Raw genomic sequence first — 57,671 nt, 5'->3', positions numbered from 1 at the left:
CGATCAGCTGGTCGGCCAGGTCGAGCACACCGCGCATCGCGCTGTACAGCAGACCTGTGCCCGAGTCCGTCAGGATGATCGGGTAGTGCTGGCCGAGGACCTCGATGACCTGCCGGTAGTCGGAGTCGTCGAAGGTGGTCGAGACGGCCGGGTCCACGTCGTTGGCGACGATCTCCAGGCCCGAGTTGAGGTCCTGCGAGGTGAACTGGCGCACGTCCATGTAGCTGCGCAGGTGCGGGATGGCCGTCACCAGGTCGCGGATGGTGGCACCGGTCTGACGCTTGATCCGGCGGCCGAGGGTGCCGGCGTCCGGGTTGGCGTCGATCGCGACCACCTTGTCCTGCCGCTCACTGGCCAGGGTGGCGCCGAGCGAGGTGGTGGTCGTGGTCTTGCCGACGCCGCCCTTGAGGCTGATCACCGCGATCCGGTAGCAGGTCATCACCGGCGTGCGGATCACCTCCAGCTTGCGCGCCCGGTCGGCCTGCGCCGACTTGCCGCCGAACTGGAACCGCGGCTGCTGCCGCTGCGCCTTCGGCTGGCCGCGCAGCAGCCGGTCCGAGGACAGCTCGACGGCGGCGGTGTAGCCGAGGGCCGCGCCGTGCGCGGTCGGCTGCTGGCCGCCACCCTGGAACGCGGCCGGGGCCTGCGGCATGCCCTGCTGCTGCGGGTACGCCTGCTGCTGGGGCTGCTGGGGCTGCTGGGGGTACGGGCCGGGCTGCGGCCAGCCGCCCTGGCGGGGATCCGCGACGGGCGGCGGGCCCGGGGGCATCCCCTGCTGCGGGGCCTGCGGGGCCTGCGGCGGCCACTGCTGCGGGGGCTGCTGCTGGGGCTGCTGGGGCTGCGGCACGTACTGCTGGACCGGCGGCGCCTGCTGGACCTGCGGCGGCTGGGGCGCCGGCTGGACGGGCGCCTGCTGGACGGTCTGCGGCGGCAGCGGCTGCTGTGGGGGCTGGGGCTGGGGCGGTACGGGTACGACCGGCGGCTCGGGCGCGGCCTGGACCTGGACCGGAGCGGCTTCGGCCGGCGCCTGCACGACGGGCGGCTGGGCGACGGGCGGCTGCGCGACGGGTGCCGGGGCGACCGGAGGCTGGGCGACGGGCGGCTGGGGAGCCTGCGGTTCCACCGGGGCGGCGGCCGGCGGCTCGGTGACGGGCGCCGCGGCGACCGAAGCCGGCGGGGGAGCGGGCGCCACAGGTGCCGGGGCGACGGGTGCCGGCACGGGCGCGGCCTGCTGGGGCGGCACCGCGACCGGCGGTGCCGGGGCGGCCGGGGCAGGGGCCGGGGCGGCCGGGGTCTGCGCAGGTGGTGCGCCGTCCGGGCTCTGTGTGTACCAGGACGGCGGCGTGTAGTCAGGGGCGTCGGACCAGTCGTCGTCGTCCTCCGCCGCGTTGTCGCCGACGTAGACGCCGTCCCGATCGCTGCTCACTTGGGCTCCCTCGTTTTCGCCGCCGCTGTGCGCGGTACCGTCGGCAACAAGACTAGGACGTGATTCGCGGTCACCTGAAGGCGGTGTCCCATCTCACGCCATGGTGGACGGCCCTGCGGCGGGGTGCGGCGACCGCCCAAGGAGTGAACGCCGCCGGCGTCCGCGCCGCCCCCCGTCCGGGGCAAGCGGTCGTGCCGGTCCGCCCCTCGGGGGGCGGACCGGCACGACCGGGCAGTGCTGTGGTCCGGATCAGTCCATCCGGCGCGGGCCGCCGAGCACCTGCGCCTCGGCCTCGCCCGGGTTGGTCATGACGTACTGACGGCGCATCCGGGTCGCCCAGAGCGTGATGTTGTCGCCGAGCGTGGGCAGCGCGGCGACCTCCGCCTCGCCGAGCGACAGCAGTCGGCCGACCAGGTCGGACTCCTGCGGGGAGATCCGCTGCAGGCCGACCAGATCCGCCGCGTTGAGCACCCGGGCGGCGTTCGGCCCGAGGTACGGCAGCAGCGTCAGGGTGGTCTGCCAGGGGGTCGCGGACAGCCGGCTGCGGGAGGGCCGGGCACCGAGGTCGCGGACCACCAGGACGGGTGAGGTCACCGAGGCGCCCTGCGCGCCGAGCCGGCCGACCTGGTGCACCGTCACGCAGGGCTGGCCGCCGCCGGCCGCCTGGGCCATCGGCGCCCAGGCCTGCGGGCGTCCGGTCTCGACGGCGACCCGGGCGCCGGTGGCGGCCGCCCGCAGGGCGATGACCTGCGCGGTCCACATGCCGCCGACCAGCACGACCTCGTAGGAGGACGGGCGGAACAGACCGATCACGGCGGGCTGCTGCTGCGGGTCGACGCCGATCAGGACGCCGTCGTCACCGACCGGGAAGGACAGTGCGCCCAGGTCCTCGGTGGTGAGCACGTGCTTCTCCCGGCTGGGGCCGCGCAGGCCGAAGCCGGGGCGGATCCGCGGCGGGCGGGGCTGGTCGGCGCCCGGCTGGGTGGCCTGGGCGGGGTGGTTCTGATAGGCCATCAGGAAGTCCCTCCCAGGGGCAGCGTGGCGAGCAGGCCCGGTGCCTGCTCCAGGTCGAGACGGGTCAGGCCGACCCCGGCGCTGTTCGCACGGGACTCGACCAGGCGGCCGACCTGGGCCACCTCGCTCTCACTGCGACCGGTCACCCGGACGTGTCCGCTGATCGCGACCGAGCCGCCCAGGCCGTGGCCGGCGGTCAGGCTGAAGGTGCTCGCCAGCGCGGGCGAGCCGGTGACCAGGTTGACCAGGTCGGGGGCGGAGATCCGCCCCGGCGCGCCGCCGGGGCGGCTGAGCTGCGGCCACTTGGAGATCCAGTAGGTGCTGTGCCAGCGGTCGTCGATCCGCCAGAACTTGCCGCTCTCCTGGGTGCGGCGGGCGCCGAGACCGCCGCCACCGGTGCCCTGGCGGCCGGCCACGGCCACCGGGTTGGCGCAGATCGAGATGGCCAGGGCGGCGATCAGCTCGCGCTCGTCCAGCACGGTGGCGGTGAAGCCGGCGCTGTTGAGCCGCCCGGCCAGCTGGTCGGTGACCCGCTGGAGGGCCTTGCGGGCGCCCTCCTCGCCGCCGCCGCGGGCCAGGACGGCCGAGGCCGCCTTCTCCGGGTCGAGCTTGAGGGCGACCCAGGTGAGCCGCAGGCCGGGCGTGGTGAGCCCGTCCGGCAGCTGGTGGTAGGCGCGGGAGGCCAGCGACTGCTCCGGCAGGTGCGGGGCCGGGGCGGGCTGGGTGTGCTGGACGAGCTGGACGGACTCCAGGCCGATGTCGTCCACCTGGAGGGCCGAGCAGATCACGTCGAGCGGCAGCGGCAGGGCGGCCCGGTTCGGGCGCAGCGGCTGGTCCTTGGCCTGCACCAGCAGGACGGAGGTCAGGAAGGTGCCGTCGCCGACCATGCCGGTCTCCCGGCGCATCGGGCGGCCGTCGCCGAGGTCGGTCTCGGTGGCGTGGGTGTACGTGCGCAGGGCCGGCTCGAGTTCGAGGGCCGGGGCCAGGGCCGGGTCGGTGCCGGGCGGGGGCACGTTGTACTGCGCCTCCCTGCGGCGGGACTTGAGGGCGAGGCGCACCCGCAGGCCCTCGGGCGCGGTCCGGCCGGACAGCGGCAGCAGGGCCACCACCGCGAGCAGGACGGCGGGCACGGCGAAGGCGCCGGCCATCGCGGGGCTGATCGTCCAGCCCACCGCGATCAGCGCCACGGCGACCTCCAGCAGCACGAGCTGCTGCAGTCGGAGCCGGCTGCTGAGCACCCCGGGCCGGGGGTGGATCTTCGGTGTGACCGCGGTGGTCGGTGCGGCCTGCGCCGGGCCGGACCGCCGGCTTCCCCGGCCGGTGCCACGACTACCCGACGTGCGGCCGTGCGATGTGCTGCGTCGCGCTGGAGCGGACTGGCTTGGCATCCCCCGAGAGGCCCTCTCTGATCAGATATCACGGCCCGGTTGGCCGGTCGGCGAAACGTACCCGTACCGTACTCACCGTCTGCTGCCGCATCGTAGAGGGTTGGCCGGGGCTCGCGCCCGCGGGGGGTGCCCCGGGCCGGGAACGGGGCCGGGGTGGCAGACTCACGCACTGCACACGCGCGCTGACGTACGCGCAGATGTCGGTCAGACAGGGGAGACGACAAGCATGGCATCACGCCGGGACGAGCTGAACGCCTACACCTTCGCACGCAAGCGGATGGTGGGCGCCTTCCTCCAGCCCAGTGGCGGCGGCAACGACGAGGACGCGCCGCGCCCGGTGCGGGCGGTGCTGCCGAGCTTCGTGGTGGCCGCGGTGGCGGTGGCCGGCTTCGGCATGTGGGGAGTGATCAAGCCGAGCGCGCCGCTGAACTGGGACAGCGGGAAGTACATCATCCAGGCCAAGCAGTCGACCACCCGGTACGTGGTGCTGAAGGACGCCAACGGCAAGGGCGTGCTCCACCAGGTGCTCAACATGTCCTCGGCCCGGCTGGTGCTGCCGGCCAACGCGACCGTGATGTCGGTCGCCGACGACGTGCTGGACAAGTACCCGCGGCACGGCGCGACCATCGGCATCCCCTACGCGCCGGACCGGCTGCCGAAGGCCGACGACGCGGGCAAGGCCAAGCTGTGGTCGGTCTGTGACCGGGTGGGGAACGCCTCCAACACCCAGGGGGCGATCAGCCAGGCGGTGTTCGTCGCGGCGGACAAGGACGCCGCGGCGCTGAGGGACCAGCGGATGCTGACCGAGGGCCAGGCGCTGTACGTCCAGGGGCCGACGGTGTCCGGGCAGCCGGGCGGCAAGTACCTGGTCGACTCCAACGGTGTGAAGCACGCGGTCGGCCCCAACGCCCAGGCCGGCGACCAGCTGGCGATGGAGTCGGCGCTCTTCGGCCGGGACACCAAGCCGCAGCAGGTCACGGCGGACTGGCTGCAGACCCTGGCGAACGGCAAGGCGATCCTCTTCCCGGAGATCCCCGACTACGACCCCGCCAAGTCGGTCCAGTCCACGCTGACTGACCTGACCCAGGCCGAGCGGCGGGTCGGCCGGGTACTGCAGTTCCAGGACAGCTACTTCGTGGTCGGTGTGAACGGGCTGTACTCGGTGACGGCCTTCCAGGCCGAGCTGATCCTCAACTTCCCGGCGCTGCAGACGGCGTACGACAGGAAGAAGCCGGTCCCGTACCAGCTCACCCCGGCCGAGAACGCCGCGCTGGCCCCCAAGGTCGACGCCGCCAGGATGAGGCCCAAGTCCGACATTCCGACGGTGAAGATCGAGAAGGCGGTCAACGCGGGGAACGGGAACGAGGACCGCGCGATCGTCTGCAGCACCTTCGAGGGCATCGAGAACAACGTCGTCAAGCAGAGCGTCTGGGCCGGCGTCAAGTACCCGGCCGACATCGACTCGGGATCGCTCAGCGCGCACGTGACGCCCGGTCACGGCCTGCTCTACCGCGCCGTCGACAGCCTCGGCCAGGACAGCTCCGGCAGTGACTTCCTGATCACCGAGACCGGTCTGCGCTACTCCCTGCCCAACAACAACGACGGCGTGGGCGCGAAGAACGGCGGGACCTCGGCCTCGCCTTCTCCCGCCCCGGCCCCGGCCCCGGCGGGGGAGTCCAAGGACGGCAACGAGTCCCAGGCACGCCTCGGGTACAAGGACGTGACCCTCACGGTGGTGCCGGTGGCCTGGTCGAAGCTGGTGCCGGCCGGGGGAGTGCTGAGCCGGGCCGCGGCCGAACAGGCCCAGAACGCGTGACAGTCCGTCATTCCGCTTTCGGATGCAGTGTCATGGTCTGGTAACTAACGGCCGCCCGGTGTTGGGTGCCTTGCGCGGGGCGGCTAAAGTGCTCTGGTGACATCACACCGTGGTGTCGACGGGTAGACCGTGCCAGGACTACCCGGACGAAGTCAGTCTCATGGGGGACGGTGGATCATGGCTGGTCAGTTCAAGACGACTGCTGAGGAGATGAGCGCGTTCGCCAACCGCATCGGTGAGGTGAACGCCCAGGTCCAGGGCGAGATCGGGCGGCTGAACTCGCTCGTCGACTCGATCGCCCAGGGCTGGCAGGGCGCGGCTGCGACCGCGTACCAGCAGATGCAGTCGCGGTTCAACGAGGACGCGAACGCGCTGAACAAGGTGCTCGACGAGATCAAGCAGGCGATCGAGGCCACCACGAAGGCCTACGCCGCGACCGAGCAGGACCAGCAGTCCTCGCTGACCGGAATCGGCGGCTGAGCCCTCTCGGGTTCGCACAGTCCGAAGCCGTGACCGTCGGCCCCGTGGTGTGGGCTGACGGTCCCATCGACAAGGAGACACCATGTCCGGGAACATTCTCGTCAATTTCTCGACCATCCAGGGCGCCAGCTCCGAGGTGCGCCAGACCGCCGCGCGCATCCAGTCGCAGCTGGACGACCTGAAGTCGGGCGTGCAGCGCATCGCCTCCAGCTGGGAAGGCGCGGCCCAGGAGGGCTACCAGGCCCGCCAGGCGCAGTGGGACGCCAAGGCCGCCGACCTGCAGCAGGTGCTCGGCCAGATCGCGACCGCGCTGGACAACGCGGCGCAGAGCTACCAGGCCACCGAGTCGAAGAACGCCAACATCTGGGCGGGCTGACACAGTGACGCGCCGCCCCGACGGGGCGGCGCATCGCTTGGTGGTGGGGCGGGCGCCCGGCTGGGCGCCCGCCCTTCGCGCGCCGCACGGGCGCGCGCGGCATCGTGGGGAACAGAGGGGTGGACAGGTGTCGTTGGGTACGTACCGCAGGCTGGCCGCAGCGTCCGTCGTGCTGGGGATGGTCGGCGCACTGGCCGCCACCCCGGCCTACGCGGAGCCGCCCGCCGCGGAGGCGGGCGGGGATGTGCACCGGTCGCCGATCTCGATAGCCGCCGCCGGCGAGTGCACGTTCCCGTCCCAGGACGTGGCGAGCACCCCCTGGGCCCTGCAGCGGGTGCTGCTGGGCGAGCTGTGGCAGGCCGGCAGGGGCGAGGGCGTCGCCGTTGGGGTCATCGACACCGGGGTCGACAACCGCAACCAACAGCTCGAGGGCAAGGTGACCGACGCGGGCTCGTCGCTGAAGGACCGCCAGACCCAGGCCGCGGTCGAGGGCACCGGCGTGACCGACAAGGTCGGCCACGGCACCAAGGTGGCGGGCATCATCGCCGCCCGGCCGCTGCCGGGCAGGACCGGCTTCGTGGGCATCGCCCCGGACGCGACGATCGTGACGATCCGGCAGAACGACGCCGAGGGCAACGGCGACGTCAAGTCGCTGATCGAGGCCGTCAACACCATGATCACCAGAGGCGTCAAGGTCATCAACATCTCGCAGGACGTCCGGGCGACCGGCGAGGGCGGCGACTTCGACCTCAAGGACGACCTGAAAGCCGTCCTGAAGAAGGCCGACGACCAGGGGATCGTCGTGGTCGCCTCCTCCGGAAACGACGGCCACGAGGGCGACACCTACCCTGCGGCCTTCGACACCGTCCTCGCGGTCGGCGCCTCGGACCGCAACAACGAGCGGGCCCCGTTCTCCCAGTACGGCGACTTCGTCGACGTGGTGGCCCCCGGGGTGGACATGCTGTCCACCGTGCCCGGCGGTGGCCAGTGCGTCGACAACGGCACCAGCTTCTCCACGCCGTACGTGGCGGGCCTGGCCGCGGTGCTGGTGGGCATGCACAAGGACTGGAAGCCCGCCCAGGTCCGGGCCCGGATCGAGGAGACCGCGCAGCGCACCGACCGGGGCCGGAACAAGTTCATCGGCTGGGGCGTGGTGGACCCGGTGAAGGCCGTCCAGGGCGGCGACGAGCAGGACGTCAAGCCGCGCGAGACGGCCAAGGTGCAGCTGGACGCCGTCCCGATCGTGGCCCAGCCGCTCGGCCTGGAGGAGACCCAGGCCGACCGCGACCAGCGGACCGGCACCTTCGTGCTGAGCGCGGGCGCGCTCGCGGTGGCGGGCCTGGTCGGCGGCTCGATCGTGCTGCGGGACTACCGTCGCCGCCGGCCCGGCACGGAGCTCTGAACGGGACGGCCCGCAACGGCCGGTGGCCCCGACCCCTCCTGGGGTCGGGGCCACCTGCCGTTGCGCGTCGAGCGGGTCAGACCTGCTGGTCCTCCGGCAGGGTGATCACCCAGCGGCTCTCCGGCCGGGGGCGGAGGTAGAACAGCCAGTAGAGGCTGGCCGCGGCCACGATGCCGCCGGTCCACTTGAGGAACCGCGGGTCCTGCAGGTACAGCACGTAGCACAGCACCAGGATCAGCAGGGCGGGGACGACCGGCCACAGCGGCATCCGCCAGGCGCTGGTGTGCTTGTGGTGCCCCCGGCGGCCGAGCAGCGCGGCGACGGCGACCAGCAGGTACATCGCCGTCACCGAGACGCCGGTGATGCCGTACAGGGTGTCCAGGTTGACGTAGCAGAGCACCGCACCGGGCACACCGACCACCAGGGTGGCGACCCAGGGCGAGCCGAACCGGCCGATGGTCGACAGCGCGCGGTTGACCGGCGCCGGCCAGGCCCGGTCGCGGGCCGAGGCGAACAGCACCCGGGAGTTCTGGATGACCATCACGATGCCGGCGTTGATGATCGCCAGGGCCACGCAGAGGCTGATGAAGGTGCCGACCGCGGAGTTGCTCCACAGGGTGATCAGCGCGCTGATGTCGCCCCCGCTCAGCGCCTCCATGCTGGGAGCGCCCATGGTGATCGCGGCGACCGGGACGAGGATGACGGCGCAGGACAGGCCCAGCGTCCACAGCACGGTGCGGGCGACGTTGCGGCGGGGGTTCTCCAGCTCCTCGGAGAGGTACACGGCGGTGCTGAAGCCCTGGGTGATGAAGAGCGCGATGGCGAGACCGGTGACGATCATGCTGATGGTGACGGCCTGGCTCGCTCCGCCCTCGGGGACCACCGTCCCGTGGAGCATCGACGACAGCCCGCGCTCACTGTGGCTGAAGCCGAGGACGGCCACCATGCCGGCCGCGATCACTTCGAGGACCAGGAAGATGCCGGTGATCCAGGCGTTCGCCCGCAGGTCGAGCAGGCCGGCCAGGGTGGCCAGCAGCATCACGGCGGCGCCGGCCAGCGGCTTGTCGATGTGCAGGACCGGCGCCAGGTAGTCGGCCGTCCCGAGCGCGATCACCGGCGGCACGATCATCGCCACCAGCAGGGACAGGATGAAGACCAGCCACCCGGTGAACCGGCCGGCCAGGCTGCCCACCATGGCGTACTCGCCGCCGGCGCTGGGGATCAGGGTGCCGAGCTCCGAGTAGCAGAAGGCCACCGCGACACAGAGCAGTGCGCCGATCCCGATGGTCAGCGCCGTGGCACTGCCCACGCTGCCGAAGAGGTCCGGCACGACCACGAAGAGGGTCGAGGCCGGTGTGACACAGGAGAGCGTCAGCAGGGTTCCACCCACGACGCCGATCGAACGGGTGAGCTTCTTCGGCGAACCCGCGTCGGCCGGGCCGGCCTCGGGGGCGGCGACGACCTGTGGGGGAAGCGTGTCGGTCATGGGAGGTCCGATCGACTGGGCGGGGGTGGGGGCGGGAGCGGTATCGCCTCCGAACGGCGTGGCCGGTGTCTTTTCCTGGTCGCTCCCGGTGCGCCATGGAACCGCGACGGGATCGGGCGCGTCAACGCCGATCGGCTTCGGAATCCGTTGCATCCTGCACCGTTCGGTACCGATTTCATGGTCCCGAGGGGCAATCTTCTGCTATGTCCGACTTGTTGACTCCCATGAACGACGCTTGAATCGAAGGTGAATTATCGAGATTGGCCGAGCAATCCAAGGCGATGTGGGGGTGTTCGGGCAGGTGATCCGATCGGGCAGCCGGCCCGCCCCGGATGCCCGCACGGGTGCGGGAACCGCAGCTCGGCGGCGAAAAAAGATGGGTAACGTTCTGGCACAGTCCACGGTGTGGAATGCCACGAGGGCCGGACCCCTTCCGGGATCCGGCCCTCGTCGTCACACGCACCGCGGTCGGCGTACCACTACGGCGCCGGCAGCCAGCCCGTCTGCACGGTCTGACCGGCGGTGATCCGGCGCGAGACGAAGACGCCTCGGCCCGGCGGCAGCGGCTGCGGCTTGGCGGTGCCGAGCAGCGCGCCCTCGCCCTTGTCGCCGGAGAGCAGCACGCCCTGGCCGCCCAGCTCGCGCATCCGCTGCATGACCGGCTCGAACAGAGCGCGGCCGGCACCACCGGCGCTGCGCGCGATGATCACGCGCAGACCGATGTCACGGGCGAACGGCAGGAACTCGGCCAGCGGGGCCAGCGGGTTGCCCGACGCGGTGGCGACCAGCTCGTAGTCGTCCACGATCACGAACATGTCCTTGCCGCTGTACCAGCTGCGGTTGCGCAGCTGCTCCGGCGTGACGTCCGGACCGGGCAGGCGGCGGGAGCAGGCCCCGCGCAGCATCTCCACGATGGAGGTCATGGCGGGCGCCGCCGCCGCGTACTCCACCAGGTACTCCGGCGGCACCACGCCGAGCAGCGAGCGGCGGAAGTCGCCGATCACGATGCCGGCCTGGTCCGGGGTGTACCGCTCGGTGATCTGCTTGATCAGCATCCGCAGGACCGCCGACTTACCCGACTCGCTCTCACCGAAGACGATGAACAGCGGGTCGGACTCGAAGTTGACGAAGACCGGCGCCAGCTCGACCTCGTCCACGCCGAAGGCGACACCCAGCTCGGGGTGCTCGAAGCCCTTCGGCAGGCTGTTGCCGTCCAGCACCTGCGGCAGCATCCGGACCTGCGGGGCCCGCGGGCCCGCCCAGGCGGCGTTGACCTGGGCGACCAGGTCGGTGACGCCGTCCGCCAGGTCCTCGATCAAGGAGGAGCCGTCCAGCCGGGGCAGACCGCCCAGGAAGTGCAGCTTCGCGGCGGTCAGACCGCGGCCGGGCGCGCCGGCCGGGACGTTCTGCGCCACCTTGCGGTCGATCTCCGACTCCATCGAGTCGCCGAGCCGCAGCTCGGTGCGGTTCTGCAGCAGGTCCTTGAGGGCCGGCCGGACCTCGGCGTACCGGGCCGCCGTGAGGATCACGTGGACGCCGTAGCCGAGACCGCGCTGGGCGATGTCGGCGATGACCGGCTCCAGGACCTCGAACTCCTGCTTGAAGGTCAGCCAGCCGTCGATCATCAGGAAGACGTCGCCGAACTGCTCGTCCGGCAGCTGGCCGGCCGCCCGCCTGGTCCGGTAGGTGCCGATGGTGTCGATACCGGTGGCCCGGAAGAGCTCCTCCCGGCGGTTCAGCACCCCGTGCACCTCGCTGACCATGCGACGGACCTTCTCGACGTCCAGTCGCCCGGCCACGCCGCCGACGTGCGGCAGGTCGGCCAGTGCGCCGAAGCCGCCGCCACCGAAGTCGAGCAGGTAGAACTGCGTCTCGACCGGGGTGTGGGTGACCGAGAAGCCCGCCACCATGGTGCGGATCATGGTCGACTTGCCGGACCGCGGACCACCGACGATCAGACCGTGACCGGCCGCCCCCGAGTAGTCCTGGTACAGCACGTCGCGGCGCTGGTCGCGCGGCTTGTCGACGATGCCGACCGGCACCACCAGGCGGCCGAGCGCGCCGTACTCCGGCGAGGTCAGACCGCGGTCGGCGGTGGCCTGCAGCGGCGGGACCAGCTGGTCGACGCTGGGCGGCTCCTCCAGCGGGGGCAGCCACACCTGGTGGGCCGGCGGGCCCTGGCTGAGCATCCGCGCCACGAACACGTCGAGCATGGTGTCGAGCAGCGAGTCGTCGATCTCCTCGACCTCCTCGATCACCTCCTCGACGACCGGCTCGATGATCGGCACCTCGGAGGCGGTGAACAGCACCGGCAGTGCGGTGACCGTCGCGCCGCCGCTGGTGCGCTGCTGGCCCGGCGGCCGGTACGGGCCGGACACGTACGCGGCCCGGAACCGCTCCATCACGTCGGAGCCGAACTTCAGGTAGCCGACGCCGGGGACCGGCGGCAGGTGGTACGCGTCCGGCACGCCGATCGCGGCCCGCGACTCGGCCGCGGAGAAGGTCCGCAGACCCAGCCGGTAGGACAGGAAGGTGTCCAGACCGCGCAGCTTGCCCTCTTCCAGACGCTGCGAGGCGAGCAGCATGTGCATGCCCAGCGAACGGCCGATTCGGCCGATCTGGATGAAGAGGTCGATGAAGTCGGGCTTGGCGGTGAGGAGTTCGGAGAACTCATCGATGATCATCACCAGCGAGGGCAGCGGGTCGAGCGCCGCACCGGCGGCGCGGGCCCGCTCGTACTCGTTGATGTTGGCGTAGTTGCCCGCCGCGCGCAGCAGCTCCTGGCGGCGGTTCATCTCGCCCTCGATCGCATCACGCATGCGGTCGATGAGGGTGGCCTCGCCCTCGAGGTTGGTGATCACCGCAGCGGTGTGCGGCATCTCCGACATACCCGCGAAGGTGGCGCCACCCTTGAAGTCGGCGAGGACGAAGTTGAGGATCTCCGAGGAGTGCGTCACCGCGAGGGCCAGCACCAGCGTGCGCAGCACCTCGGACTTGCCGGAACCGGTGGCGCCGACGCACATGCCGTGCGGCCCCATGCCCTCCAGCGAGGCTTCCTTGATGTCCAGCCAGACGTACTCGCCGTTGGTGCCCACACCCAGCGGCACCCGGAGCTTCTCGCGCAGGGGCTTCGCCCGCCAGTGCCGGGCCGGGTCGAAGGTGCCCGGGTCGCCGGTGTTCATCATCTCGGTGAAGTCCATGCTGACCAGCGACGGGTCGCCGTCGTCACCGCCGGCCGACACCCGGAACGGGGCCAGCTGGCGGGCCAGCGCCTCGGACTGCCAGACCGACAGCACGTCGGGCTTGCCCGAGTAGGAGGCGCCCGAGGCGGCCTCCAGCAGCAGCTCGTCCTTGCCGACGGTGATCATCAGGTGGCCGCCGGGCTCGTCCAGGTCGCCGGGGACGACCTCCAGGACGGTGACGCCCTGGACGCCCTCGACGCCGCCGAGGACCGAGTCCTGCGGCACGGCCGCGCCGTCCATGATGACCACGATGTGCGGCTGGTCGGGCGAGGGCACGGTGTCCCGCGAGAAGCCCTTGCGGCCGGCCAGCTCGTCGGCCAGCAGCTCCTCCAGCTCACCCAGACCGGTGGCGATCAGGCGGCGCGAACCGGCGCCGTCGTTCTCCTTGCGGTGCTGGGTGTGCGGCAGCCACTTCGCCCACTCCCACTCGTCCACCGCACCCGGCGCGGCGGCGACCGCCACGATCAGGTCCTCGGGGGAGTGCAGGGTGGTCAACTGGGCGAGCATCGCCCGGACGTTGCCGTACACGGCGTCCGGGTCCCCGGACACCATGATGTGGTAGAAGGCGCGCAGCGAGACCGACAGCGGCAGGTCCTGCAGGGTGCCGTGGGCCTTGATGAAGGTGCCCATCGCCTCGGCCGCGAGCGGCTCCAGCTCGTCCATCGGCGCGGTCTGCGGCGCCCGGATCGGGGTGGACAGCTGCTGCGGCCCCCGCCCCAGTCTGATCTGGGCGAAGTCCGCGTCGCCGGGCCTTCGTTCCCACAGCCGCCGGCCCTCGGCCACGATCGACCAGAGCTGGTCCGGCTCGGGGTGCGTGAACAGCAGCGAACCACGCTGGTGCTCCGCCGTGCGGCGGACCTGGCGGCGCATCTGCTGCAGGTACTTCAGGTAGTCGCGGCGCTCGTCCGCGGTACCCGCACTGCCTCCCTTGCGCGCCTTGACGATCTGGGCCACCGCCATACCGGCGGTGGAGGCGACCATCAGGACACCCATCATCTTCATCGGGCCCTGGGCGCCCGGCGAGAAGAAGAAGGCCGCCGATCCGCCCATGCCGAGCAGCGGCAGCAAGGACATCATCCAGTCCTCGCCGCCGCCGCGGGGCAGCTCTGGTGGAGCCACCAGCTCCACCGGCTCGTCCGGTACCGGGGGCGGATACGCCCGCGCCGGACGCTTGACGGTTACCACGCTCATGCGACCGCCTCGTACTGCTCGCTCACCACGGCATCAGCCCTCACGCAACTGGGATACGTACGGGTGAGGGCGCCCCGTGTGATGACGCCGCCCCCGCTCCGCCGACCGCAGGCGCTCCAGGGGGGATCTGCGTTCGTCCGCCCCCGTACGCCTCGCGCAGGGGCTGATCCTACTGCTCGGCTCGGAACATTCGGCCAGGGGGGCGGACTGTGCGACCGTCAGCCGTCCGCGGGCGATCTGTCGCGCAGTCAACCGGGCACCGACCGCGCCGGGAGGCCCAGGGGGTGGCGCGCGGGGCGGGCCGGGCTGGCGGTAGGGTGTCGCCGCGCCAACTCTCGGCCGGATCGTGCCAGTTCCGGACCGGCCGGATCAGCGGGCGCCTAGCTGACGTACCGACACAGTCAACAAGGGGGAGGTCTCCGCGTGAGCGAGCACCGCGAGCTAGCCAATGGGGGCTGCGCGATGCGCGAAGCGCCCGCCGAGGTCTACGAGGTGGGCGCATGAGCGGAAACGCCACGACCGGCTTCTGCCGGGTCACCGTCGTCGCTCCGGACAGCAGGATCGATGTCGCCCTGCCGGAGGACGTCCCGCTCGCGGACATCTACCCCGAGGTGCTGCGGCTCTCCGGGCAGACCCAGGTGGACGGGGCGCCCACGGGCTTCCACCTGGTGCGCCGCGACGGCACGGTCCTCGACAGCGGCCTGCCGCTGTCGGCCCAGCAGGTGCGCGACGGGGACCTGCTGAGCCTGCGCCCGTTCGCGGAGTCGCTGCCGCCGGCCGTCTACGACGACGTGGCCGACGCCATCGCCAAGGCCGTCGAGGCCGACCGCCGGTTCTGGAGCGCCGACCTGATGCGGGCCTTCGGCCTGATCGGTGCCGCGGTGCTGCTGACCCTGCTGGGCTTCGCCCTGTGGTACTCCGACGTGCACCACGACATGTACGGCCTGCCCGGCATCCTCTCCGGCGTCACCGCCGTGGTGCTGGTCGCCTACGCCGGTGTGCGGGCCCGGGTCTACGACGACCACGACGCCGCGCTCGCGCTCGGCCTCGGCGCACTGCCGCACACCCTGATCGCGGGCTCGGGCGTCATCGCCGTCGCCCACAGCGGCGACGGCCCCGGCCGCCTGCAGTTCCTGGTGGGCTGCGTGGCCGTGCTGATCGTCGCGGTGCTGCTGGTCGGCCTGCTGCCGGAGAAGGACTCGGTGTTCGTCGCCGCCGCCTTCCTGGCGGGTGCGGGCACCCTCGCCACCTTCGCCGCCGTGCTGCTCCCGGGCACCCCGGCCAGCCACATCGCCGCCGTCACCGGGGTCGGTGCGGTCGCCGCGATCGGCTTCCTGCCGGCCCTCTCGGCCCGCTTCGCCCGACTGCCCGTCGGCTTCAGCGCCCCCGGCCAGACCCGCACCCGCGGCACCTCCTACGCGGAGGAGGCCGACCACGCGGAGACCGTCCAGTACGAGCGGATCGCCCACCAGGCCCGCCGCGGCCACGAGGTGCTGGTCGGCCTGGTCGGCGGCTGCGCGGCCACCATCGTCGGCGCCTGCGCGGTGCTCGGTTTCAGCGACGGTTCGTTCGGCGAGCTGCTCGCGCTGACCCTCGGTGTGTCGACCATGCTGCGGGCCCGGCTGTTCCGCTACACCGCCCAGGTCTTCAGCCTGACCGTGGCCGGCCTGGCCGGCCTGGGCCTGCTGATCCTCGGCCTGTCGCTGCACACCCCGCTGTTCCTGCTGAAGTCCGGCGAGACCGCGATCGACCTGCGCACCGTCTGGCTGTCCGCGTCGATCGCGTTCGGTGCCGCGGTGCTCACCGCGATCGCGCTGATCGTTCCCAAGCAGGGCGTGTCGCCGTTCTGGGGCCGTATCCTCGACATGATCGACGGCCTGATGCTGATCTCGCTGGTGCCGCTCGCGCTGGCCGTGCTGAACATCTACGCCCTGGTCCGCGGCGCCACCAGCTGACCGCGGCCGCAGAGCCTCACCCGGCGCCCGCCGCTGCCCCCTGTCAGGGGCGCCGGCGGGCGCTGGTACTCTTGGTCAGTCCGGGCTCTGTCAGATTCTGTGTTGCCTACCAGGATCGCTCGGAAAATCTTTGAAGGAGTTGCAGTGGCTCTCGACGCCGCCGTCAAGAAGCAGATCATCGCCGAGTTCGGCCAGAAGGAGGGCGACACGGGCTCTCCGGAGGTCCAGGTCGCCATGCTGTCGCGCCGCATCTCGGACCTGACCGGCCACCTCAAGCTGCACAAGCACGACCACCACTCGCGTCGTGGCCTGCTGATCCTGGTCGGCCAGCGTCGCCGCCTGCTGCAGTACCTGGCCAAGAAGGACATCGAGCGTTTCCGTACCCTGGTCGACCGCCTCGGCATCCGCCGCGGCGCCGCCGGCGGCGCTCGCTGAGTACCGCACCGTGGGGCGGCTCCCCTTCCCGGGGAGCCGCCCTTCGGCACATCCGAGCCGCAGACACCGACGGATTTCCCCACGCGTGGCAATCACCGGATCGGTAGGGTGTGAATTTGTAAGGTGAAGGGCATGCCCGGTCATGACGGCGACACGACGCCGCAAGAACCGGGGCAGCTGCACCGGCACCACAAGCGGGCCGCTGGCTTCAAACGGAAGCCGCCCGCACCAGGGGAGCGTCCACACGCGACCACCTACCAGCAGGCCAGAGGCGCCGGTCCTCGGTAGTGGCCCCCGGGAGTCCCACGAACGGACGGCCCGGAGGCTTCGATCGAAGACCGGCCCAGACTGCCCGGGCCATCGGTAGGCAAAGCGCAGGGGCGCTCCTCGGGAAACGTACGAAAGAGGAGATCTTCCAGGTGGAAGAGAACGTGTTCTACGCCGAGGCCGTCATCGACAACGGCAGCTTCGGCACCCGTACCATCCGCTTCGAGACCGGCCGGCTGGCCCGTCAGGCCGCCGGCTCCGCCGTCGCCTACCTGGACGACGACACCATGGTGCTGTCGGCCACCAGCGCCTCCAAGCAGCCGAAGGAGCACTTCGACTTCTTCCCGCTGACGGTGGACGTCGAGGAGCGGATGTACGCCGCGGGCCGGATCCCCGGTTCGTTCTTCCGTCGCGAGGGCCGGCCCTCCGAGGACGCCATCCTCACCTGCCGCCTGATCGACCGCCCGCTGCGCCCGTCCTTCGTCAAGGGCCTGCGCAACGAGATCCAGGTCGTCGTGACCGTCATGGCGCTCAACCCCGACCACCTGTACGACGTGGTGGCCATCAACGCCGCCTCCGCGTCCACCCAGCTGGCCGGCCTGCCGTTCTCCGGTCCGATCGGCGGCGTCCGCGTCGCGCTGATCAAGGGCCAGTGGGTGGCGTTCCCGACCCACAGCGAGCTCGAGGACGCCGTCTTCGACATGGTCGTGGCCGGCCGTGCGCTGCCGGACGGCGACGTCGCGATCATGATGGTCGAGGCCGAGGCCACCACCAAGACGATCAAGCTGGTCGAGGGCGGCGCCGAGGCGCCGACCGAGGAGGTCGTGGCCGCCGGCCTCGACGCCGCCAAGCCGTTCATCAAGGTGCTGTGCGCCGCGCAGGCCCAGCTGGCCGCCCAGGCCGCCAAGCCGACCGGCGAGTTCCCGGTCTTCCTGGAGTACCAGGACGACGTGCTCGCCGCGCTGACCGCCGCCGTCAAGCCCGAGCTGGCCAAGGCGCTCACCATCGCCGGCAAGCAGGACCGCCAGAACGAGATCGACCGCATCAAGGCGATCGCCGCGGAGAAGCTGCTCCCCGAGTTCGAGGGCCGCGAGAAGGAGATCGGCGCGGCCTACAACGCGCTGACCAAGAAGATCGTGCGCGAGCGCGTCATCAAGGACAAGGTCCGCATCGACGGCCGCGGCGTCACGGACATCCGTACGCTGGCCGCCGAGGTCGAGGCCATCCCGCGCGTGCACGGCTCGGCCCTGTTCGAGCGTGGCGAGACCCAGATCCTGGGCGTCACCACCCTCAACATGCTCCGCATGGAGCAGCAGCTCGACACGCTCTCCCCGGAGACGCGCCGCCGCTACATGCACAACTACAACTTCCCGCCGTACTCGGTCGGCGAGACCGGCCGCGTGGGCTCGCCCAAGCGCCGCGAGATCGGCCACGGCGCGCTGGCCGAGCGGGCGATCCTGCCCGTGCTGCCGACCCGCGAGGAGTTCCCCTACGCGATCCGCCAGGTCTCCGAGGCGCTGAGCTCCAACGGCTCCACCTCGATGGGCTCGGTCTGCGCCTCGACCATGTCGCTGCTGAACGCCGGTGTGCCGCTGAAGGCCGCCGTCGCCGGTATCGCCATGGGCCTGATCTCGCAGGAGATCGACGGCGAGACGCACTACGTCACGCTGACCGACATCCTGGGCGCCGAGGACGCGTACGGCGACATGGACTTCAAGGTCGCCGGTACCCGCAACTTCATCACCGCCCTGCAGCTGGACACCAAGCTGAACGGCATCCCGGCCTCCGTGCTGGCCGCCGCGCTGAAGCAGGCCAAGGACGCCCGTCTGCACATCCTCGATGTGATGAACGAGGCCATCGACGCGCCCGACGAGATGTCGCCGAACGCGCCGCGCATCATCACCATCAAGATCCCGGTGGACAAGATCGGTGAGGTCATCGGCCCCAAGGGCAAGATGATCAACCAGATCCAGGAGGACACCGGCGCGGACATCACCATCGAGGACGACGGCACCATCTACATCGGTGCGGTCGACGGTCCCTCGGCGGAGGCTGCCCGTACGACGATCAACCAGATCGCCAACCCGACCATGCCGGAGGTCGGCGAGCGCTACCTGGGCACCGTGGTGAAGACCACGACGTTCGGCGCGTTCGTCTCGCTCATGCCGGGCAAGGACGGCCTGCTGCACATCTCGCAGATCCGCAAGCTCGCCGGTGGCAAGCGCGTGGAGAACGTCGAGGACGTGCTGGCGGTCGGCTCCAAGGTCCAGGTCGAGATCGCCGAGATCGACCCGCGTGGCAAGCTCTCGCTGATCCCGGTCGTCGAGGGCGAAGAGGGCGGCGAGGCCGCGTCCGAGTGACGCTGCCCTAGTTCACCCCGCGGCCCGCACGCCACACGGCGCGCGGGCCGCACCCTGTTGTCTCCCCAGTTCTTACGGAGGTCCACCCGTGGCTCAGGCCTCGGCAGCGAAGCAGCGTCCCGGCACCACCCGGACCCTGCTCAAGGGCGTCGACGGCGCCGGCACGGTGCGCCGCACCGTCCTCCCCGGCGGCCTGCGGGTCGTCACCGAGACCCTGCCCACGGTCCGCTCGGCGACCTTCGGCATCTGGGTCGGCGTCGGCTCGCGGGACGAGACCCCGGTGCTCAACGGCGCCACCCACTACCTGGAGCACCTGCTCTTCAAGGGCACCGAGCGACGCTCCGCGCTGGAGATCTCCTCCGCGCTGGACGCCGTCGGCGGCGAGATGAACGCCTTCACTGCCAAGGAGAACACCTGCTACTACGCGCGGGTGCTCGACACCGACCTGCCGCTGGCCATCGACGTGGTCTGCGACATGCTCACCGGCTCGCTGATCCGCCCCGAGGACGTGGAGGCCGAGCGCGGCGTCATCCTCGAGGAGATGGCGATGGCCGAGGACGACCCGGGCGACGTGGTGCACGACCTCTTCGCCAAGGTCATCTACGGCACCGCCCCGCTCGGCCGCCCGATCCTCGGCACCCAGGAGACCGTCACCGGCCTCACCCGGGACCAGATCGCCGGCTTCTACCGCCGCCGGTACAAGCCCGAGAACCTGGTCGTCGCGGCCGCCGGCAACCTCGACCACGCCAAGGTGGTCCGGATGGTCGAGCGGGCCTTCGCGCCCGTCCTGGCCAAGTCCACCGGACACCCGGCCGAGGTACGGCGCGGCGTCAAGGCGGTCCGTACCGCGGGCCGCGCCGAGGTGCTCAACCGCCCGACCGAGCAGGCCCACCTGGTGCTCGGCGTCCCCGGCGTGCCCCGCCACGACGACCGGCGCTGGGCGATGGGCGTGCTCAACGCGGCGCTCGGCGGCGGGATGAGCTCGCGCCTGTTCCAGGAGGTCCGGGAGAAGCGCGGCCTGGCCTACTCGGTCTACTCCTACTCCTCCTCGTACGCCGACAGCGGCCTCTTCGGCATCTACGCCGGCTGCCAGCCCAAGCGGATCGAGGAGGTGCTGAAGATCTGCCGGGCGGAGCTCGCCCGGGTGGTCGAGGAGGGCATCACCGAGGAGGAGCTGCGGCGCGCGATCGGCCAGCTCTCCGGCTCCACCGTGCTCGGCATGGAGGACACCGGCTCGCTGATGAACCGGATCGGCAAGGCCGAGATCAGCTACGGCCACCACCTGTCGGTGGACGAGATGCTGGACAAGATCGCGTCCGTCACCCTGGCGGACGTCCACGAGGTGGCCCGTGACGTGCTGGGGGCGCACCGGCCCTCGCTCGCGCTGATCGGCCCGATCAACGACAAGCGGGCCGCCAGGCTCGCCGACCTGCTGGCCTGAAGGGACTCCCCAAGATGACGCTGCGTGTCGCCGTGATCGGCGCCAACGGCCGGATCGGCTCCGAGGCCGTCAAGGCCGTCGAGGCCGCCCCCGACCTGGAGCTGGTCGCCACCCTCGGCCGTGGCTCCGACCTGTCGGAGCTCACCGCGGCGGGCGCCGAGGTCGCCGTCGAGCTGACCCACCCCGACGCCGTGATGGCCAACCTCGACTACTGCCTCCACCACGGCGTCCACGTGGTCACCGGCACCACCGGCTGGAACGACGAGCGGCTGGCCACCGTCCGCGGCTGGCTCGACGAGGCCCCGCGGACCGGCCTGCTGATCGCCCCGAACTTCTCCATCGGCGCGGTGCTGGCCATGCAGTTCGCCCAGCAGGCGGCCAAGTACTTCGAGTCGGTCGAGGTGGTCGAGCTGCACCACGACAACAAGGCCGACGCCCCCTCCGGCACCGCCACCCGCACCGCCCAGCTGATCGCCGCGGCCCGGGAGAAGGCCGGCCTGCCGCGCCAGTCGGATCCGACCACCCACGGCCTGCCCGGCGCCCGCGGAGCCGATGTGGACGGCGTCCCCGTCCACTCGGTGCGGCTGCGCGGACTGCTGGCCCACCAGGAGGTGCTGTTCGGCGACGCCGGCGAGACCCTGACACTGCGCCACGACTCGCTGCACCACAGCTCGTTCATGCCCGGCATCCTGCTCGGCGTGCGCACCGTGGTGGACCGCCCCGGCCTCACCCTCGGCCTCGAACACTTCCTCGATCTGTGAGCCCCCGATGACCTCGCGCACCGGTTTCTTCGTGCTGTCCGCGGCCCTGCTGGTGGTCGCGGCGATGTGCGTCCTCGAAGGCGTCCAGCTGATCGCCACCGGCGAGCCGCTCGGCATCGGCCTGGGCGCCTGCGCCTTCGTGATCCCGGGCATCGGGATCTGGTTCCTGCGCCAGACCGTCCGCTTCGGCCGCGCCAGCGAGCGGCTCGCGAAGGAACTGGAGGCCGAGGGCGGCCTGCCGGTGGACGAGCTGCGGCGCACCGAGGGCGGCCGGATCGACCGCGCCTCGGCGGACGAGGTCTTCACGCGCCGCAAGGCCGAGGCGGAGGCCGCCCCGCAGGACTGGCGGGTCTGGTTCCGCCTCGCCGTGGCCTACGCCGACGCCGGTGACACCCCGCGCGCCCGCAAGGCCATGCAGCACGCCATCAGGCTGAATCCGGTGGCCTAGCCCGACCTCGGTAGGCTTGCCGCCGTCACCGACTTCACCATCTCTGGAGGATCTTCGCGTGAGCGACGACGTGGGCACCGCCCCGCAGTTCCGTAGCGACGTCACGGTGGACCTGGTCCGCAGTGCCGCCGCCGACTCCGACGTGGTCTGGGCCGCCCGGGTCTCGACGGCGGGCGAGCAGTCCCTGGAGGCGCTCCAGCAGGACCCCGAGAAGTCCGCCGGGCTGATCAACTTCCTGATGCGGGACCGTCACGGCACCCCCTTCGAGCACAACTCGATGACCTTCTTCATCAGCGCCCCGATCTTCGTCTTCCGCGAGTTCCACCGCCACCGCAGCGGCTGGTCCTACAACGAGGAGTCCGGCCGCTACCGCGAGCTCCAGCCGGTCTTCTACGTCCCCGGGGCCGACCGCAAGCTCGTCCAGGAGGGCCGCCCCGGCCGGTACGAGTTCGTCGACGGCACCGAGAAGCAGCACGCCGTCGTGGCCGAGCAGATGGCCGCCTCCTACCAGGCCTCGTACCTGGCCTACCAGGAGATGCTGGAGGCCGGCGTCGCCCGCGAGGTGGCCCGCGCCGTCCTGCCGGTCGGCCTGTTCTCCTCGATGTACGCCACCTGCAACGCCCGCTCGCTGATGCACTTCCTCTCGCTGCGCACCAAGGCCGAGCACGCCAAGGTGCCGTCCTTCCCGCAGCGCGAGATCGAGATGGTCGCCGAGCAGATGGAGGCCAAGTGGGCGGAGCTCATGCCGCTCACCCATGCGGCCTTCGAGAAGCACGGCCGCGTCGCGCCCTGACCTGGACAGATAGGCATATGGGCGGGCTGTCGGACATGTCCGGATTGCAGCTTTTCACCCCGCTCCCTACGCTCAGGACACGGATTCCGGTGCTGCATGAACCCCCGAGCATGCAGCACCGGAATCCCACGTCGTGGCGGCACCTCCACCCCGTCTGCGCCCCTCCCCGGGCGGCCCCTCCTGTCCGAACAGTGGACCGAGATGGCTGCCCCCCTGGGGCCTACGAGTAGTTTTGGACCCATGGCTCCGACCTCCACCCCTCAGACGCCGTTCGGCCGGGTACTGACCGCGATGGTGACCCCGTTCACCGCGGACGGCGCCCTCGACCTCGACGGCGCGCAGCAGCTGGCCGCGCACCTCGTCGACGCCGGCAACGACGGCCTCGTGCTCAACGGCACCACCGGCGAGTCCCCGACCACCAGCGACGCCGAGAAGGCCCAGCTGGTCCGCGCCGTGGTGGAGGCGGTGGGAGACCGGGCGCACGTCATCACCGGTGTCGGCACCAACGACACCCACCACAGCGTCGAGCTGGCCCGGCAGGCCGAGGCGGCCGGTGCGCACGGCCTGCTCTCCGTCACGCCGTACTACAGCAAGCCCCCGCAGGAGGGCCTGTACGGGCACAACATCGCCGTCGCGGACGCCACCGGCCTGCCCGTGATGCTGTACGACATCCCCGGCCGCACCGGTGTGCCGCTCAGCCACGAGACCCTGGTCCGGCTCGGCGAGCACCCGCGGATCGTCGCCAACAAGGACGCCAAGGGCGACGTCGGCGCCGCCTCCTGGGCCATCGCGCGCTCCGGTCTGGCCTGGTACTCCGGCGACGACATCCTGACCCTCCCGCTGCTCTCGGTCGGGGCCGTCGGCGTGGTCAGCGTGGTCGCCCACGTGGCCACCGCCGAGATGCGCAGCATGATCGAGGCCTTCACGGCCGGTGACAGCGCCAAGGCGCTCGCCGTCCACCAGAGCCTGCTGCCGGTCTTCAGCGGTATGTTCCGTACTCAGGGAGTCATTCTCAGCAAGGCCGCGCTCAACCTCCAGGGCCACCCGGCCGGCCCGCTCCGCCTGCCCCTGGTCTCCGCCACGGACGACGAGATTGCCGTTCTGAGGCAGGATCTGGCCGCCGGCGGGGTACACCTGTAACTGACAAGACGTGCGCGCCCCGGATCGCCGAGCCCCCAAGGCCCGCCGCTGGACCGGAACGAAGGCGCGAAGGCACAGATGCCTGGCAAGTAGGAAACCAACGACGGACGCACGCCATATGTCTCCAGGGGCGGACCCGGACATATGGCGTGCGTCGTGAGGAGAGTCTTTTGAGCCACCCGCACCCCGAACTCGGCGCACCCCCCGCACTCAAGGAGGGCGCCCTGCGCATCACTCCGCTCGGCGGTCTCGGCGAGATCGGCCGAAACATGACCGTGCTGGAGTACGGCGACCGGATTCTGATCATCGACTGCGGTGTTCTCTTCCCCGAGGACGAGCAGCCCGGCATCGACCTGATCCTGCCGGACTTCAGCTACATCCGGGACCGTCTCGACAAGGTCGACGGCATCGTCCTGACCCACGGGCACGAGGACCACATCGGCGCCGTCCCGTACCTGCTCCGGGAGAACCCGGACATCCCGCTGATCGGCTCCAAGCTGACCCTCGCCCTGATCGAGGCCAAGCTCGCCGAGCACCGGATCCGGCCGTACGTGCTGGAGGTCGCCGAGGGCGAGCGCGAGCGCATCGGCCCGTTCGACTGCGAGTTCATCGCCGTCAACCACTCCATTCCGGACGCCCTCGCCGTCGCCGTCCGTACCCCGGCCGGCATGGTCGTCGCCACGGGCGACTTCAAGATGGACCAGCTGCCGCTGGACGGCCGCCTCACCGACCTCCCGGCCTTCGCCAAGCTGGCGGAGGAGGGCATGGACCTGCTGCTGGTGGACTCCACCAACGCCGAGGTCCCCGGCTTCATCCCGCACGAGCGGGACATCTCCGCCGCGCTGCGCAACGTCTTCTCGAGCGCTGAGAAGCGCATCATCGTGGCGTCGTTCGCCAGCCACGTGCACCGCATCCAGCAGGTGCTGGACGCCGCGCACGAGCACAAGCGCAAGGTCGCCTTCGTCGGCCGCTCGATGGTCCGCAACATGGGCATCGCGCGCGACCTCGGCTACCTGAAGGTTCCCGGCAACCTGGTCGTCGACGTCAAGACGCTGGACGACCTGCCCGCGGACAAGGTGGTGCTGGTCTGCACCGGATCCCAGGGCGAGCCGATGGCGGCGCTCTCGCGGATGGCCAACCGGGACCACCAGATCCGGATCGTCGAGGGCGACACCGTCGTCCTCGCGTCCTCGCTGATCCCCGGCAACGAGACCGCGATCTACCGCGTGATCAACGGCCTGACCCGCTGGGGCGCCAACGTCGTCCACAAGGGCAACGCCAAGGTGCACGTCTCGGGCCACGCCTCGGCCGGCGAGCTCCTGTACTTCTTCAACATCTGCCGGCCGCGCAACCTGATGCCGGTCCACGGCGAGTGGCGCCACCTGCGGGCCTGCGCGGACCTCGCGATCAAGACCGGTGTTCCGAAGGAGCGCACGGTCATCGCCGAGGACGGCGTCTGCGTCGACCTGGAGAACGGCGTCGCGAAGATCGTCGGCAAGGTCCAGGCGGGCTACGTGTACGTCGACGGGTCCTCGGTCGGCGACATCACCGAGGCCTCGCTCAAGGACCGCCGCATCCTCGGGGAGGAGGGCTTCATCTCCGTCTTCGTGGTGGTCGACTCGACCAACGGCAAGATGGTCAGCGGCCCGACCATCCAGGCCCGTGGCTCCGGCATCGACGACAACGCCTTCGGGCCGGTCGTGGCCAAGCTGGAGGAGGCGCTCACCCGCTCCGCCAACGACGGTGTGCTGGAGGTCCGGCAGGTGCAGCAGCTGGTCCGGCGGACCATCGGCAAGTGGGTGGCGGACAACTACCGCCGCCGGCCGATGATCCTCCCGGTGGTCGTCGAGGTCTGACGGCTTGCCCGGCCCGACCCCGGCCGGACCCGGTTTGACGTGGGGCAGCCCGGAGCGTAATGTTCTCCGGGTTGCCCCGCGGCCGTTCGGAATCAGAGATGAATTCGATTCGGAGCCCGGGAAAACGGCCCGAGAAACTCTGCTAGAGTTCGGGAGCGCCGAAAGGCCGAAGCGAAATCCGATGAATGAAACTCCGGAAAGCGGAGCGGAAAGCATCTGATAAGCTTGAAACACGAAAGAACGAAGCGCCCGGAGGGCCCGCTGGAAGGCGGTCCGAAGGAAGTGTCCGTTCCTTGAGAACTCAACAGCGTGCCAAAAGTCAACGCCAGATATGTTGACATCCCCGGCCGGTCCTTCGGATCGGTTGGAGATTCCTTTAGTAACAAAACACTAGCGAGGACGCAGTGCGCGGGGCCGCCCTATTCCGGTGGTTGCCGTGCCGCTCAACGCGAGTGGTTACCGGATGACCGGTAGACATTCACGGAGAGTTTGATCCTGGCTCAGGACGAACGCTGGCGGCGTGCTTAACACATGCAAGTCGAACGGTGAAGCCCTTCGGGGTGGATCAGTGGCGAACGGGTGAGTAACACGTGGGAAATCTGCCCTGCACTCTGGGACAAGCCTTGGAAACGAGGTCTAATACCGGATATGACCTGTCCTCGCATGGGGGTGGGTGTAAAGCTCCGGCGGTGCAGGATGATCCCGCGGCCTATCAGCTTGTTGGTGGGGTAATGGCCTACCAAGGCGACGACGGGTAGCCGGCCTGAGAGGGCGACCGGCCACACTGGGACTGAGACACGGCCCAGACTCCTACGGGAGGCAGCAGTGGGGAATATTGCACAATGGGCGAAAGCCTGATGCAGCGACGCCGCGTGAGGGATGACGGCCTTCGGGTTGTAAACCTCTTTCAGCAGGGAAGAAGCGCAAGTGACGGTACCTGCAGAAGAAGCACCGGCTAACTACGTGCCAGCAGCCGCGGTAATACGTAGGGTGCGAGCGTTGTCCGGAATTATTGGGCGTAAAGAGCTCGTAGGCGGCCTGTCGCGTCGGATGTGAAAGCCCGGGGCTTAACCCCGGGTCTGCATTCGATACGGGCAGGCTAGAGTGTGGTAGGGGAGATCGGAATTCCTGGTGTAGCGGTGAAATGCGCAGATATCAGGAGGAACACCGGTGGCGAAGGCGGATCTCTGGGCCATTACTGACGCTGAGGAGCGAAAGCGTGGGGAGCGAACAGGATTAGATACCCTGGTAGTCCACGCCGTAAACGTTGGGAACTAGGTGTTGGCGACATTCCACGTCGTCGGTGCCGCAGCTAACGCATTAAGTTCCCCGCCTGGGGAGTACGGCCGCAAGGCTAAAACTCAAAGGAATTGACGGGGGCCCGCACAAGCAGCGGAGCATGTGGCTTAATTCGACGCAACGCGAAGAACCTTACCAAGGCTTGACATATACCGGAAAGCTGCAGAGATGTAGCCCCCTTGTGGTCGGTATACAGGTGGTGCATGGTTGTCGTCAGCTCGTGTCGTGAGATGTTGGGTTAAGTCCCGCAACGAGCGCAACCCTTGTTCTGTGTTGCCAGCATGCCTTTCGGGGTGATGGGGACTCACAGGAGACTGCCGGGGTCAACTCGGAGGAAGGTGGGGACGACGTCAAATCATCATGCCCCTTATGTCTTGGGCTGCACACGTGCTACAATGGTCGGTACAAAGGGCTGCGATGCCGCGAGGCGGAGCGAATCCCAAAAAGCCGGCCTCAGTTCGGATTGGGGTCTGCAACTCGACCCCATGAAGTTGGAGTTGCTAGTAATCGCAGATCAGCATGCTGCGGTGAATACGTTCCCGGGCCTTGTACACACCGCCCGTCACGTCACGAAAGTCGGTAACACCCGAAGCCGGTGGCCTAACCCGTAAGGGGAGGAGCCGTCGAAGGTGGGACCAGCGATTGGGACGAAGTCGTAACAAGGTAGCCGTACCGGAAGGTGCGGCTGGATCACCTCCTTTCTAAGGAGCACATAGCAGCTTCGGACGAATGTTCCGGAGTGCTCGCTCATGGGTGGAACGTTGACTATTCGGCACACACTGGTCCTGGGGACTGCGAGTACTGCTTCGGCGTGGAAAGCGAATCCTGGGGTTGGGTGTGTCGGGCACGTTGTTGGGTCCTGAGGGAACGGCCGGTTGGTCGTTGCTTCAGTGAGCCGGTCCTACTTGATGTCCGCCTGTTGGTGGGTTGATGGTGGGTGTCTGGTCGTTGTTTGAGAACTGCACAGTGGACGCGAGCATCTGTGGCCAAGTTTTTAAGGGCGCACGGTGGATGCCTTGGCACTAGGAACCGATGAAGGACGTGGGAGGCCACGATAGTCCCCGGGGAGCCGTCAACCAGGCTTTGATCCGGGGGTTTCCGAATGGGGAAACCCGGCAGTCGTCATGGGCTGTCACCCATACCTGAACACATAGGGTATGTGGAGGGAACGCGGGGAAGTGAAACATCTCAGTACCCGCAGGAAGAGAAAACAACCGTGATTCCGGGAGTAGTGGCGAGCGAAACCGGATGAGGCTAAACCGGAGTGGTGTGAGACCCGGCAGGGGTTGCCACTTCGGGGTCGTGGGAAAGTTCTTCAGTCGTCTGCCGGCGGCTGGGTGAGTCAGAAACCGTATGGGTAGTCGAAGGACATGCGAAAGGTCCGGCGTAGAGGGTAAGACCCCCGTAGACGAAACTTGTACGGCTCACTTGAGCTTCTCCCAAGTAGCACGGAGCCCGAGAAATTCCGTGTGAATCTGGCGGGACCACCCGCTAAGCCTAAATATTCCCTAGTGACCGATAGCGGATAGTACCGTGAGGGAATGGTGAAAAGTACCGCGGGAGCGGAGTGAAATAGTACCTGAAACCGTGTGCCTACAAGCCGTGGGAGCGTCGGATGTGCAGCTTGCTGTGTGTCTCGTGACTGCGTGCCTTTTGAAGAATGAGCCTGCGAGTTTGCGGTGTGTAGCGAGGTTAACCCGTGTGGGGTAGCCGTAGCGAAAGCGAGTCCGAATAGGGCGGTTGAGTTGCATGCCCAAGACCCGAAGCGGAGTGATCTAGCCATGGGCAGGTTGAAGCGCGGGTAAGACCGTGTGGAGGACCGAACCCACCAGGGTTGAAAACCTGGGGGATGACCTGTGGTTAGGGGTGAAAGGCCAATCAAACTCCGTGATAGCTGGTTCTCCCCGAAATGCATTTAGGTGCAGCGTCGTGTGTTTCTTGCCGGAGGTAGAGCACTGGATAGGCGATGGGCCTCACCGGGTTACTGACCTTAGCCAAACTCCGAATGCCGGTAAGTGAGAGCACGGCAGTGAGACTGTGGGGGATAAGCTCCATGGTCGAGAGGGAAACAGCCCAGAACACCGACTAAGGTCCCTAAGCGTGTGCTAAGTGGGAAAGGATGTGGAGTCGCAGAGACAACCAGGAGGTTGGCTTAGAAGCAGCCACCCTTGAAAGAGTGCGTAATAGCTCACTGGTCAAGTGATTCCGCGCCGACAATGTAGCGGGGCTCAAGTACACCACCGAAGTCGTGTCATTCACATATATAGGCCCAACGGCTGTGTGGATGGGTAGGGGAGCGTCGTGTGCCGGGTGAAGCAGCGGAGGAATCCAGTTGTGGACGGTACACGAGTGAGAATGCAGGCATGAGTAGCGATACAAGAGTGAGAAACTCTTGCGCCGATTGACCAAGGGTTCCTGGGTCAAGCTGATCTGCCCAGGGTAAGTCGGGACCTAAGGCGAGGCCGACAGGCGTAGTCGATGGACAACGGGTTGATATTCCCGTACCCGCTTTGAAGCGCCAACGTCGAACCTCTTGATGCTAAGCCCGTGAAGCCGGCCCGGAGTCTTCGGACAAAGGGACGTGGTGGAGCCGGTGACCCAACAGGGTAGTAGGTGAGCGATGGGGTGACGCAGGAAGGTAGTCCAGCCCGGGCGGTGGTTGTCCCGGGGTAAGGGTGTAGGCCGAGTGATAGGCAAATCCGTCACTCATTGAGGCTGAGACCTGATGCCGAGCCGATTGTGGTGAAGTGGATGATCCTATGCTGTCGAGAAAAGCCTCTAGCGAGTTTCATGGCGGCCCGTACCCCAAACCGACTCAGGTGGTCAGGTAGAGAATACCGAGGCGTTCGGGTGAACTATGGTTAAGGAACTCGGCAAAATGCCCCCGTAACTTCGGGAGAAGGGGGCCATTCCTGGTGACGAGTCTTGCACTCCGAGCTGGGGGTGGCCGCAGAGACCAGCGAGAAGCGACTGTTTACTAAAAACACAGGTCCGTGCGAAGCCGTAAGGCGATGTATACGGACTGACGCCTGCCCGGTGCTGGAACGTTAAGGGGACCGGTTAGTCACATTTCGGTGTGGCGAAGCTGAGAACTTAAGCGCCAGTAAACGGCGGTGGTAACTATAACCATCCTAAGGTAGCGAAATTCCTTGTCGGGTAAGTTCCGACCTGCACGAATGGCGTAACGACTTCTCGACTGTCTCAACCATAGGCCCGGTGAAATTGCATTACGAGTAAAGATGCTCGTTTCGCGCAGCAGGACGGAAAGACCCCGGGACCTTTACTATAGCTTGATATTGGTGTTCGGTTCGGCTTGTGTAGGATAGGTGGGAGACTTTGAAACCCAAACGCCAGTTTGGGTGGAGTCGTCGTTGAAATACCACTCTGGTCGTGCTGGATGTCTAACCTGGGTCCGTGATCCGGATCAGGGACAGTGTCTGGTGGGTAGTTTAACTGGGGCGGTTGCCTCCTAAAGAGTAACGGAGGCGCCCAAAGGTTCCCTCAGCCTGGTTGGCAATCAGGTGTTGAGTGTAAGTGCACAAGGGAGCTTGACTGTGAGACTGACGGGTCGAGCAGGGACGAAAGTCGGGACTAGTGATCCGGCGGTGGCTTGTGGAAGCGCCGTCGCTCAACGGATAAAAGGTACCCCGGGGATAACAGGCTGATCTTCCCCAAGAGTCCATATCGACGGGATGGTTTGGCACCTCGATGTCGGCTCGTCGCATCCTGGGGCTGGAGTAGGTCCCAAGGGTTGGGCTGTTCGCCCATTAAAGCGGTACGCGAGCTGGGTTTAGAACGTCGTGAGACAGTTCGGTCCCTATCCGCTGTGCGCGTAGGAGTGTTGAGAAGGGCTGTCCCTAGTACGAGAGGACCGGGACGGACGAACCTCTGGTGTGCCAGTTGTCCTGCCAAGGGCATGGCTGGTTGGCTACGTTCGGGAGGGATAACCGCTGAAAGCATCTAAGCGGGAAGCCTGCTTCGAGATGAGCACTCCCACCTCCTTGAGAGGGTAAGGCTCCCAGTAGACGACTGGGTTGATAGGCCGGATATGGAAGCCCTGTGAGGGGTGGAGTTGACCGGTACTAATAGGCCGAGGGCTTGTCCTCAGTTGCTCGCGTCCACTGTGTTGTTCTGAAACAACGACCCCAGCCAGGTTTGGTCACATGGCTGGTGCGGTTGACAGTTTCATAGTGTTTCGGTGGTCATAGCGTGAGGGAAACGCCCGGTTACATTCCGAACCCGGAAGCTAAGCCTCAAAGCGCCGATGGTACTGCAGGGGGGACCCTGTGGGAGAGTAGGACGCCGCCGAACAATCTTTCAGAGAAGCCCCTCCCGGGTCACCCGGGAGGGGCTTCTCGCATTTCCGGACCGGACCGGACCGCACCGGCGTTTCCGGGCCGGCACGACGGCTTCATCGGGCTCACACTCCGCGCCTCCGACTGAGACGTGTAAGGGGGCGTGAGGCGTGTCTACTACCGACGGGCATCGGACTCGGTGCCGTCCGGAGGCGCGGGTACTGCGGGGCACAGGGGACTCCGCAGCACCCGCGGTCGCCGTCCGGGGGTTTTCTTCCGTCGAGGGAACATTCGTTGACCCGCTTCCGGCCGGGCTGGAACTCTGTGGGTGTGAGCCAAGCCGAGAGCCTTGTGGGCCGCCTGCACGTCGATCTTCGACGGCACGCGAGCGCCCTCTGTGCCGTCTGTCGCTGACCGACCCGGGTCGGTGTCCCGCCCCGCCCGCTGACCGGTCGGGTGGGCGCCGCCGAGGCTGACCCCGGCCGCCGCCCGGATGCGGTGTCTTCTTCTCTCGCGTCTCACCTGTCCCGCCCGTGGCCCTGCCGTGCCTGTTGCCCGGCGGCCCCGGTCGTCGCGTCCTCCCACTGCTGCTCGACCGGCCGTCCCGTCGTCGGGGCCGCCCGCCGGGTGCGGTGTCCGCTGTCCTCTGCGAAGGAATCCCCCCATGCCCGCCGCCTCCCGCCGCCAGTTCCTGTCCCTTGCCGCCCTGGGTGTCGCGGCCGCCGCCTGCGGGCGGGCCGACGCGTCCGGTGGAGGGGGAAACGAGACGAAGAAGATCAGGTACCAGGGCTGGGCCGGGCAGGTGACCCTGCCCGAACTCGCCGAGGACCTCGGCTACTTGGGTGATGTGAAGCTGGAGTGGGTGGGCAACACGATCAGCGGGCCACAGGACATCCAGTCGGCCGCGACCGGTCAGACCGACTTCGGCGGCGCTTTCAACGGCGCGGTGGTCAAGCTGATCGGTGCCGGCGCCCCGGTGAAGTCGGTGATCAGCTACTACGGCGTGGACCAGGCCGCCTACAGCGGGTACTACGTGCTGGAGGACAGCCCGATCCGCGGGGCCCGCGACCTGCTCGGCAAGAAGGTCGCGATGAACACCCTCGGCGCTCACAGCGAGGCGCTGCTGGACATCTATCTCCAGCGCAACGGCCTGTCGCCGGCCGACATCGCGAAGGTGGAGCCCACCGTGCTGCCGCCGGTGAGCACCGAGCAGGCACTGCGGCAGAAGCAGGTCGAGGTCGCCGTGCTGGGCGGGGTGCTCCGCGACAAGGCTCTGGCGGCCGGCGGGGTCCGGCCGCTGTTCAGCGACTTCGACCTGCTCGGGGCGTTCAGCGCCGGCACGTTCGTGATGACCAACCGCTTCCTGAAGGAGAACCCCACCACCTCCCGGACCTTCGTCACGGGGGTGGCCAAGGCGATCGAGTGGAGTCGGAGCACGCCGCGCGAGCAGGTGATCGCCCGCAGCGTGGAGATCGTCAAGCGCCGCGGACGCAACGAGGACCCGGCCGCCCTGCAGTACTGGAAGTCGTTCGGGGTGGCGGCGGCCGGCGGCCGGATCTCCGACCAGGACTTCCAGCTGTGGATCGACTGGCTGGTCGCGCACGGCGACCTCAAGGCGGGTCAGGTCAAGGCCGGAGACCTGTACTCCAACGACTTCAACGGCCTCGCCGGCCAGTCCGCTCCGGCGGACGCCGCCGCCTCCCCGTCTGCCAGCAGGAGTTGAGCGATGAGCGCACAGATCTCCTTCCGTGCCGTCAGCAAGACCTTCCCCGTCCGGGGCAGGGCGGGCGCCCGCAGCGCGCAGGCGGACTTCGTCGCCGTCGACCGCGTCGATCTCGACATCGCCGCAGGGGAGTTCACCGCCCTGGTCGGGCCCAGCGGCTGTGGCAAGTCCACCCTGCTCGACCTGCTGGGCGGGCTGACCCGGCCGAGCTCCGGCCAGATCCTGCTCGACGGACGGCCGGTCACCGGCCCGGGGCCGGACCGCAGCACGGTGTTCCAGCAGTACGCCCTGCTGCCGTGGCGCACCGCCCAGGGGAACGTCGAGTTCGGCCTGGAGGCGATCGGCGTACCGCGCCGCCAACGGGCCGCGCGGGCACGGGAGTACCTCGACCTGGTCGGCCTGACCGGCTTCGAGGACCGGCACCCGCACGAGCTGTCCGGCGGCATGAAGCAGCGGGTGGCGATCGCCCGCAGCCTCGCGTACGACCCGGAGGTGCTGCTGATGGACGAGCCGTTCGCCGCCCTGGACGCCCAGACCAGGGAGTCGCTGCAGGGGGAGTTGCTGCGGATCTGGGAGCGGACCGGGAAGACGGTGCTGTTCATCACGCACGGCATCGAGGAGGCGGTCTACCTGGGGCAGCGGGTGGCGGTGATGACGTCCCGGCCGGGCCGGATCAAGCAGGTCGTGCCGATCGAGCTCGGTGACCGGCAGCAGGACCGCGACCTGCGCTCCAGCCCCGAGTTCGCGCGGTACCGGCACGAGATCTGGAATCTGCTGCACGACGAGGTCAGTCGGGCCCAGGAGTTGGAGAGGGAGGTCAGCCCGGTATGAGCACGGACATCAGCACGGCGGTCGACACCGCGGAGCGGCTCGCCGGCCGGACCGCACCCGAGCAGCCCGAACAGCCCGAGCAGCCCGAGCAGCCCGGGCCGGCCGCGCCATCCGCCGCGCGCCGGCCGGCCCGGGTGGCCGGCCTGCTGCTCGGCGTCCTGACCAAGACCGCGGCGATCGCGGTCCTGCTCCTGGTCTGGGAGCTGGCCCCACGCTTCGACCTGGTCGACCGGACGTTCCTGCCACCGTTCAGCGAGGTGCTGGACGCCTGGTTCGGCCTGCTCGACAACGGGCAGCTGGCGAGCAACACCCAGGCCAGCCTGAGCCGTTCGCTCACCGGCTTCGGCCTCTCGGTCCTGATCGGCGTGCCGCTGGGTCTGCTGATCGGCTGGTACCGGCCGCTGGCCACGCTGCTCGGCCCGCTGCTCGAACTCTTCCGTAACACCGCCGCGCTCGCGCTGCTGCCGGTGTTCGTGCTCATCCTGGGCATCGGCGAGACCTCGAAGATCTCCATCGTGCTGTACGCCTGCGTCTGGCCGATCCTGCTGAACACCATCAGCGCGGTGCGCAGTGTCGATCCGACACTGCTGCGGCTGGCCCGTTCGCTCGACCTGTCGGCGCCGAGGCTGTTCCAGAAGGTGATCGTGCCGGCCTCGGTGCCGGTGATCTTCACCGGGATCCGGTTGGCCGGGGCGGTGTCGATCCTGGTGCTGGTGGCCGCCGAGATGGTCGGCGCCAAGGCCGGACTGGGCTATCTGATCAACGCCTCCCAGTACAACTTCGCCATCCCGCAAATGTACGCGGGCATCGTCACCATCTCCGTCATCGGGGTGGCCTTCAACCAGCTGCTGGTGGCGCTGGAGCGCCGGTTCACCGCCTGGCGGGCCCCCCTCAACAGCTGAGGAGCACCGTGTGAGCACGCATCAGGAGGAACTCACCGCCGACGTCCTGGTGGTGGGCGGCGGGCCGGCCGCCACCTGGGCGGCGCTGGAGGCGGCGCGGGCCGGCGCCGACGTCCTGCTCGTCGACAAGGGCTACTGCGGTACCAGCGGCGCGACCGCGGCGGGCGGGACGGGGGTCTGGTACGTGGCACCCGACCCGCAGGCCCGGGAGGCCGCGATGGCGAGCCGCGAGGCCCTCGGCGGCCATCTGGCCGACCGGGGCTGGATGGGCAGGGTGCTGGAGCGCACCTACGCCGCGATGAACGAGCTGGCCGAGACCGGTGGCTACCCCTTCCCGACCGGCCCGGACGGCCGGCAGCTGCGCAACGGCCTGCAGGGGCCGGAGTACATGCGGCGGATGCGGATCCGGGTCCGCCGGGCCGGGGTGCGGATCCTCGACCAGAGCCCGGTCACCGAGCTCCTCACCGCGGCCGACGGATCGGTGGCCGGCGCGGCCGGGTACCGCCGCCAGGCCGGGCACCCGTACCGGGTGCGGGCCGGCGCGGTGGTGCTGGCCACGGGCGGTTGCGCGTTCCTCAGCAAGGCGCTCGGTACCGACACCGACACCGGGGACGGCGCGCTGTACGCGGCCGAGGTGGGCGCGGAGCTGTCCGGGATGGAGTTCTCCAACGCGTACGGCATCGCCCCGGAACACACCTCCGTCACCAAGACGGCGTTCTACTCCTTCGCGACCTTCTACCGCGCGGACGGGGACGTCCTGGAGGGGGCGGCGAGCCAGGGCGGTCGGTCGGTGATCGCCCGGGAGCTGCTCACCGGCAAGGTGTACTGCCGGCTGGACCGGGCCGACGCGGCGGCCCGGCAGGCCATGCGGCTCGCCCAGCCGAACTTCTTCCTGACCTTCGACCGGCTGGGCATCGACCCGTTCACCGAGCGCTTCGCCGTCACGCTGCTCGCCGAGGGCACCGTGCGCGGTACCGGCGGGATCCGGATCGCGGGTGAGGACTGCCGCACCACGGTGCCCGGCCTGTACGCGGCCGGGGACGCGGCGACCCGCGAGCTGATCTGCGGCGGATTCACCGGCGGCGGCAGCCACAACGCGGCCTGGGCGATGTCCTCCGGCAGTTGGGCCGGGCGCGGTGCGGCCGGGTACGCCAGCCGCCTCGGCAGCCGTCGGCACACCCGCCGGGTCCGGCCGGCCGGGGGTGCGGGGCTGCGCCCCACCGGCGGGAGCTCGGAGCTCTCGTACCGGGAGGTGGTCGCGGCCGTGCAGGGCGAGGTGCTGCCGTACGAGAAGAACTACCTGCGGCACGGCCAGGTCCTCACCGAGGCGCTGACCGTGCTGGACGGCACCTGGCAGCGGCTGCGCTCGGGTCTGTACGGCACCGGCCGGGACACGATCCGGGCCCGGCAGGCCGCCGCGCTGGCCGCCAACGCCCGCTGGATGTACCGCTCGGCGCTGGCCCGGACCGAGAGCCGGGGGATGGCCCGGCGCGCCGACTTCCCCGAGCAGGACCCCGCCCAGCACCACCGGATCGCCACCGGCGGTCTGGACGAGGTGTGGACCCGACCCCTGAAGGAGCCCGTGTGATCGAACTCGTCTCCGCCGACCGGTGCATCGCCTGCGACAGGTGCATCAGGGTCTGTCCGACCGACGTCTTCGAGCGGGGCGCCGACGGCATCCCGGTGATCTCCCGTCAGTCCGACTGCCAGACCTGCTTCCAGTGCGAGGCCAACTGCCCGGTCGACGCCCTCTTCGTGTCGCCCCGCACCCATCCCGAGCCGCAGGACGAGCAGCGCCTGGCCGAGGCAGGACTGCTCGGCAGCTACCGCGCCCGGATCGGCTGGGGCCCGGGCCGTACCCCGGGCGCGCTGCGCGCCGTCGGCCCGGTCCTCGGACCCGCGCCCATCACCTCCTGACCCCTCCCGGCTTCTCCTCATCCCCTGGTTCCGCCTCAGTCTCAGTGAAGGGACACCGCACGATGACCAGTTTCGAGATCCACAAGGTCGGTGGCCGGATCGGCGCCGAGATCACCGGCCTCGACCTCGCCGGGCCGCTGGACGAGACCACCGTCAAGGGCCTGAACGACGCGCTGCTCGCCCACAAGGCGCTGTTCTTCCGCGGCCAGAGCCTGGACGACGACGGGCAGACCCGCTTCGCGGCCCGGTTCGGCAGCCTGACCACCGCCCACCCGACCGTGCCCTCCCTGGAGGGGCAGCCGAACGTGCTGCCGGTGGACGGCGAGGAGGGCCGGGCCAACCGCTGGCACACCGACGTCACCTTCGTCCGCACCCCGCCGAAGGCGAGCACCCTGCGCAGCCTGGTCGTTCCCCCGTACGGCGGCAACACCCTGATCGCCGACACGCAGGGCGCCTACCGGGACCTGCCCGAGGCGCTGCGGGAGTTCGCCGACCGGCTGTGGGCGGAGCACACCAACGACTACGACTACGCCGAGGGCAAGCCGCTCGACGAGGCCGCCGCCGAGCGGCGCCGGGTCTTCACGGCGCGCCGGTACCGCACCGCGCACCCGGTGGTCCGGGTGCACCCGGAGACCGGGGAGCGGGGCCTGTTCATCGGCGGGTTCGCGGACCGGATCGTCGGCCTGCCGGGCGATGCCTCGCGTGACCTGCTGCGCACCCTGCAGGCGTACGTGACCCGGCCGGAGAACGTGGTGCGCTGGCGCTGGGCGGGCGGCGACGTGGTGCTGTTCGACAACCGGGCCACCCAGCACTACGCGCCGGACGACTACGACGACCTGCCGCGCAGGCTGCACCGGGTGACGGTGGCGGGCGACGTCCCGGTCGGTGTCAGCGGCGAGTCCAGCTACCTGATCGAGGGGGACGAGGCGACGCACTACACGTCCTGACCGTCCTGAGCGACGGAAAGTGCGCCGCGAGGCCCCTCCCGACCTCGCGGCGCACGTCTGTGGGGGTCAGCCGCTGTGGCGGCCGACCGGTCGGGGCAGGCCGTAGTGCTCGCGCAGGGTGCGCCCGCGGTAGCCCTCGCGGAACAGGCCGCGCGCCCGCAGGATCGGCAGCACCTGCTCGACGAAGTCGGTCAGGCCGTCGGGCAGGATCGGCGGCATGATGTTGAAGCCGTCCGCGGCTCCGTGCGTGAACCAGTGCTCGATGTGGTCGGCGAGCTGCTCGGGTGTGCCGACGACCACCTGGTGACCGCGTCCGCCGCCCAGCCGGCCGACCAGTTGGCGCAGCGTCAGCCGGTCCCGTTCGGCGAGGTCGCGGATCAGCTCGAACCGGCTCTTGGCGCCGTTGATCTCGGTGACCGGCGGCAGCGGCGGGAGCGGGGCGTCCAGCGGGTGGTCGGTCAGGTCGACGCCCAGCACGGTGGAGAGCACGCCGATCGCCCGGGCCGGGTTGATCAGGTCGTCCAGCTCCTGGTCCAGCGCCTTGGCCTCGGCCTCGGTGGAGCCGAGCACCGGCACGACCCCGGGCAGCACCTTGAGGCCGGCCGGGTCGCGGCCGGCCGCCGCGGCCTGCCGCTTGAGGTCGGCGTAGAAGGACTGTCCCTCGGCCAGCGTCTGCTGGGCGGTGAACACGGCCTCCGCCCAGCGGGCGGCGAAGGCGCGGCCGTTGTCGGAGGAGCCGGCCTGCACCAGCAGCGGGTGGCCCTGCGGGCTGCGCGGGATGTTGAGCGGGCCGCGGACCTTGAAGTGCTCGCCGACGTGGTCGATCTCGTGCACCCTGGCCGGGTCGGCGAAGGCGCCGCTCTCCCGGTCCAGCAGCAGCGCGCCGTCCTCCCAGCTGTCCCACAGCGCGGTGGTGACCCGCAGGAACTCGTCGGCCCGCCGGTAGCGCACCGCGTGCTCCTGATTGGCGTCCCGGCCGAAGTTCTGCGCGGCGCGGTCGCCGGCCGAGGTGACGATGTTCCAGCCGGCCCGGCCGTGGCTGATGTGGTCGAGCGAGGCGAACTGCCGGGCCAGGTTGTAGGGCTCGGAGAAGCCGGTGGAGACGGTGCCGATCAGGCCGATCCGCTCGGTCACCACGGCCAGTGCGGTGAGCAGGGTGAACGGTTCGAAGTGGCTGATCAGGCCCCAGCCGCCGTCGGAGCGGGCCTCGACGCCGTCGGCGAGGAAGACCGAGTCGAAGGAGGCGGCCTCGGCGGCCTGGGCCAGGTGCTGGAAGTGCGCGATGTCGGCGGCCCGGTGCGGGTCGGTCCGCGGGTGGCGCCAGGCCGCCTCGTGGTGGCCGACGCCCATCAGGAACAGGTTGAAGTGCAGCTGGCGGTCGCTTTCGGGCATGGCGGGCAGCTCCGGATTCGGAGGGAGGAAGGGGTCACCGTTCATCCTTCCGGGGGCTCCGTGGGCCGACAACGATTCGCCAGGCGGGGGAATTAATGCGGTGTTGACGGCGCGGCAGCATCAGCCGGCCCGGGCCGTCCGCAGTTCCATCGGCCGCTGGTAGGCGCTGTCGAGGACCCCGGCGCAGGCCGCCACGGCGAGCACCTCCATGCCGAAGGAGGCGGCGGTGACCAGCTGGGTCGGTTCGGCACGGGTGTGCCGCAGGACCTGCTCCCTGAGGTGGCCGACGAGGGACGGCACCGCCGTCAGCCCGGCCTCGCTGACCACCAGCACCTCCGGGTTGAGGACGTCGATGAGCAGGGCGGCGGCGGGGGCGGTGAGCGTCAGCCGCTCCTTGAGCAGGCCGAGTGCCTCGGTGTCCCCGCCGGCCGCCAGCCGCAGCAGCAGGTCGAACTCGGGTGCCGGGATCAGGCCCCGGGCGTGGGCCCGGCGGGCGACGGTGTCCTGGGCGACGGTGGCCTCCAGGCAGCCCGTGCGGCCGCAGGAGCAGGGCTCGGTGGAGCCGGGCACGGGGAGGTGGCCGATGTCGCCGGCGCGGGAGCGGCGGCCGCGCAGCACGGTGCCGCCGGTGGCGATGGCGGCGTCCACCACGTTCCCGACGAACAGCTCGACCAGCTCGGTCGCGCCGCGGCCGGCGCCGAACAGCAGCTCGGCGCGGGCCAGCGCGCGGGCGTGGCTCTCCAGGTGGACGGGCAGCCTGGTGACGCCTTTCAGGAGCTCCCGGACCGGTACGTCGCGCCAGCCCAGCGGGCCGTGCTGGACCACGGTGCCGCGCTCGGAGTCGACCCAGCCACCGGTGACCACGCCGAGGCCGAGCAGCGACCGGCCGGCCGCCCGGCGGCCGACGAAGCCGGGCAGGTGGGCGCGGACCGTCCGCAGGACGTCCGCGGCGTCCCCCCGGCGGGGCAGCCGCTCGTGGGCGACCACGCGGCCGCGCAGGTCCAGCAGGCCGAAGGTGAGCCAGGGGACGCCGATGTGCACGCCGGCGGCCAGGTGGTGCCGGGTGTCGATGTCCAGTGGCAGTTGGGGGCGGCCGGCCCTGGGCGGGCCGTCCTCGGGCGGCAGTTCGCGCAGCAGGCCGAGCGCGCTCAGGTCGGCGGTGTGCCGGGAGACCGCGGCCGGGCTGAGCTCGGTGGCGCGGCCGACCGCGGACCGGGTCAGCGGGCCGCCCGCCAGGACCGCGCGCAGGACCGCGCCGGCGCCGCCGCCCTCGGCGGGCAGCGGGGTGCGGCCGAGTGTGGGAGGAGCGACCAGGGAGAGCATGCGGTCGATTGTCCCGGCGGGGTGTTGCACCACGGTGGCGGCGGCGTGAAGCGCACCCGAGCCGTCAATATCGCGCTAAATCCGCGCCCGAACCGTTCTGATCAGCGGATATTCATCCGGAAGGCCGTAGGGTCGAAGGCGGCGAACGGGTGTCCGGGGGCACACCTCCCGGACCGGACCAAGAATGGTGCGCATGGCACGCGGCAGGCTGCGGATCTACCTCGGGGCGGCGCCCGGGGTCGGCAAGACGTACGCCATGCTGGCCGAGGCGCACCGCAGGCTGGGCCGCGGCACCGACCTGGTGGTCGGCCTCGTCGAGGACCACGACCGCCCGCTGACCGCCGCGCTGGCCCAGGGACTGGAGGGCGTCCCGCGCCGCCGGCTGACCCACCGGGGCGCCGACTTCGGCGAACTGGACCTGGACGCGCTGCTGGCCCGCAGCCCGCAGGTCGCCCTGGTGGACGAGCTGGCGCACACCAACATCCCCGGCTGCCGCAACGCCAAGCGCTGGCAGGACGTCGAGGAGCTGCTGGCGGCCGGCATCGACGTGATCTCGACCGTCAACATCCAGCACCTGGAGTCCCTCGGCGACGTGGTCGAGGGCATCACGGGCGTCCGCCAGCGCGAGACCGTCCCCGACGAGGTGGTCCGCCGGGCCGACCAGATCGAGCTCGTCGACATGTCCCCGCAGGCGCTGCGCCGCCGTCTCGCCCACGGCAACGTCTACGCCCCGGAGAAGATCGACGCCGCGCTCGCCCACTACTTCCGCCCCGGCAACCTGACCGCGCTGCGCGAGCTGGCCCTGCTCTGGACGGCCGACCGGGTCGACGAGTACCTCCAGCGCTACCGCGCCGAACAGGGCATCCAGGGCACCTGGCAGGCCCGGGAGCGGATCGTGGTCGGCCTGACCGGCGGCCCCGAGGGCGCGACGCTGATCCGCCGGGCCGCCCGGATCGCCGACCGCGGCTCCGGCGGCGAGCTGCTGGCCGTGCACATCTCCCGCTCCGACGGCCTGGCGGCCGGCGGCTCACCGCAGTCGCTGATCGAGCAGCGGGCGCTGGTGGAGAGCCTGGGCGGGACCTTCCACACCGTCCTCGGCGACGAGCCGGCGGGCGGCCTGCTGGACTTCGCCCGCGGGGTCAACGCGACCCAGATCGTGCTGGGCATCAGCCGCCGCAGGCCCTGGCAGTACGTCTACGGGCCGGGCGTCGGCGCCACCGTCACCCGCGGTTCCGGCGACATCGACGTCCACATGGTCACCCACGAGCACGCGGCGGGCGGCCGCGGCCGGCTCCCGGTCCGGCGGGTCACCGACCTCGGCCGGACCCGGACGGTGGCGGGCTGGCTGATCGGCGTGGCCGGGCCGCCGCTGCTGGCCCTGCTGCTCACCCAGGTCCACGCCTTCGGGCTCTCCACCGACATGCTGCTGTTCCTGTCGCTGACCGTCTGCGCGGCGCTGGTCGGCGGGCTGTACCCGGCCGTCGCCTCCGCGTTGATCGGCTCCAGCGCGCTGAACTACTGGTTCACCCCGCCGCTGCACACCTTCACCATCTCCGAACCGCAGAACATCCTCGCGGTGGCGATCTTCACCGCCGTGGCCATCGCGGTCGCCTCCGTGGTCGACCTGGCCGCCCGCCGCACGCACCAGGCCGCCCGCAACCAGGCCGAGGCGCAGACCCTGAGCGCCCTGGCCGGCACCGTGCTGCGCGGCGCCCCCACCGGCGAGGCGCCGTTCACCGACGAGAGCCTGCTGACCGCCCTGCTGGACCAGGTCAGGGAGACCTTCCAGCAGGAGTCCGCCGCCCTGCTGGAGCGCCCGGACGAGCGAGCCCCCTGGCAGCTCACCGCCGCCAGCGGCATCGACCCGCCGGCCCGGCCCGAGCAGGCCGACGTCGACGTGCCCGTCGGCGACCACCTCGCACTGGCGCTGCGCGGCCGGGTGCTGCCCGCCGAGGACCGGCGGCTGCTCGGCGCCTTCGCCGCCCAGGCCGCCGTACTGCTGGACCGCCGCCGGCTGGCCGGTGAGGCCGCCGCCGCCCGCCGGGAGGCCGAGGGCAACCGGATCCGGACCGCGCTGCTCGCCGCCGTCTCGCACGACCTGCGGACGCCGCTGGCGGGCATCAAGGCCGCCGTCAGCTCGCTGCGCTCCGAGGACGTCGAGTGGGGCGAGGAGGACGAGGCCGAGCTGCTGGCCGGCATCGAGTCCGGCGCCGACCGGCTGGACCACCTGATCAACAACCTGCTCGACATGAGCCGGCTGCAGACCGGCACGGTCACCCCGCTGATCCAGCCGACCGACCTGGACGAGGTCGTCCCGTACGCGCTCGGCGGCGTCCCGCCGGAGGGCGTGCGGCTGGACGTGCCGGAGAGTCTGCCGATGATCCACGCCGACGCCGGGCTGCTGGAGCGCGCCCTCGCCAACCTGATCGAGAACGCGGTCAAGTACAGCCCCGACGGCCGACGGGTGCTGGTGAAGGCCGACGCGCTGCACCCGGCGGGGACGCGGGCCCGGGTCGAGCTGCGGATCGTCGACCGCGGACCGGGCGTACCGGAGGAGGCCCGGGAACGGATCTTCGCCCCGTTCCAGCGCTACGGCGACGCCCCGCGCGGCGCCGGCGTCGGTCTCGGCCTGGCCGTCGCCCGCGGCTTCGTCGAGGCGATGGGCGGTACGGTCACTGCCGAGGACACCCCGGGCGGCGGGCTCACCATGGTGGTCACCCTGCCTGCCGTCGACCTGCCCGACCACCGACCGATGCCGACCCGAAAGGCGGAGCCCGTATGACCCGGGTCCTCGTCGTGGACGACGAACCGCAGATCGTCCGCGCCCTGGTGATCAACCTGAAGGCCCGCAAGTACGAGGTGGACGCCGCGCACGACGGTGCGAGCGCGCTGGAGCTGGCCGCCGCCCGTCACCCCGACGTGGTCGTGCTGGACCTCGGCCTGCCCGACATGGACGGCGTGGACGTGATCCGGGGCCTGCGCGGCTGGACCAGGGTGCCGATCATCGTGCTCTCGGCCCGGCACGCCTCCGACGAGAAGGTGGAGGCGCTGGACGCCGGCGCCGACGACTACGTCACCAAGCCGTTCGGCATGGACGAGCTGCTGGCCCGGATGCGGGCCGCCGTCCGCCGCGCCGAGCCGGTGGCCGGGGAGGACGACGCCGTGGTCGCCACCGCGACCTTCACCGTCGACCTGGCCGCCAAGAAGGTCAACCGGGACGGTGTCGACATCCGGCTCACCCCGACCGAGTGGCACCTGGTGGAGGTCCTGGTCCGCAACTCCGGCCGGCTGGTCAGCCAGACCCAGCTGCTCCAGGAGGTCTGGGGGCCCGCCTACCACAAGGAGACCAACTACCTGCGGGTCTACCTCGCCCAGCTGCGCCGGAAGCTCGAGGTCGACCCCTCGCACCCGCGCCACTTCATCACCGAGCCGGGCATGGGCTACCGCTTCGAGGCGTGACCGGGCCCACCACGCTGACCAGGAGCCCTGCCGCCGGAGGCGGCAAAACCGGTACCCTTCCGGCATGAGTGGTGACAACAGCAGCGTGCAGCCGCAGAGCCGGTTCCGGCGGATGCTCAGCCGCCTGACCTCCTCCCCGGAGGAGCTGGAGGCGGAGGAGCTGCGGCAGGACACCGCGGAGTCCGGGTGCACTCCGATAGCGAGCTGCGGGGACCGTGAGGTGGTCACCGTGGCGGGCACCCTGCGCACCGTGACGCTCCGGCCCCGGGCCGGCGTACCCGCCCTGGAGGCGGAGCTCTTCGACGGCAGTGACGCGCTGGACGTGGTCTGGCTCGGCCGTCGCTCCATCGTCGGCATAGAGCCGGGCCGCCGGCTCATCGCCAGCGGCCGGATCAGCCATGCACGCGGCCGTCGCGTGCTCTTCAATCCTCGTTACGAGCTGCGTCCGGTCGGACACGGGAGCGAATCAGCGTGACCAACCTGCCCGGCGGCGATCCCGCCGCCCGTACCGCCGACTTCGCGAAGCCCGCGGACTTCGAGAAATACGTGGACCACACGCTGACCGAGACGGTCGTGGGGTCGGCGGCCGAGCAGTGGGAGGCCTCCGAGGCCGACCGCAAGGCAGCGGACGAGGCAGCCTCCAAGGAGGCGGCCGAGACCGTGATGAAGGCCTTCGGCGGCGTCCGCGGGATGATCGACATGACCCTTCCGGGTCTGGTCTTCATCCTCACCTTCAACATCACCCACCAGGTGAGCGCCGCGGCCTGGGCCGCGCTCGGGCTGAGCGCGCTCTTCGTGGTGGTCCGGCTGGTGCGCCGGGAGACCATCCAGCACGCCTTCAGCGGCGTGTTCGGCGTGGCGATCGGCGCCTGGATCGCGATGAAGACCGGCAAGGCGGAGGACTTCTACCTGCCCGGCCTGCTCTACAACGTCGGCTACTGCCTGGCGCTGGCCGTCTCGGCGCTGGTCCGCTGGCCGCTGGTCGGCCTGATGCTCGGACCGGTCACCGGCGAGATGTTCACCTGGCGGACGCAGAACCCCGGCCGGCTGGCCGCGTACACCAAGGCCACCTGGGCCTGGGTGATGATCATGGGCATCAAGCCGGTGATCCTCTTCCCGCTGTACTTCACCCACAACACCACCCTGCTCGGCTGGCTCAAGACGGCGCTGGGCATCCCGGCACTGGTGCTCGCCATGTACGTCACCTGGCGGATCCTGCTGAAGGCCCCCGCACCGATCAAGGCCGAGATCGAGGACTGACCGCACGACCGGCCGTACGGCTGAGGGGCGGTACCCGACCGGGTACCGCCCCTCAGCCGTACGCCGGGACCTACTGCGCGCCGGCCTCGGCGGACAGCAGGTCCTCCAGCTCCTCCTCGCGCTCCTGGGCGGCCACGAAGAGCAGCTCGTCGCCGCCCTCCAGGGTGTCGTCCTTGGCCGGCACCAGCACCCGGCCCTCGCGGATGATGCTGACCAGCGCGGTGTCCACCGGCCACTGGACGTCCCCGACCCGGGTGCCGACCAGCTCGGCGTCGCCCGCCAGGGTGAGCTCGACCAGGTTGGCGTTGCCCTGGCTGAAACGCATCAGCCGGACCAGGTCGCCGACGCTCACGGCCTCCTCGACCAGCGCCGACATCAGGCGCGGGGTGGAGACGGCGACGTCGACGCCCCAGGACTCGTTGAAGAGCCACTCGTTCTTCGGGTTGTTCACCCGGGCGACCACCCGCGGCACGCCGTACTCGGTCTTGGCCAGTAGCGACACGACCAGGTTGACCTTGTCGTCGCCGGTGGCGGCGATCACCACGTGGCAGCGCTGCAGGGCGGCCTCGTCCAGCGAGGTGATCTCGCAGGCGTCCGCCAGCAGCCACTCGGCCATCGGGACCCGCTCCACGGAGATGGAGTTCGGGTTCTTGTCGATCAGCAGGACCTCGTGGCCGTTCTCCAGCAGCTCGCCCGCGATCGAGCGGCCGACCGCGCCGGCTCCGGCAATGGCGACTCGCATCAGTGACCCTCCTCCTCGGGGCCCTGCGCGAACGCGGCCTCGACCGACGCCAGCTCGGAGCGGCGCAGCATGACGTGGACCAGGTCGCCCTCCTGGATCACCGTCGACGGCGTGGGCAGGGTGCCCTCGCCCAGCCGGGTCACGAACGCGACCCGGACGCCGGCGGCCTCCTCCAGCGAGCCGATCTTGTGCCCGACCCAGGCGGGGGAGAAGGCGACCTCGGCCATCTGCACGCTGCCGCTCGGGTCCTGCCAGAGCGGCTCGGCGCCGCTCGGCAGCAGCCGGCGGAGCATCTGGTCGGCCGTCCAGCGGACGGTGGCGACGGTGGGGATGCCCAGGCGCTGGTAGACCTCGGCGCGCCGGGGGTCGTAGATCCGGGCCGCGACGTGCTCGACGCCGAAGTTCTCCCGGGCCACCCGGGCGGCGATGATGTTGGAGTTGTCACCGCTGGAGACGGCGGCGAACGCGCCGGCCTCCTCGATGCCCGCCTCGCGCAGGGTGTCCTGGTCGAAGCCGACCCCGGTCACCCGCCGCCCGTTGAATCCGGCGCCCAGCCGGCGGAAGGCCGTCGGGTCCTGGTCGACCACGGCGACCGAGTGACCCTGTTTCTCGAGCGCTCTGGCGAGGGCCGAGCCCACGCGGCCGCAACCCATGATGACGATGTGCACGGGACGCTACCTCACCCTGTCCGTTGGGCTATTGACCTGCGCAAACACCGCTCATCATCCTTCCGCGCCCTGCTCTCGGGGGCGATCCGTCGGCTACGCACTTCCTGTGGCGTACCGGGTTACTGCCGGGGCAACTGGAGTGTTGCCCGCAACCTCATCATCCGACACGCTAGCCGGTCGGCCGAACGCAGGCTCGACCAAGGGGGCACCGGTCGTCGGCTCCGCTGTCGGCAGCCCCTACGATTCCTTGATGTGCCTATGCCTGCTGACCTACCGAAACGCATCCTGATCGGACGCGCGCTGCGCAGTGACAAGCTGGGAGAGACCCTGCTGTCCAAGCGCATCGCGCTTCCGGTGTTCGCGTCCGACGCCCTCTCCTCGGTCGCCTACGCCCCCGAGGAGATCCTGCTCACCCTGTCCCTTGCCGGGGCCTCGGCGATCCACTTCTCCTGGCAGATCGGCGTCGTCGTCGCGGTCGTGATGCTCGCGGTGGTCGCCTCGTACCGGCAGAACGTGCACGCGTACCCGAGCGGCGGCGGCGACTACGAGGTCGCCACCGTCAACCACGGCCCGAACTCCGGCCTGGTGGTGGCCAGCGCGCTGCTGGTCGACTACATCCTCACCGTGGCGGTCTCCACCACCTCCGGGGTGGCCAACGTGGTCTCCGCGGTGCCCTCGCTGCGCGGCCACGAGCTGGGGCTGTCGGTCGTCGTGGTGATCGTGCTGATGGGCATGAACCTGCGCGGCGTCCGGGAGTCCGGCAGCGCGTTCGCCGTGCCCACCTACGCCTTCATGGTCGGCGTGATCGGCATGGTGGTCTACGGCGCCGTCCGGTACTTCGGCTTCGGCCAGACGATGGACGCGGAGAGCGCCGGCTTCCACCTGCAGCCGACCCCGGGCAACGAGTCGCTGGCCGGCTTCGCGATGGTCTTCCTGCTGCTGAAGGCGTTCTCCTCGGGCTGTGCCGCACTCACCGGTGTGGAGGCGATCTCCAACGGCGTGCCGGCCTTCCGCAAGCCGAAGAGCAAGAACGCCGCCACCACGCTGCTGCTGATGGCCTCGATCGCCGTGGTGATGTTCATGGGCATCATCTGGCTCGCCCGGCTGACCGGTGTGCAGATGGCCGAGGAGCCCGCCACCCAGCTGGTCGGCGCCCCTGCCGACTACCACCAGAAGACGGCGCTGGCGCAGATCTCCGAGTCCGTCTTCTCGAACTTCACCCCGGGCTTCTACTTCGTCGCCGCGGTCACCGGCCTGATCCTGGTGCTGGCCGCCAACACGGCCTTCAACGGCTTCCCGGTGCTCGGCTCGATCCTGGCCCAGGACCGCTACCTGCCGCGCCAGCTGCACACCCGCGGTGACCGCCTGGCCTTCTCCAACGGCATCATCCTGCTGGCCGCCGCGGCGATCCTGTTCATCGTCGCGTTCGACGCGGACCCGACCCGGCTGATCCAGCTCTACATCGTCGGCGTCTTCGTGTCGTTCAACATGAGCCAGTCCGGCATGATCCGGCACTGGACCAGGCTGCTGCGCACCGAGACCGACCCGAAGAAGCGCGCCCACATGCAGCGCAGTCGGGCGATCAACACCTTCGGCCTGGTGATGACCATGGCCGTGCTGATCGTCGTGCTGGCCACCAAGATCAGCCACGCCTGGATCGCCATCGCCACCATGGTGGTGCTGTTCGTCATGATGAAGGCGATCCGCCGCCACTACGAGCGGGTCTCCGCCGAGCTGGTCGCCGCCGAGGAGCCGGACGACGTGGTGCTGCCCACCCGGGTGCACGCCATCGTGCTGGTCTCCAAGCTGCACAAGCCCGCGCTGCGCGCCCTCGCGTACGCCCGGCTGGCCCGCGCCGGCACGCTGGAGGCGGTGAGCGTCAACGTCGACCCGGTGGACACGGCCGCGCTCCGCAAGGAGTGGGACGAGCGCGGCATCGAGGTACCGCTCAAGGTGCTCGACTCGCCGTACCGCGAGATCACCGGCCCGGTCCTGGAGTACGTCAAGAACCTGCGCCGCTCCAGCCCCCGCGACGTGGTGTCGGTGTACATCCCGGAGTACGTGGTCGGCCACTGGTACGAGCACCTGCTGCACAACCAGAGCGCACTGCGGCTCAAGGGACGACTGCTGTTCAAGCCCGGGGTCATGGTGACTTCCGTACCCTGGCAGTTGGAGTCCTCCGAGCGGCGCAAGCCGCAGAAGGCATGGTCCGCTCCGGGCGCCGTCCGTCGCGGCGAGCCCCGGCACCGGCCCGCGCAGAGCTCCGACGACCAGCAGCGCCCGGGTACCGACCCGGGCAAGGACTCCGCCCCGCTCGCGTAAGAACGACCCGCACCGCTCGCGTTAGGACGCATGCCAGTGACCCGCAACACCCCGCCCCGCTCATCCGGCCGGCCGAGCCGGCCCGGCGCCAAGTCCGGCGCCAAGCCGGGGCAGGTGGCCCACCCGCGCTGGGGCGCCCGGCCCGCCCGGCCCGCCGCAACCGACCGCGACGGCTTCACGGCGCAGACCGCGCCGCTGGCGCCGGGCGAGTCCGAGCGGCCCGAGGACCGGCCCACGGTCGTGCCCAAGGCCGCGATCAAGGGCGGCCCGAAGTCCGCCTCGAAGGCGAAGCTCGAAGCCGGGAAGGCCGGTGCGGCAGGCAAGGGCGCGCCGGGCAAGGGCGCGGCCGGCAAGGGTGCCGCGGCCGGGGGCGGCGACCGTACGGCGGCGTCCCCGGCGCAGCAGGCGCCCAAGGCACGGCAGCCGCGCAAGCAGCCCGTCCGCCCGCCCAAGGCGCTGCGCACCGGCGAGCCCGTCCAGAAGGCACCGGCCGGTGACCCGCTGGTCGGCGAGCGGTACGAGGTCGAGGTCGGCGCGGTCGCGCACGGCGGCGGGCACTGCGTGGCCCGGCACGAGGGCCGGGTGATGTTCGTCCGGCACGCGCTGCCCGGCGAGCGGGTGATCGCCGAGGTCACCGACGGCACCACGAAGTCCCGCTTCCTGCGGGCCGACGCGGTGGAGATCCTGGAGCCCGCCAAGGAGCGGATCAGCCCGCCGTGCCCGTTCTCGGGCCCCGGCAAGTGCGGCGGCTGCGACTGGCAGCACGTCACCCCGGGCGGCCAGCGCAAGCTCAAGGGCCAGGTGCTCACCGAGCAGCTCGCCAAGCTCGCCGGGCTCACCCCGGCCGAGGCGGGCTGGGACGGCAGCGTCGAGCCGGTCGGCGGCAAGCTCCCGCCCGGCGAGGTACCCGCCTGGCGCACCCGGGTCCAGTACGCGGTCGACCCGGCCACCGGCTCGGTGGGCCTGCGCAAGCACCGGTCGCACGACATCCAGCCGGTCGACCGCTGCCTGATCGCGGCCGAGGGCGTCACCGAGCTGGGCATCGAGTCGCGCGAGTGGCCGGGCGTCGCCTCGGTCGACGTCATCGCCGCCACCGGCTCCTCCGACCGCCAGGTGGTGCTCGTTCCCGCTCCGGGCGCGCAGCTGCCGCTGGTCGAGCTGGACCGGCCGGTCTCGATCTCCCGGATCGACGAGCACGACAACTTCCACCGGGTGCACGGCCGCACCTTCGTGCGCGAGGTGGCCGCGGGCCGTACCTGGCGGGTCTCCAACGGCGGCTTCTGGCAGATCCACCCCGAGGCCCCGGACACCCTGGTCTCGGCGGTCCTGGACGGCCTCGACCCGCAGTGGGGCGAGAGCGCGCTCGACCTCTACTGCGGCGTCGGCCTGTTCGCCGGGGCACTGGCCGAGCGGGTCGGCGAGGACGGCGCGGTGCTCGGCATCGAGTCCTCCAAGCAGGCCGTCGTCGACGCCCGGCACAACCTGGCCGCGCTGGAGAACGTCCAGATCGAGTGCGACAAGGTCGAGACGCTGCTCCCGCGGACCGGGATCACCAACACCGACCTGATCGTCCTCGACCCGCCGCGCGCGGGGGCCGGCCGCGAGACCGTCGCGCACCTGGCCGGGCTGGAGGCCCGCCGGATCGCGTACGTCGCGTGCGACCCGGCGGCGCTCGCCCGGGACCTGGCGTACTTCCGCGAGGGCGGCTACCGGCCGGTCTCGCTGCGGGCCTTCGACCTGTTCCCGATGACCCACCACTTCGAGTGCGTGGCCATCCTGGAGCCGGTCGCGGGCTGACCGGCGGCAGGCGGCGGACTGCGGAGACCACGGACGGCGGGTGCGGGAGGCGACTGCGGCACCCGCCGTCCGGCGTCCGCGGGGGCGGGCGCTGCCGGGCCGGGCTCCCGGGATCAGCAGGCGGGCAATCCGGGGGCCGCGCCCGGGGCGGAGAAGTCCAACCGGATCGAGTCGGTGCTCGGCAGCAGGATCGCCACGCCGTCCTCGGGGCGCCAGTGCGCGGGCAGCAGCACGTACCGGCCGCCGGACTGGATCATCAGCCGGAGGCCGTCGTACCGGAAGGCGTACGCGGAGTCCGGGGCCTGGCAGCGGGTCTCCACGACTCCGGGCGCGGTGATGCCGAGACCGTGCTCGCTGTAGACCACCGCCTCGGGCAGGGCCGGCAGCTCCGCCACGAACTGGGCGGCGCGGGTGCGGCCCACGGCGGCCGCGTAGTCGTTGGCGGCCCAGAACAGGCTCACACCGACCAGGGTGACCACCACGGCCCACTCGGTGACGGACAACGGGCGGGCCGCGGGCAGGGGGCCGGGAGGTGGGGTCTGGGCGGTGGCCCGCCCGGGCGGGGCCGTGGCCGGCGCGGCGGGCGTCGGTGGGACGGTGTCAGGCGCGGCGGGCGCGGTGGGCGTCGGCTGCGGATCGGGTGTCGCCGGGGCCGTCGGCGGGGCGGGGACACCGCCGGTGGGCACCGACCGGTGCAGGTGGAGCGCGTAGGCGAGCAGGGTCACCCCGACGGCCAGGGCCGCCGGCGCGGCCACCAGGTGCGCGGTGAGGAAGGTCGTCGCGAAGACGCTCCAGAGCCCGGTCAGCGCCGTCGGCAGGGCGAGGGCCGCCAGGGTGGCCACGGTGAGCCGGACGGTCCGCGGGCCCGGGCGGGCCGCCAGCCGGGCGGTGAGCAGGCGATGGCCCGCCGGTGCGGCCAGCGCGACCGCCGCGAGGACGACCAGCGGCACGAACAGCGCGTCCAGGGAACGGCGCAGGTAGTCGACCGTACTCATGCCGAGCGGGCTCAGGTCCACGCCGAAGGACGCGAAGAACCAGTACGCGTGCTGGTGGCCGAAGTAGTACAGCAGGGCGGTCAGCGCACTGGTCGGTGCGACGACGGTGCCGAAGGCCCTGCCGATCTGGCCGATCCCGGGCGGCGGGGGCGGTCGTTCCTGCCCAGCCGTCGGGTCCGCCCCGCTCATGCGTGGGCCGTGCCCGACACGGCCGTCGCGGCCGTGCCGGCGGCCGGAGCGGAGGGCGACCCCGGGAGGGCCGGCGACGGGCTCCGGGGCGGGGACGGCGACCGGGGCGGGGAGGGGGACTGCGTCCTGGCCGTCGAGGGGGAGGGGCAACGGCGGCCGATCAGCAGCACCTGCTGGTCGCGCTGCAGGGGAGTGTTCTTCGCCGGGTCCGTCCGGACGAACCCGCACGGCCGCCCGCCCGAGCTCTCGTTCACCGGCTCGGTGTAGACGCGCTTGAGCTTCACGCACAGCGTCGGGGTGCCGTAGACCCGGGCGCACTCCGCGGTGAACCGCTCCTTGACGGCCGGCCACACGCTGTTCGGACCGTCCCCGAAGTCCTGGTCGGTGAACTCGATCGTCGGCATCCTGAGCTGTGACACCGGTGCCTTGCCGCTCTGCGCGGCGGTCGGTGCCCCGGGCGCGGCGCCGCCGGAGTGACCGCCGGCCCGGGTCTGGGTACACGCGACGGTAAGAAGCAGCAGTACCCCGACGGCCGTGCTCGCGGCTCTCGCCGACTCTCCCATTCCGCACCCCCGGTCTCGGACGGGCGTTCGCGGAGATGAGGATGGCACGTGTCGACTGTCTCTTCAACTCCCTTGTTGGAAAGGCGCGTTACCGGCATGCCCGGCGGCCCGGCCCCCCGCGGGTGGCCGGGTTCAGGTCGCGCTGCGGGGTTTCGCGCGGACGTGCATGCGCTCCCCCTGCCGCCCGAAGAGGCTGAGGACCTCGACCGGCCGCCCGTCGGCGCTGGTGAACCAGTGGGGCACCCGGGTGTCGAACTCGGCGGCCTCGCCGGCGCGCAGGACCAGATCGTGCTCGGCGAGGACGAGCCGCAGCCGCCCGTCCAGCACGTACAGCCACTCGTAGCCCTCGTGGGTGCGGAGGTCCGGTTCGGAGCCCCGGTCGGTGATCACCATCTTGTACGCCTGGAGCGGGCCCGGGCTTCGGGTCAGCGGGACGAACGTGCCGCCGTTCGGCAGGGTGTGCGGCGTCAGCCGTACCCGGGGATCGCCCACCTCGGGGGCGCCGACCAGGTCGTCCAGCGGCACCCGGTACGCACCGGCGAGCGGCAGCAGCAGCTCCAGACTGGGGCGGCGCTGCCCGGACTCCAGTCGGGAGAGCGTGCTCTTGGAGATGCCGGTCGCCTCGGAGAGCTCGGCCAGGGTGAGGCCGCGCTTGGCCCGCAGCCGCCTGAGCCGGGGGGCCACCTCCTCGAGGACCGTCCGGTAGGCCGGCGGGGAGTCGGGCGGGTTGTCGGGTGGAGTGCCGGGTGGAGTGCCGGGTGGGGTGTCCATGCGGGCATTCCATCTCGTTGTCCCGGAATCGGCAACAGAAGTTGCCCGGTCGGGCCGGACGGGCGGATGCTCCGCGGCATGAGCACACACAACGATTCCCGCCACGGACACGGGCCCAGGCACGGGAGTGCGCCCGCGCCCGCCCATGCGCACAAGCACGCGCACGCGCACCACCGCACCGACATCGACTGGGAGGTCATGGCCACTCAGCTGGAGACCGGCGGCGACGTGCAGCTCCCCGCCCTCCGCCTCGCGGCGGCCCGGCTCAAGGAACTGCTCGGCCCGGACCACCGGGTCCGCCGCATCCTCGACGTCGGCAGCGGGCCGGGCGTGATGACCTGCGTGCTCGCCGAGACCTTCGCCGGCGCGGAGGCGGTCGCCGTGGACGGCGCGCCCGGGCTGCTGGACCGTGCGCTGGCGCGCGCCGGGCGGCTCGGCCTGGGCGATCGGGTGGCCGTGCGGCACGCCGAGCTGCCCGAGGGCCTGGCCGGCACCGGCGCCGGCACCGGCGACGGCGAGGGCGACGGCGAGGGCGGGGAAGGCGGGGTCGGCACCGCGGACCTGGTCTGGAGCAGCAAGGCCGTGCACCATCTCGGCGACCAGCAGGGAGCGTTGAAGGCGCTCGCCGGTGCGCTGAGGCCCGGCGGACTGCTCGCCGTGGCGGAGGGCGGCCTGCCGATGCGCTTCCTGCCGCGCGACATCGGCATCGGCCGGCCGGGCCTCCAGGCCCGACTGGACGTCGCCCTGGAGACCTGGTTCGAGGAGATGCGTGCGGAGCTGCCCGGCAGCACCGCCGTCGTCGAGGACTGGCCCGAGCTGCTCCGCCGCGCCGGGCTCACCGGCGCGCGCACCTTCACCTCCCTCCTCGACCTGCCCGCACCCCTGGGCGGGCCGGCCCGCTCCTACCTGCACGCCCAGCTGACCCGGGTACGGGAGGCGGCGAGCGATGCCCTGGCCGAAGAGGACCTCAGGACGCTCGACGTCCTGCTCGACCCCGGGGCGCCGGAGGGCATCCTGCGGCGGCCGGACGCCTTCCTGCTCGCGGGCGTCACGGTCTACACGGCCGTCCGTCCGGCTCACTGACCGCGTACGAGCCCGACCCTGCCCACCCCACCCGCCCTGCCCAACCCGCCCCGCCCTGTTCGGTGTCGGGCGGTGACCGGAGAACGGAGTTCATGTTGAATCCCACCAGCGCGAGACAGGACCGGGCGGTGCACCCGAGTGCGGAGCGGACACCGTCGCTCCGATGGGTGCTCGCCGGCCTCTCGCTCTCCATGCTGCTGTCCTCGCTCGGCACCAGCATCGCCAACGTCGCCCTGCCGACGCTGGCCCAGGCGTTCGCCGCCTCATTTCAGGAGGTCCAGTGGATCGTCCTCGCCTACCTCCTGGCCATCACCACCCTGATCGTCAGCGTCGGACGGCTCGGTGACCTCACCGGCCGCCGACGGCTGCTGCTGGGCGGGATCCTCCTGTTCACCGTGGCCTCGGTGCTGTGCGGCCTCGCGCCCACGCTCTGGATGCTGGTCGCCGCCCGGGCTGCGCAGGGCCTCGGAGCGGCCGTCATGATGGCTCTGACCATGGCGTTCGTCGGTGAGACGGTGCCCAAGGCGAGGACCGGCAGTGCCATGGGCCTGCTCGGGACGATGTCCGCGGTCGGCACCGCCCTCGGCCCGTCGCTGGGCGGCGCGCTGATCTCCGGGCTCGGTTGGCGGGCCATCTTCCTCGTCAACGCGCCCCTGGGTCTCGTGACGTTCCTCCTCGCGCAGCGCCACCTGCCCGCCGACCGGCGGGCGGCCGAGGCCGACCGGCCCGGCTTCGACACCGTGGGCACGCTGCTGCTCGCCCTGACGCTCGGCGCCTACGCACTGGCCATGACCATGGGTCACGGCCGGTTCGGTGTGCTCAACGCGGCTCTGCTGGCGGCCGCGGCCTGCGGGGTGAGCCTCTTCGTGCGCGTCGAGTCGAGAGCGGTCTCACCGCTGGTCCGGCCGGCGATGTTCCGCGATCCGGCGCTGAGCGCGAGCCTCGCCACGAGCGCGCTGGTGTCGACGGTGATGATGGCCACGCTGGTGGTCGGCCCGTTCTACCTGTCTCGTACGCTCGGGCTCGGCGAGGCCCTGGTCGGGCTGGCGCTCTCGGCCGGCCCACTGGTCGCCGCAGTGACCGGGGTGCCGGCCGGCCGGATCGCGGATCGTTTCGGCGCGCCGCGCATGACGGTTGCCGGCCTCCTCGCGATCGCGGCCGGAGCCCTCCTGCTGTCCCTGCTCCCGTCGACGCTCGGCGTCTGCGGCTATCTCGGCCCGATCGTGGTCATCACCGCCGGCTACGCGGTGTTCCAGACGGCCAACAACACCTCCGTCATGGCCGAGGTCCGCCCGGACCGACGGGGCGTCGTCTCCGGCATGCTCAACCTGTCGCGCAACCTCGGGCTCATCACCGGCGCCTCCGTCATGGGCGCCGTGTTCGCGCTCGCCTCGGCGACGACGGACGTCACGGCGGCGACTCCCGGGGCGGTCGGCACCGGCATGCGGATCACCTTCGCGGTGGCGGCGGTCCTGATTCTCGGCGCGCTCGTCATCGTGGTCGCGAGCCGCGCTCGCGCGCGGCGCACGGCGGGCGAGTGACCGTCGGGCGGGCTGGGCACTCTCCTCTTGCAGCCACTTGCACGCCTCTTGACCGCCCGCACGCCGAGGGACCACGGGAGCCGCACGCCGAAGACCGACACTCTCCGCAGCCGGCAGCACCGCCGGCCGGGTACCGACGGCCGTACCGGAAACCCGGCGCCTCCCGGCACCGGACGGCGCGGACCGAGCGCCCCGTGCGCCCTTGCCGTGCTAGCACTATGGCGCTAGCTTGAACTATGGCCAAGAAGCAGCTGAACGTCCGGGTGGACGCGACCACCGCCGAGATGGCCCGTGAGCGGGCCGAGCAGCAGGGGATCAGCATGAACCAGTACATCGAGAAGCTCGTCCAGCAGGACATGGGCGAAGCCGGGCGGCTGTTCGTGGACACCGCCGCCCAGTTCATGAAGGAGTACGAGACGGCCTTCCTGGCCGAATTCGGCGAGCACGGCCCCGGCGACGCCCCCAGCGGGCGCCGTTGAACCTCGAGGTGGACCTCTCGTGGCTGCTCATGACCGCTGAGCAGTACACGCCCGGTGATCCCCAGGTCATCGACTACGGATCACTGCTGGCCGCGGTCGCCCGACACCAGGCCGAGATCTTCGACATCGCCGTCTATCCCGAGCCGCAGGACCGCGCCGCGGCCCTGATGCACCAGCTCATCCGGGTGCCCGCGCTGGAGCGCAGCAACGAGCTGTTCGCCACCGCGGTCGCGTACTCCTACCTGGTGGCCAGCGGTTGCAGTGTCGCCACCACCGCCCGCGAGGTCCGCAGTCTGGCCCGGGCGATCCGGGAGGGCAAGCTCGGCGTCACCGGGGTGGCCGAGCGGCTGTCGTCCTGGGTGGTCGACGAGGCCGAGGGGGAGGAGGTCGGCGGCGAGGACGAGGAGGAGGACTGAGTCCGAAGGCGGGGCGGCGGCCCGGCGGAGGCGCGGGCGGCGGGCCGGGCGGCGGGCCAGGACTGAGTAGGCTGGGGCCGCACCGCCCCGGACCACGAGGAACGACCACCTTGCTGCAGGACATCGAGCACTCCCTGGCCTGCCCGCACTGCGCGCAGCACCTCGTCCTGCACGGCCGCACCCTGCGGTGCGCCGCCGGGCACAGCTTCGACCAGGCCAGGCAGGGATACGTCAGCCTGCTGCCCGGGGACGCGCACACCGGCACCGGCGACACCGCCGAGATGGTCGCCGCCCGCGCCGGGTTCCTCGCCGCAGGGCACTACCGGCCCGTCGCCGACGCCCTCGCCGAAGCCGCCCGGACCGCCGTCGACGACCCGGGCCACGGCTCGTCGGACGCTCCCGGCCTGGTCGCCGACCTGGGCGCGGGCACCGGCTACTACCTGGCGCACGTCCTCGACCGCCTCGGCGGCGAGCGGGCGGGCGCCGCGCTGGACATCTCCAAGTACGCGCTGCGCCGCGCCGCCAGGGCCCACCCGCTCATCGGCGCCGTGGTCTGCGACGCCTGGAAGCCGCTCCCCCTGCTCGACGGCAGCGCCGACCTGGTGCTCAACGTCTTCGCCCCGCGCAACGGGCCGGAACTGCGCCGGGTGCTGCGCCCCGGCGGCCGGCTGCTGGTCGTCTCGCCGACCTCCCGTCACCTGCGCGAGCTGGTCGCGGGGCTCGGCCTGCTCTCGGTGGACGAGGACAAGGAGCGCCGGATCGACGAGAAGCTCGGCCCGTGGTTCGACCGGGCCGACCGGGTCGAGGTCGAGTTCCGGCTGCGGCTCGCGCACCCGGACGCGGCCGCCGTGGTCGGGATGGGGCCCAGCGCCTGGCACACCGACCGGGAGCGGCTGGCGGGAATGCTTGCCGAGCTGCCCGAGCCGGTCGAGGTGACCGGGTCGGTGCTGGTGTCGACCTATCGCTGAGCCGACCTTCTGCTGATCCGGCCTGTCGACGGACCGACCTGTTGCCGGGCCGGCCTGCTGCCGGGTCGGCTTACTCGTTGGGGTGAATGGCCACCGGAGGCACGTTTCTGCTGATCAGGCGGGGGCTAGGGTCCTCGGAGTGACCAGCGAAGCCGTCCGGTGCGCACCCCGTCAGACCCTCCGTCCGACCGTCGAGGAGCTCCGGCTCACCTCCTTCAAGTCCTACCGCCGGGCCACCCTGCCGCTCTCCGCACTGACCGTGCTGCACGGGCCCTCCGGGGTCGGAAAGTCCAACGCCCTGGACGCACTGGCGGTGCTCTCCCGGCTCGCCATCGGAGAGGAGATCCGGGCCTCCCTGGACGGCAACGGCGCGCTGACCGGCCCGCTGGCCGCGCCCGTCCGCGGCGGGATGCTCGGCTGCGTCCCGCACGGACGGAACGCGATCATCCTGGGCTGCACCGTCCGTTCCGTCGCCGGGCCGATCCGACTGGAGGTCGTGGTGCGCACCGACG

The 57,671-nt window shown here is 70.8% G+C and carries 43 protein-coding genes and 3 rRNA genes (2 of these 46 cut by a window edge); 34 read left to right on the top strand and 12 right to left on the bottom strand.

Annotated features, from left to right (window positions below; genetic code table 11):
- From OG871_RS14100 to eccE, 3 genes are all read right to left on the bottom strand, one after another.
- Nucleotides 1–1,426: the 5' portion of an AAA family ATPase gene (locus tag OG871_RS14100; RefSeq protein WP_371497105.1), read on the bottom strand. Its footprint begins 692 nt before the window's first position; 1,426 of the gene's 2,118 nt are visible here — the first part of the coding sequence; the start codon lies at nucleotides 1,424–1,426; its stop codon lies beyond the left edge, outside the window.
- A gap of 249 nt (nucleotides 1,427–1,675) precedes the next feature.
- Complete coding sequence (locus OG871_RS14095; RefSeq protein WP_371497104.1) at nucleotides 1,676–2,440, bottom strand: hypothetical protein; 765 nt, start codon at nucleotides 2,438–2,440, stop codon at nucleotides 1,676–1,678.
- Nucleotides 2,440–3,678 carry a type VII secretion protein EccE gene (gene eccE / locus OG871_RS14090; RefSeq protein WP_371497102.1) on the bottom strand — a complete coding sequence of 413 codons (1,239 nt, stop codon included), beginning with the start codon at nucleotides 3,676–3,678 and terminating at the stop codon, nucleotides 2,440–2,442. The genes OG871_RS14095 and eccE overlap by 1 nt, the downstream gene beginning before the upstream one ends.
- Before the next feature lie 376 nt (nucleotides 3,679–4,054).
- On the opposite strand from eccE, the gene eccB reads away from it, so the two are divergent.
- The 4 genes from eccB to mycP all read left to right on the top strand — a co-directional run bounded on the left by eccB (nucleotide 4,055) and on the right by mycP (nucleotide 7,902).
- Nucleotides 4,055–5,644, top strand: a complete 1,590-nt coding sequence (gene eccB, locus OG871_RS14085) for a type VII secretion protein EccB (protein ID WP_371497101.1) — start codon at nucleotides 4,055–4,057, stop codon at nucleotides 5,642–5,644.
- Between the two features lie 177 nt (nucleotides 5,645–5,821).
- Nucleotides 5,822–6,124 carry a WXG100 family type VII secretion target gene (locus tag OG871_RS14080; RefSeq protein ID WP_371497099.1) on the top strand — a complete coding sequence of 101 codons (303 nt, stop codon included), beginning with the start codon at nucleotides 5,822–5,824 and terminating at the stop codon, nucleotides 6,122–6,124.
- Nucleotides 6,125–6,206: 82 nt separating this feature from the next.
- On the top strand, nucleotides 6,207–6,500 hold the full coding sequence (locus tag OG871_RS14075) for a WXG100 family type VII secretion target (protein WP_371497098.1): 294 nt from the start codon (nucleotides 6,207–6,209) through the stop codon (nucleotides 6,498–6,500).
- Nucleotides 6,501–6,627: 127 nt separating this feature from the next.
- Nucleotides 6,628–7,902: a type VII secretion-associated serine protease mycosin gene (mycP, locus tag OG871_RS14070; RefSeq protein WP_371497097.1), complete on the top strand. Its 1,275-nt coding sequence runs from the start codon at nucleotides 6,628–6,630 to the stop codon at nucleotides 7,900–7,902.
- Between the two features lie 76 nt (nucleotides 7,903–7,978).
- Here the strand turns inward: mycP and OG871_RS14065 are convergent, their stop codons facing one another.
- Both OG871_RS14065 and eccCa read right to left on the bottom strand, forming a co-directional pair.
- Nucleotides 7,979–9,388 carry an APC family permease gene (locus OG871_RS14065; RefSeq protein WP_371497096.1) on the bottom strand — a complete coding sequence of 470 codons (1,410 nt, stop codon included), beginning with the start codon at nucleotides 9,386–9,388 and terminating at the stop codon, nucleotides 7,979–7,981.
- 479 nt (nucleotides 9,389–9,867) lie between these two features.
- Nucleotides 9,868–13,821, bottom strand: coding sequence for a type VII secretion protein EccCa (gene eccCa / locus OG871_RS14060; protein ID WP_371497095.1), 3,954 nt, complete (start codon nucleotides 13,819–13,821; stop codon nucleotides 9,868–9,870).
- 500 nt (nucleotides 13,822–14,321) lie between these two features.
- Here eccCa and eccD point away from each other — a divergent pair, with 500 nt between their 5' ends.
- From eccD to OG871_RS13970, 18 genes are all read left to right on the top strand, one after another.
- On the top strand, nucleotides 14,322–15,776 hold the full coding sequence (gene eccD / locus OG871_RS14055) for a type VII secretion integral membrane protein EccD (protein ID WP_371497093.1): 1,455 nt from the start codon (nucleotides 14,322–14,324) through the stop codon (nucleotides 15,774–15,776).
- A 144-nt stretch (nucleotides 15,777–15,920) separates the two neighbouring features.
- A complete protein-coding gene (rpsO, locus tag OG871_RS14050) occupies nucleotides 15,921–16,211 on the top strand; it encodes a 30S ribosomal protein S15 (RefSeq protein WP_350643483.1) in 291 nt (96 codons plus the stop codon).
- Nucleotides 16,212–16,630: 419 nt separating this feature from the next.
- Entirely contained in the window at nucleotides 16,631–18,838 is a 2,208-nt protein-coding gene (locus tag OG871_RS14045; RefSeq protein ID WP_371497092.1) for a polyribonucleotide nucleotidyltransferase, read from the top strand.
- 88 nt (nucleotides 18,839–18,926) lie between these two features.
- Complete coding sequence (locus OG871_RS14040; protein WP_371497091.1) at nucleotides 18,927–20,279, top strand: M16 family metallopeptidase; 1,353 nt, start codon at nucleotides 18,927–18,929, stop codon at nucleotides 20,277–20,279.
- A 14-nt stretch (nucleotides 20,280–20,293) separates the two neighbouring features.
- Nucleotides 20,294–21,040 (top strand): 4-hydroxy-tetrahydrodipicolinate reductase, encoded by a 747-nt coding sequence (dapB, locus tag OG871_RS14035; protein WP_371497089.1) that lies wholly within the window; start codon nucleotides 20,294–20,296, stop codon nucleotides 21,038–21,040.
- 7 nt (nucleotides 21,041–21,047) lie between these two features.
- The gene (locus OG871_RS14030; RefSeq protein ID WP_371497088.1) at nucleotides 21,048–21,488 is read left to right on the top strand and encodes a tetratricopeptide repeat protein; all 441 of its coding nucleotides are present in this window, start codon (nucleotides 21,048–21,050) and stop codon (nucleotides 21,486–21,488) included.
- A gap of 58 nt (nucleotides 21,489–21,546) precedes the next feature.
- Nucleotides 21,547–22,281, top strand: coding sequence for an FAD-dependent thymidylate synthase (gene thyX, locus OG871_RS14025; RefSeq protein ID WP_371497087.1), 735 nt, complete (start codon nucleotides 21,547–21,549; stop codon nucleotides 22,279–22,281).
- Nucleotides 22,282–22,521: 240 nt separating this feature from the next.
- Nucleotides 22,522–23,421, top strand: coding sequence for a 4-hydroxy-tetrahydrodipicolinate synthase (gene dapA / locus OG871_RS14020; protein ID WP_371497086.1), 900 nt, complete (start codon nucleotides 22,522–22,524; stop codon nucleotides 23,419–23,421).
- A gap of 170 nt (nucleotides 23,422–23,591) precedes the next feature.
- Nucleotides 23,592–25,277: a ribonuclease J gene (locus OG871_RS14015; protein WP_371497084.1), complete on the top strand. Its 1,686-nt coding sequence runs from the start codon at nucleotides 23,592–23,594 to the stop codon at nucleotides 25,275–25,277.
- Nucleotides 25,278–25,754: 477 nt separating this feature from the next.
- A 16S ribosomal RNA gene (locus OG871_RS14010) occupies nucleotides 25,755–27,277 on the top strand.
- Nucleotides 27,278–27,560: 283 nt separating this feature from the next.
- Nucleotides 27,561–30,682: ribosomal RNA gene (locus OG871_RS14005) — 23S ribosomal RNA — on the top strand.
- A gap of 88 nt (nucleotides 30,683–30,770) precedes the next feature.
- Nucleotides 30,771–30,887: ribosomal RNA gene (gene rrf, locus OG871_RS14000) — 5S ribosomal RNA — on the top strand.
- The 16S, 23S and 5S rRNA genes sit together here, the layout of an rRNA operon.
- Before the next feature lie 648 nt (nucleotides 30,888–31,535).
- Nucleotides 31,536–32,594: an ABC transporter substrate-binding protein gene (locus OG871_RS13995; RefSeq protein ID WP_371497083.1), complete on the top strand. Its 1,059-nt coding sequence runs from the start codon at nucleotides 31,536–31,538 to the stop codon at nucleotides 32,592–32,594.
- 3 nt (nucleotides 32,595–32,597) lie between these two features.
- On the top strand, nucleotides 32,598–33,425 hold the full coding sequence (locus OG871_RS13990; protein WP_371497082.1) for an ABC transporter ATP-binding protein: 828 nt from the start codon (nucleotides 32,598–32,600) through the stop codon (nucleotides 33,423–33,425).
- Complete coding sequence (locus OG871_RS13985) at nucleotides 33,422–34,327, top strand: ABC transporter permease (protein ID WP_371497081.1); 906 nt, start codon at nucleotides 33,422–33,424, stop codon at nucleotides 34,325–34,327. The genes OG871_RS13990 and OG871_RS13985 overlap by 4 nt, the downstream gene beginning before the upstream one ends.
- A gap of 10 nt (nucleotides 34,328–34,337) precedes the next feature.
- Nucleotides 34,338–35,915, top strand: a complete 1,578-nt coding sequence (locus tag OG871_RS13980) for an FAD-dependent oxidoreductase (protein ID WP_371497080.1) — start codon at nucleotides 34,338–34,340, stop codon at nucleotides 35,913–35,915.
- Complete coding sequence (locus OG871_RS13975) at nucleotides 35,912–36,244, top strand: ferredoxin family protein (protein ID WP_371497079.1); 333 nt, start codon at nucleotides 35,912–35,914, stop codon at nucleotides 36,242–36,244. Before OG871_RS13980 ends, OG871_RS13975 begins: the two co-directional genes overlap by 4 nt.
- Nucleotides 36,245–36,306: 62 nt before the next feature.
- Nucleotides 36,307–37,191, top strand: a complete 885-nt coding sequence (locus OG871_RS13970; RefSeq protein ID WP_371497077.1) for a TauD/TfdA dioxygenase family protein — start codon at nucleotides 36,307–36,309, stop codon at nucleotides 37,189–37,191.
- 66 nt (nucleotides 37,192–37,257) lie between these two features.
- On the opposite strand, the gene OG871_RS13965 is transcribed toward OG871_RS13970, so the two are convergent.
- Together OG871_RS13965 and OG871_RS13960 are read right to left on the bottom strand one after the other, a co-directional pair.
- Nucleotides 37,258–38,583 (bottom strand): LLM class flavin-dependent oxidoreductase, encoded by a 1,326-nt coding sequence (locus tag OG871_RS13965; protein ID WP_371497076.1) that lies wholly within the window; start codon nucleotides 38,581–38,583, stop codon nucleotides 37,258–37,260.
- Nucleotides 38,584–38,703: 120 nt separating this feature from the next.
- The gene (locus OG871_RS13960; protein ID WP_371497074.1) at nucleotides 38,704–39,906 is read right to left on the bottom strand and encodes an ROK family protein; all 1,203 of its coding nucleotides are present in this window, start codon (nucleotides 39,904–39,906) and stop codon (nucleotides 38,704–38,706) included.
- Nucleotides 39,907–40,099: 193 nt separating this feature from the next.
- Here OG871_RS13960 and OG871_RS13955 point away from each other — a divergent pair, with 193 nt between their 5' ends.
- The 4 genes from OG871_RS13955 to OG871_RS13940 all read left to right on the top strand — a co-directional run bounded on the left by OG871_RS13955 (nucleotide 40,100) and on the right by OG871_RS13940 (nucleotide 44,625).
- Complete coding sequence (locus tag OG871_RS13955) at nucleotides 40,100–42,688, top strand: ATP-binding protein (RefSeq protein ID WP_371497073.1); 2,589 nt, start codon at nucleotides 40,100–40,102, stop codon at nucleotides 42,686–42,688.
- On the top strand, nucleotides 42,685–43,365 hold the full coding sequence (locus OG871_RS13950; RefSeq protein WP_371497072.1) for a response regulator: 681 nt from the start codon (nucleotides 42,685–42,687) through the stop codon (nucleotides 43,363–43,365). The genes OG871_RS13955 and OG871_RS13950 overlap by 4 nt, the downstream gene beginning before the upstream one ends.
- Nucleotides 43,366–43,429: 64 nt before the next feature.
- Nucleotides 43,430–43,840, top strand: coding sequence for an OB-fold nucleic acid binding domain-containing protein (locus OG871_RS13945; RefSeq protein ID WP_371497070.1), 411 nt, complete (start codon nucleotides 43,430–43,432; stop codon nucleotides 43,838–43,840).
- Nucleotides 43,837–44,625, top strand: coding sequence for a DUF3159 domain-containing protein (locus OG871_RS13940; protein WP_371497069.1), 789 nt, complete (start codon nucleotides 43,837–43,839; stop codon nucleotides 44,623–44,625). Before OG871_RS13945 ends, OG871_RS13940 begins: the two co-directional genes overlap by 4 nt.
- Nucleotides 44,626–44,695: 70 nt before the next feature.
- Here OG871_RS13940 and OG871_RS13935 read toward each other — a convergent pair whose 3' ends face one another.
- Both OG871_RS13935 and OG871_RS13930 read right to left on the bottom strand, forming a co-directional pair.
- Nucleotides 44,696–45,367 (bottom strand): TrkA family potassium uptake protein, encoded by a 672-nt coding sequence (locus OG871_RS13935; RefSeq protein ID WP_371497068.1) that lies wholly within the window; start codon nucleotides 45,365–45,367, stop codon nucleotides 44,696–44,698.
- A complete protein-coding gene (locus OG871_RS13930) occupies nucleotides 45,367–46,035 on the bottom strand; it encodes a TrkA family potassium uptake protein (RefSeq protein WP_371497067.1) in 669 nt (222 codons plus the stop codon). Before OG871_RS13930 ends, OG871_RS13935 begins: the two co-directional genes overlap by 1 nt.
- Nucleotides 46,036–46,293: 258 nt before the next feature.
- Here OG871_RS13930 and OG871_RS13925 point away from each other — a divergent pair, with 258 nt between their 5' ends.
- Both OG871_RS13925 and OG871_RS13920 read left to right on the top strand, forming a co-directional pair.
- Complete coding sequence (locus OG871_RS13925; protein WP_371497066.1) at nucleotides 46,294–48,357, top strand: APC family permease; 2,064 nt, start codon at nucleotides 46,294–46,296, stop codon at nucleotides 48,355–48,357.
- Nucleotides 48,358–48,813: 456 nt separating this feature from the next.
- On the top strand, nucleotides 48,814–50,154 hold the full coding sequence (locus OG871_RS13920) for a class I SAM-dependent RNA methyltransferase (RefSeq protein ID WP_371503303.1): 1,341 nt from the start codon (nucleotides 48,814–48,816) through the stop codon (nucleotides 50,152–50,154).
- Nucleotides 50,155–50,267: 113 nt separating this feature from the next.
- Here the strand turns inward: OG871_RS13920 and OG871_RS13915 are convergent, their stop codons facing one another.
- The 3 genes from OG871_RS13915 to OG871_RS13905 all read right to left on the bottom strand — a co-directional run bounded on the left by OG871_RS13915 (nucleotide 50,268) and on the right by OG871_RS13905 (nucleotide 52,672).
- Nucleotides 50,268–51,338: a hypothetical protein gene (locus tag OG871_RS13915; RefSeq protein ID WP_371497065.1), complete on the bottom strand. Its 1,071-nt coding sequence runs from the start codon at nucleotides 51,336–51,338 to the stop codon at nucleotides 50,268–50,270.
- Nucleotides 51,335–51,742, bottom strand: a complete 408-nt coding sequence (locus OG871_RS13910) for a hypothetical protein (RefSeq protein ID WP_371497064.1) — start codon at nucleotides 51,740–51,742, stop codon at nucleotides 51,335–51,337. Before OG871_RS13910 ends, OG871_RS13915 begins: the two co-directional genes overlap by 4 nt.
- A 291-nt stretch (nucleotides 51,743–52,033) precedes the next feature.
- Nucleotides 52,034–52,672: a helix-turn-helix domain-containing protein gene (locus OG871_RS13905; RefSeq protein ID WP_371497063.1), complete on the bottom strand. Its 639-nt coding sequence runs from the start codon at nucleotides 52,670–52,672 to the stop codon at nucleotides 52,034–52,036.
- Nucleotides 52,673–52,750: 78 nt separating this feature from the next.
- Between OG871_RS13905 and OG871_RS13900 the strand changes: the two genes are divergently transcribed.
- The 6 genes from OG871_RS13900 to OG871_RS13875 form a co-directional block, all read left to right on the top strand.
- A complete protein-coding gene (locus OG871_RS13900; protein ID WP_371497062.1) occupies nucleotides 52,751–53,755 on the top strand; it encodes a trans-aconitate 2-methyltransferase in 1,005 nt (334 codons plus the stop codon).
- A gap of 92 nt (nucleotides 53,756–53,847) precedes the next feature.
- The gene (locus tag OG871_RS13895) at nucleotides 53,848–55,296 is read left to right on the top strand and encodes an MFS transporter (protein WP_371497061.1); all 1,449 of its coding nucleotides are present in this window, start codon (nucleotides 53,848–53,850) and stop codon (nucleotides 55,294–55,296) included.
- 236 nt (nucleotides 55,297–55,532) lie between these two features.
- A complete protein-coding gene (locus OG871_RS13890) occupies nucleotides 55,533–55,775 on the top strand; it encodes a toxin-antitoxin system HicB family antitoxin (RefSeq protein WP_371497060.1) in 243 nt (80 codons plus the stop codon).
- Entirely contained in the window at nucleotides 55,772–56,191 is a 420-nt protein-coding gene (locus tag OG871_RS13885; protein WP_371497059.1) for a fic family toxin-antitoxin system, toxin component, read from the top strand. Before OG871_RS13890 ends, OG871_RS13885 begins: the two co-directional genes overlap by 4 nt.
- A 110-nt stretch (nucleotides 56,192–56,301) precedes the next feature.
- Entirely contained in the window at nucleotides 56,302–57,159 is an 858-nt protein-coding gene (locus tag OG871_RS13880; RefSeq protein ID WP_371497058.1) for a putative RNA methyltransferase, read from the top strand.
- 139 nt (nucleotides 57,160–57,298) lie between these two features.
- Nucleotides 57,299–57,671: the 5' portion of an AAA family ATPase gene (locus tag OG871_RS13875; protein ID WP_371497057.1), read on the top strand. 890 nt of this gene lie beyond the right edge of the window; only the first 373 of its 1,263 coding nucleotides appear in the window; the start codon lies at nucleotides 57,299–57,301; the stop codon falls past the right edge of the window.

It is taken from the genome of Kitasatospora sp. NBC_00374 (genome assembly GCF_041434935.1).
In the GTDB taxonomy this organism is placed as follows: domain Bacteria; phylum Actinomycetota; class Actinomycetes; order Streptomycetales; family Streptomycetaceae; genus Kitasatospora.
Note: the sequence above shows the minus strand (reverse complement) of the source record. Positions and strands in the feature narration are given on the sequence as shown.

Bases quoted from the DNA above. Each gene is read 5' to 3' on its own strand.
- OG871_RS13950 (WP_371497072.1), top strand. From the start codon at position 42,685: ATGACCCGGGTCCTCGTCGTGGACGACGAACCGCAGATCGTCCGCGCC.
- OG871_RS13955 (WP_371497073.1), top strand. From the start codon at position 40,100: ATGGCACGCGGCAGGCTGCGGATCTACCTCGGGGCGGCGCCCGGGGTC.
- OG871_RS13965 (WP_371497076.1), bottom strand. From the start codon at position 38,583: ATGCCCGAAAGCGACCGCCAGCTGCACTTCAACCTGTTCCTGATGGGC.
- OG871_RS13910 (WP_371497064.1), bottom strand. From the start codon at position 51,742: ATGCCGACGATCGAGTTCACCGACCAGGACTTCGGGGACGGTCCGAAC.
- OG871_RS13960 (WP_371497074.1), bottom strand. From the start codon at position 39,906: ATGCTCTCCCTGGTCGCTCCTCCCACACTCGGCCGCACCCCGCTGCCC.
- OG871_RS13935 (WP_371497068.1), bottom strand. From the start codon at position 45,367: ATGCGAGTCGCCATTGCCGGAGCCGGCGCGGTCGGCCGCTCGATCGCG.
- OG871_RS13895 (WP_371497061.1), top strand. From the start codon at position 53,848: ATGTTGAATCCCACCAGCGCGAGACAGGACCGGGCGGTGCACCCGAGT.
- OG871_RS13995 (WP_371497083.1), top strand. From the start codon at position 31,536: ATGCCCGCCGCCTCCCGCCGCCAGTTCCTGTCCCTTGCCGCCCTGGGT.
- OG871_RS14030 (WP_371497088.1), top strand. From the start codon at position 21,048: ATGACCTCGCGCACCGGTTTCTTCGTGCTGTCCGCGGCCCTGCTGGTG.
- eccB (WP_371497101.1), top strand. From the start codon at position 4,055: ATGGCATCACGCCGGGACGAGCTGAACGCCTACACCTTCGCACGCAAG.
- OG871_RS13985 (WP_371497081.1), top strand. From the start codon at position 33,422: ATGAGCACGGACATCAGCACGGCGGTCGACACCGCGGAGCGGCTCGCC.
- OG871_RS13890 (WP_371497060.1), top strand. From the start codon at position 55,533: ATGGCCAAGAAGCAGCTGAACGTCCGGGTGGACGCGACCACCGCCGAG.
- OG871_RS13990 (WP_371497082.1), top strand. From the start codon at position 32,598: ATGAGCGCACAGATCTCCTTCCGTGCCGTCAGCAAGACCTTCCCCGTC.
- dapA (WP_371497086.1), top strand. From the start codon at position 22,522: ATGGCTCCGACCTCCACCCCTCAGACGCCGTTCGGCCGGGTACTGACC.
- dapB (WP_371497089.1), top strand. From the start codon at position 20,294: ATGACGCTGCGTGTCGCCGTGATCGGCGCCAACGGCCGGATCGGCTCC.
- OG871_RS13900 (WP_371497062.1), top strand. From the start codon at position 52,751: ATGAGCACACACAACGATTCCCGCCACGGACACGGGCCCAGGCACGGG.
- OG871_RS13925 (WP_371497066.1), top strand. From the start codon at position 46,294: ATGCCTGCTGACCTACCGAAACGCATCCTGATCGGACGCGCGCTGCGC.
- eccD (WP_371497093.1), top strand. From the start codon at position 14,322: ATGAGCGGAAACGCCACGACCGGCTTCTGCCGGGTCACCGTCGTCGCT.
- OG871_RS13970 (WP_371497077.1), top strand. From the start codon at position 36,307: ATGACCAGTTTCGAGATCCACAAGGTCGGTGGCCGGATCGGCGCCGAG.
- OG871_RS13915 (WP_371497065.1), bottom strand. From the start codon at position 51,338: ATGAGCGGGGCGGACCCGACGGCTGGGCAGGAACGACCGCCCCCGCCG.
- eccCa (WP_371497095.1), bottom strand. From the start codon at position 13,821: ATGAGCGTGGTAACCGTCAAGCGTCCGGCGCGGGCGTATCCGCCCCCG.
- OG871_RS14065 (WP_371497096.1), bottom strand. From the start codon at position 9,388: ATGACCGACACGCTTCCCCCACAGGTCGTCGCCGCCCCCGAGGCCGGC.
- OG871_RS14075 (WP_371497098.1), top strand. From the start codon at position 6,207: ATGTCCGGGAACATTCTCGTCAATTTCTCGACCATCCAGGGCGCCAGC.
- OG871_RS14095 (WP_371497104.1), bottom strand. From the start codon at position 2,440: ATGGCCTATCAGAACCACCCCGCCCAGGCCACCCAGCCGGGCGCCGAC.
- OG871_RS14080 (WP_371497099.1), top strand. From the start codon at position 5,822: ATGGCTGGTCAGTTCAAGACGACTGCTGAGGAGATGAGCGCGTTCGCC.
- OG871_RS13945 (WP_371497070.1), top strand. From the start codon at position 43,430: ATGAGTGGTGACAACAGCAGCGTGCAGCCGCAGAGCCGGTTCCGGCGG.
- OG871_RS13905 (WP_371497063.1), bottom strand. From the start codon at position 52,672: ATGGACACCCCACCCGGCACTCCACCCGGCACTCCACCCGACAACCCG.